Annotated in this window: 66 protein-coding genes and 1 tRNA gene (1 of these 67 running past the window's edge); 33 read left to right on the top strand and 34 right to left on the bottom strand. The window is 64.9% G+C overall.

The window, feature by feature from the left end; all coding sequences use genetic code 11:
• Nucleotides 1–252, top strand: a 252-nt coding sequence (locus tag NTCA1_RS19025) for a DUF72 domain-containing protein (protein ID WP_159831465.1), incomplete at its 5' end; no start/stop codon positions are given.
• Here NTCA1_RS19025 and NTCA1_RS19030 read toward each other — a convergent pair.
• The gene (locus tag NTCA1_RS19030) at nucleotides 249–893 is read right to left on the bottom strand and encodes a response regulator transcription factor (RefSeq protein WP_159831466.1); all 645 of its coding nucleotides are present in this window, start codon (nucleotides 891–893) and stop codon (nucleotides 249–251) included. The genes NTCA1_RS19025 and NTCA1_RS19030 overlap by 4 nt on opposite strands.
• 252 nt (nucleotides 894–1,145) lie before the next feature.
• Here NTCA1_RS19030 and NTCA1_RS19035 point away from each other — a divergent pair, with 252 nt between their 5' ends.
• Together NTCA1_RS19035 and NTCA1_RS19040 are read left to right on the top strand one after the other, a co-directional pair.
• Nucleotides 1,146–1,742 (top strand): hypothetical protein, encoded by a 597-nt coding sequence (locus tag NTCA1_RS19035; RefSeq protein WP_159831467.1) that lies wholly within the window; start codon nucleotides 1,146–1,148, stop codon nucleotides 1,740–1,742.
• 251 nt (nucleotides 1,743–1,993) lie between these two features.
• Nucleotides 1,994–2,380, top strand: a complete 387-nt coding sequence (locus tag NTCA1_RS19040; RefSeq protein ID WP_086491194.1) for a nuclear transport factor 2 family protein — start codon at nucleotides 1,994–1,996, stop codon at nucleotides 2,378–2,380.
• 15 nt (nucleotides 2,381–2,395) lie between these two features.
• Here the strand turns inward: NTCA1_RS19040 and NTCA1_RS19045 are convergent, their stop codons facing one another.
• Nucleotides 2,396–2,956 (bottom strand): hypothetical protein, encoded by a 561-nt coding sequence (locus tag NTCA1_RS19045; RefSeq protein WP_159831468.1) that lies wholly within the window; start codon nucleotides 2,954–2,956, stop codon nucleotides 2,396–2,398.
• Between the two features lie 138 nt (nucleotides 2,957–3,094).
• Here NTCA1_RS19045 and NTCA1_RS19050 point away from each other — a divergent pair, with 138 nt between their 5' ends.
• Nucleotides 3,095–3,487 (top strand): hypothetical protein, encoded by a 393-nt coding sequence (locus NTCA1_RS19050; protein ID WP_086491196.1) that lies wholly within the window; start codon nucleotides 3,095–3,097, stop codon nucleotides 3,485–3,487.
• 99 nt (nucleotides 3,488–3,586) lie between these two features.
• Here the strand turns inward: NTCA1_RS19050 and NTCA1_RS19055 are convergent, their stop codons facing one another.
• Nucleotides 3,587–3,868 (bottom strand): hypothetical protein, encoded by a 282-nt coding sequence (locus NTCA1_RS19055; protein ID WP_086491197.1) that lies wholly within the window; start codon nucleotides 3,866–3,868, stop codon nucleotides 3,587–3,589.
• A 325-nt stretch (nucleotides 3,869–4,193) separates the two neighbouring features.
• Between NTCA1_RS19055 and NTCA1_RS19060 the strand changes: the two genes are divergently transcribed.
• Nucleotides 4,194–4,664 (top strand): COG3650 family protein, encoded by a 471-nt coding sequence (locus tag NTCA1_RS19060; protein ID WP_159831469.1) that lies wholly within the window; start codon nucleotides 4,194–4,196, stop codon nucleotides 4,662–4,664.
• A gap of 213 nt (nucleotides 4,665–4,877) precedes the next feature.
• On the opposite strand, the gene NTCA1_RS19065 is transcribed toward NTCA1_RS19060, so the two are convergent.
• The 3 genes from NTCA1_RS19065 to NTCA1_RS19075 form a co-directional block, all read right to left on the bottom strand.
• Nucleotides 4,878–5,186: an alkylphosphonate utilization protein gene (locus tag NTCA1_RS19065; protein WP_159831470.1), complete on the bottom strand. Its 309-nt coding sequence runs from the start codon at nucleotides 5,184–5,186 to the stop codon at nucleotides 4,878–4,880.
• Nucleotides 5,187–5,242: 56 nt separating this feature from the next.
• A complete protein-coding gene (locus NTCA1_RS19070; protein WP_086491200.1) occupies nucleotides 5,243–5,671 on the bottom strand; it encodes an OsmC family protein in 429 nt (142 codons plus the stop codon).
• 108 nt (nucleotides 5,672–5,779) lie between these two features.
• Nucleotides 5,780–6,022, bottom strand: coding sequence for a DUF2061 domain-containing protein (locus NTCA1_RS19075; RefSeq protein ID WP_159831471.1), 243 nt, complete (start codon nucleotides 6,020–6,022; stop codon nucleotides 5,780–5,782).
• A gap of 610 nt (nucleotides 6,023–6,632) precedes the next feature.
• Here NTCA1_RS19075 and NTCA1_RS19080 point away from each other — a divergent pair.
• Both NTCA1_RS19080 and NTCA1_RS19085 read left to right on the top strand, forming a co-directional pair.
• On the top strand, nucleotides 6,633–6,944 hold the full coding sequence (locus NTCA1_RS19080) for a hypothetical protein (RefSeq protein WP_159831472.1): 312 nt from the start codon (nucleotides 6,633–6,635) through the stop codon (nucleotides 6,942–6,944).
• Between the two features lie 96 nt (nucleotides 6,945–7,040).
• Nucleotides 7,041–7,577, top strand: coding sequence for a hypothetical protein (locus tag NTCA1_RS19085; RefSeq protein WP_159831473.1), 537 nt, complete (start codon nucleotides 7,041–7,043; stop codon nucleotides 7,575–7,577).
• 10 nt (nucleotides 7,578–7,587) lie between these two features.
• Here NTCA1_RS19085 and NTCA1_RS19090 read toward each other — a convergent pair whose 3' ends face one another.
• The 4 genes from NTCA1_RS19090 to NTCA1_RS19105 are packed head-to-tail and all read right to left on the bottom strand — an operon-like array spanning nucleotide 7,588 to nucleotide 12,514.
• On the bottom strand, nucleotides 7,588–8,772 hold the full coding sequence (locus NTCA1_RS19090) for a glycosyltransferase family 1 protein (protein ID WP_159831474.1): 1,185 nt from the start codon (nucleotides 8,770–8,772) through the stop codon (nucleotides 7,588–7,590).
• 17 nt (nucleotides 8,773–8,789) lie between these two features.
• The gene (locus tag NTCA1_RS19095; RefSeq protein WP_236549463.1) at nucleotides 8,790–10,427 is read right to left on the bottom strand and encodes a beta-3-deoxy-D-manno-oct-2-ulosonic acid transferase; all 1,638 of its coding nucleotides are present in this window, start codon (nucleotides 10,425–10,427) and stop codon (nucleotides 8,790–8,792) included.
• Nucleotides 10,428–10,437: 10 nt separating this feature from the next.
• Entirely contained in the window at nucleotides 10,438–11,268 is an 831-nt protein-coding gene (locus NTCA1_RS19100) for an inositol monophosphatase family protein (protein WP_159831475.1), read from the bottom strand.
• A 28-nt stretch (nucleotides 11,269–11,296) separates the two neighbouring features.
• Nucleotides 11,297–12,514 (bottom strand): DUF2279 domain-containing protein, encoded by a 1,218-nt coding sequence (locus NTCA1_RS19105; RefSeq protein WP_236549464.1) that lies wholly within the window; start codon nucleotides 12,512–12,514, stop codon nucleotides 11,297–11,299.
• A 183-nt stretch (nucleotides 12,515–12,697) separates the two neighbouring features.
• Between NTCA1_RS19105 and NTCA1_RS19110 the strand changes: the two genes are divergently transcribed.
• From NTCA1_RS19110 to NTCA1_RS19120, 3 genes are all read left to right on the top strand, one after another.
• Nucleotides 12,698–13,702: a phytanoyl-CoA dioxygenase family protein gene (locus NTCA1_RS19110; protein WP_159831476.1), complete on the top strand. Its 1,005-nt coding sequence runs from the start codon at nucleotides 12,698–12,700 to the stop codon at nucleotides 13,700–13,702.
• Nucleotides 13,703–13,973: 271 nt separating this feature from the next.
• Nucleotides 13,974–15,011, top strand: a complete 1,038-nt coding sequence (locus NTCA1_RS19115) for an SIS domain-containing protein (protein ID WP_236549465.1) — start codon at nucleotides 13,974–13,976, stop codon at nucleotides 15,009–15,011.
• A gap of 7 nt (nucleotides 15,012–15,018) precedes the next feature.
• Entirely contained in the window at nucleotides 15,019–15,828 is an 810-nt protein-coding gene (locus NTCA1_RS19120; protein WP_086491208.1) for a 3-deoxy-manno-octulosonate cytidylyltransferase, read from the top strand.
• A gap of 54 nt (nucleotides 15,829–15,882) precedes the next feature.
• Here the strand turns inward: NTCA1_RS19120 and kdsA are convergent, their stop codons facing one another.
• Nucleotides 15,883–16,725 carry a 3-deoxy-8-phosphooctulonate synthase gene (kdsA, locus tag NTCA1_RS19125; RefSeq protein WP_159831477.1) on the bottom strand — a complete coding sequence of 281 codons (843 nt, stop codon included), beginning with the start codon at nucleotides 16,723–16,725 and terminating at the stop codon, nucleotides 15,883–15,885.
• A gap of 206 nt (nucleotides 16,726–16,931) precedes the next feature.
• Between kdsA and NTCA1_RS19130 the strand changes: the two genes are divergently transcribed.
• Nucleotides 16,932–17,750: a sugar phosphate isomerase/epimerase gene (locus NTCA1_RS19130; protein WP_159831478.1), complete on the top strand. Its 819-nt coding sequence runs from the start codon at nucleotides 16,932–16,934 to the stop codon at nucleotides 17,748–17,750.
• Between the two features lie 7 nt (nucleotides 17,751–17,757).
• Here the strand turns inward: NTCA1_RS19130 and NTCA1_RS19135 are convergent, their stop codons facing one another.
• The 10 genes from NTCA1_RS19135 to NTCA1_RS19180 form a co-directional block, all read right to left on the bottom strand.
• On the bottom strand, nucleotides 17,758–19,341 hold the full coding sequence (locus NTCA1_RS19135; protein WP_159831562.1) for a GMC family oxidoreductase: 1,584 nt from the start codon (nucleotides 19,339–19,341) through the stop codon (nucleotides 17,758–17,760).
• A 496-nt stretch (nucleotides 19,342–19,837) separates the two neighbouring features.
• Nucleotides 19,838–20,101 carry a hypothetical protein gene (locus NTCA1_RS19140; protein ID WP_159831479.1) on the bottom strand — a complete coding sequence of 88 codons (264 nt, stop codon included), beginning with the start codon at nucleotides 20,099–20,101 and terminating at the stop codon, nucleotides 19,838–19,840.
• Between the two features lie 136 nt (nucleotides 20,102–20,237).
• Entirely contained in the window at nucleotides 20,238–20,444 is a 207-nt protein-coding gene (locus NTCA1_RS19145) for a hypothetical protein (protein WP_133083456.1), read from the bottom strand.
• A gap of 106 nt (nucleotides 20,445–20,550) precedes the next feature.
• Complete coding sequence (locus NTCA1_RS19150) at nucleotides 20,551–20,979, bottom strand: DUF1810 domain-containing protein (RefSeq protein ID WP_159831480.1); 429 nt, start codon at nucleotides 20,977–20,979, stop codon at nucleotides 20,551–20,553.
• Between the two features lie 3 nt (nucleotides 20,980–20,982).
• Nucleotides 20,983–21,309, bottom strand: coding sequence for a hypothetical protein (locus tag NTCA1_RS19155; RefSeq protein ID WP_159831481.1), 327 nt, complete (start codon nucleotides 21,307–21,309; stop codon nucleotides 20,983–20,985).
• 122 nt (nucleotides 21,310–21,431) lie between these two features.
• Nucleotides 21,432–22,268 (bottom strand): 2,3,4,5-tetrahydropyridine-2,6-dicarboxylate N-succinyltransferase, encoded by an 837-nt coding sequence (gene dapD, locus NTCA1_RS19160; RefSeq protein WP_159831482.1) that lies wholly within the window; start codon nucleotides 22,266–22,268, stop codon nucleotides 21,432–21,434.
• A 159-nt stretch (nucleotides 22,269–22,427) separates the two neighbouring features.
• Nucleotides 22,428–23,195 carry a hypothetical protein gene (locus NTCA1_RS19165; RefSeq protein ID WP_236549466.1) on the bottom strand — a complete coding sequence of 256 codons (768 nt, stop codon included), beginning with the start codon at nucleotides 23,193–23,195 and terminating at the stop codon, nucleotides 22,428–22,430.
• A 110-nt stretch (nucleotides 23,196–23,305) separates the two neighbouring features.
• Nucleotides 23,306–23,959, bottom strand: a complete 654-nt coding sequence (gene gmk / locus NTCA1_RS19170; protein ID WP_086491215.1) for a guanylate kinase — start codon at nucleotides 23,957–23,959, stop codon at nucleotides 23,306–23,308.
• A 94-nt stretch (nucleotides 23,960–24,053) separates the two neighbouring features.
• Nucleotides 24,054–24,533, bottom strand: coding sequence for a hypothetical protein (locus NTCA1_RS19175; protein ID WP_086491216.1), 480 nt, complete (start codon nucleotides 24,531–24,533; stop codon nucleotides 24,054–24,056).
• Nucleotides 24,534–24,567: 34 nt separating this feature from the next.
• Nucleotides 24,568–25,068 (bottom strand): SspB family protein, encoded by a 501-nt coding sequence (locus NTCA1_RS19180; RefSeq protein ID WP_086491383.1) that lies wholly within the window; start codon nucleotides 25,066–25,068, stop codon nucleotides 24,568–24,570.
• A gap of 187 nt (nucleotides 25,069–25,255) precedes the next feature.
• Between NTCA1_RS19180 and hisB the strand changes: the two genes are divergently transcribed.
• The 16 genes from hisB (at nucleotide 25,256) to NTCA1_RS19260 (ending at nucleotide 35,543) form a co-directional block, all read left to right on the top strand.
• Nucleotides 25,256–25,858, top strand: a complete 603-nt coding sequence (gene hisB, locus NTCA1_RS19185) for an imidazoleglycerol-phosphate dehydratase HisB (RefSeq protein ID WP_086491217.1) — start codon at nucleotides 25,256–25,258, stop codon at nucleotides 25,856–25,858.
• Nucleotides 25,858–26,151, top strand: coding sequence for a YciI family protein (locus NTCA1_RS19190; protein ID WP_086491218.1), 294 nt, complete (start codon nucleotides 25,858–25,860; stop codon nucleotides 26,149–26,151). The genes hisB and NTCA1_RS19190 overlap by 1 nt, the downstream gene beginning before the upstream one ends.
• Nucleotides 26,148–26,786, top strand: a complete 639-nt coding sequence (hisH, locus tag NTCA1_RS19195; RefSeq protein WP_159831483.1) for an imidazole glycerol phosphate synthase subunit HisH — start codon at nucleotides 26,148–26,150, stop codon at nucleotides 26,784–26,786. Before NTCA1_RS19190 ends, hisH begins: the two co-directional genes overlap by 4 nt.
• A gap of 168 nt (nucleotides 26,787–26,954) precedes the next feature.
• On the top strand, nucleotides 26,955–27,683 hold the full coding sequence (gene hisA, locus NTCA1_RS19200; RefSeq protein WP_086491220.1) for a 1-(5-phosphoribosyl)-5-[(5-phosphoribosylamino)methylideneamino]imidazole-4-carboxamide isomerase: 729 nt from the start codon (nucleotides 26,955–26,957) through the stop codon (nucleotides 27,681–27,683).
• Complete coding sequence (locus NTCA1_RS19205; protein ID WP_133083460.1) at nucleotides 27,680–27,925, top strand: hypothetical protein; 246 nt, start codon at nucleotides 27,680–27,682, stop codon at nucleotides 27,923–27,925. Before hisA ends, NTCA1_RS19205 begins: the two co-directional genes overlap by 4 nt.
• A gap of 21 nt (nucleotides 27,926–27,946) precedes the next feature.
• A complete protein-coding gene (hisF, locus tag NTCA1_RS19210) occupies nucleotides 27,947–28,708 on the top strand; it encodes an imidazole glycerol phosphate synthase subunit HisF (RefSeq protein WP_086491222.1) in 762 nt (253 codons plus the stop codon).
• A 248-nt stretch (nucleotides 28,709–28,956) separates the two neighbouring features.
• The gene (locus NTCA1_RS19215; RefSeq protein ID WP_236549467.1) at nucleotides 28,957–29,139 is read left to right on the top strand and encodes a PEP-CTERM sorting domain-containing protein; all 183 of its coding nucleotides are present in this window, start codon (nucleotides 28,957–28,959) and stop codon (nucleotides 29,137–29,139) included.
• 60 nt (nucleotides 29,140–29,199) lie between these two features.
• Nucleotides 29,200–29,526 carry a phosphoribosyl-ATP diphosphatase gene (locus NTCA1_RS19220; RefSeq protein WP_086491224.1) on the top strand — a complete coding sequence of 109 codons (327 nt, stop codon included), beginning with the start codon at nucleotides 29,200–29,202 and terminating at the stop codon, nucleotides 29,524–29,526.
• 23 nt (nucleotides 29,527–29,549) lie between these two features.
• Nucleotides 29,550–29,927: a histidine triad nucleotide-binding protein gene (locus NTCA1_RS19225; protein ID WP_086491225.1), complete on the top strand. Its 378-nt coding sequence runs from the start codon at nucleotides 29,550–29,552 to the stop codon at nucleotides 29,925–29,927.
• Between the two features lie 252 nt (nucleotides 29,928–30,179).
• Nucleotides 30,180–30,644, top strand: coding sequence for a YbgC/FadM family acyl-CoA thioesterase (locus NTCA1_RS19230; protein WP_159831484.1), 465 nt, complete (start codon nucleotides 30,180–30,182; stop codon nucleotides 30,642–30,644).
• The gene (tolQ, locus tag NTCA1_RS19235) at nucleotides 30,641–31,351 is read left to right on the top strand and encodes a protein TolQ (protein ID WP_086491227.1); all 711 of its coding nucleotides are present in this window, start codon (nucleotides 30,641–30,643) and stop codon (nucleotides 31,349–31,351) included. The genes NTCA1_RS19230 and tolQ overlap by 4 nt, the downstream gene beginning before the upstream one ends.
• Nucleotides 31,351–31,809: an ExbD/TolR family protein gene (locus NTCA1_RS19240; RefSeq protein WP_086491228.1), complete on the top strand. Its 459-nt coding sequence runs from the start codon at nucleotides 31,351–31,353 to the stop codon at nucleotides 31,807–31,809. The genes tolQ and NTCA1_RS19240 overlap by 1 nt, the downstream gene beginning before the upstream one ends.
• Before the next feature lie 14 nt (nucleotides 31,810–31,823).
• On the top strand, nucleotides 31,824–32,780 hold the full coding sequence (locus NTCA1_RS19245) for a hypothetical protein (RefSeq protein WP_159831485.1): 957 nt from the start codon (nucleotides 31,824–31,826) through the stop codon (nucleotides 32,778–32,780).
• Nucleotides 32,777–34,183 carry a Tol-Pal system beta propeller repeat protein TolB gene (gene tolB, locus NTCA1_RS19250; RefSeq protein WP_086491230.1) on the top strand — a complete coding sequence of 469 codons (1,407 nt, stop codon included), beginning with the start codon at nucleotides 32,777–32,779 and terminating at the stop codon, nucleotides 34,181–34,183. The genes NTCA1_RS19245 and tolB overlap by 4 nt, the downstream gene beginning before the upstream one ends.
• Nucleotides 34,184–34,345: 162 nt before the next feature.
• Nucleotides 34,346–34,879 (top strand): peptidoglycan-associated lipoprotein Pal, encoded by a 534-nt coding sequence (gene pal / locus NTCA1_RS19255; protein ID WP_236549468.1) that lies wholly within the window; start codon nucleotides 34,346–34,348, stop codon nucleotides 34,877–34,879.
• Between the two features lie 130 nt (nucleotides 34,880–35,009).
• Entirely contained in the window at nucleotides 35,010–35,543 is a 534-nt protein-coding gene (locus NTCA1_RS19260; protein WP_086491232.1) for a J domain-containing protein, read from the top strand.
• 241 nt (nucleotides 35,544–35,784) lie between these two features.
• On the opposite strand, the gene infC is transcribed toward NTCA1_RS19260, so the two are convergent.
• Together infC and pdeM are read right to left on the bottom strand one after the other, a co-directional pair.
• A complete protein-coding gene (gene infC, locus NTCA1_RS19265) occupies nucleotides 35,785–36,306 on the bottom strand; it encodes a translation initiation factor IF-3 (protein ID WP_086491233.1) in 522 nt (173 codons plus the stop codon).
• A 175-nt stretch (nucleotides 36,307–36,481) separates the two neighbouring features.
• Nucleotides 36,482–37,180, bottom strand: a complete 699-nt coding sequence (pdeM, locus tag NTCA1_RS19270; RefSeq protein ID WP_159831486.1) for a ligase-associated DNA damage response endonuclease PdeM — start codon at nucleotides 37,178–37,180, stop codon at nucleotides 36,482–36,484.
• A 60-nt stretch (nucleotides 37,181–37,240) separates the two neighbouring features.
• Between pdeM and hemF the strand changes: the two genes are divergently transcribed.
• From hemF to NTCA1_RS19285, 3 genes are all read left to right on the top strand, one after another.
• Entirely contained in the window at nucleotides 37,241–38,107 is an 867-nt protein-coding gene (gene hemF, locus NTCA1_RS19275; protein ID WP_159831487.1) for an oxygen-dependent coproporphyrinogen oxidase, read from the top strand.
• Between the two features lie 111 nt (nucleotides 38,108–38,218).
• Complete coding sequence (locus NTCA1_RS19280) at nucleotides 38,219–39,004, top strand: SDR family NAD(P)-dependent oxidoreductase (protein WP_159831488.1); 786 nt, start codon at nucleotides 38,219–38,221, stop codon at nucleotides 39,002–39,004.
• Between the two features lie 315 nt (nucleotides 39,005–39,319).
• On the top strand, nucleotides 39,320–39,712 hold the full coding sequence (locus tag NTCA1_RS19285) for a hypothetical protein (RefSeq protein WP_236549469.1): 393 nt from the start codon (nucleotides 39,320–39,322) through the stop codon (nucleotides 39,710–39,712).
• Here the strand turns inward: NTCA1_RS19285 and NTCA1_RS19290 are convergent.
• Nucleotides 39,699–40,106, bottom strand: a complete 408-nt coding sequence (locus NTCA1_RS19290; protein WP_159831489.1) for a hypothetical protein — start codon at nucleotides 40,104–40,106, stop codon at nucleotides 39,699–39,701. The genes NTCA1_RS19285 and NTCA1_RS19290 overlap by 14 nt on opposite strands.
• 324 nt (nucleotides 40,107–40,430) lie before the next feature.
• On the opposite strand from NTCA1_RS19290, the gene NTCA1_RS19295 reads away from it, so the two are divergent.
• Nucleotides 40,431–42,524, top strand: coding sequence for a bifunctional (p)ppGpp synthetase/guanosine-3',5'-bis(diphosphate) 3'-pyrophosphohydrolase (locus NTCA1_RS19295; protein WP_133083469.1), 2,094 nt, complete (start codon nucleotides 40,431–40,433; stop codon nucleotides 42,522–42,524).
• Nucleotides 42,525–42,537: 13 nt separating this feature from the next.
• Here the strand turns inward: NTCA1_RS19295 and NTCA1_RS19300 are convergent, their stop codons facing one another.
• Both NTCA1_RS19300 and NTCA1_RS19305 read right to left on the bottom strand, forming a co-directional pair.
• Nucleotides 42,538–42,876 (bottom strand): DUF1905 domain-containing protein, encoded by a 339-nt coding sequence (locus NTCA1_RS19300; RefSeq protein ID WP_374705206.1) that lies wholly within the window; start codon nucleotides 42,874–42,876, stop codon nucleotides 42,538–42,540.
• Complete coding sequence (locus NTCA1_RS19305) at nucleotides 42,873–43,802, bottom strand: peptidylprolyl isomerase (RefSeq protein WP_159831490.1); 930 nt, start codon at nucleotides 43,800–43,802, stop codon at nucleotides 42,873–42,875. Before NTCA1_RS19305 ends, NTCA1_RS19300 begins: the two co-directional genes overlap by 4 nt.
• Nucleotides 43,803–43,880: 78 nt before the next feature.
• On the opposite strand from NTCA1_RS19305, the gene NTCA1_RS19310 reads away from it, so the two are divergent.
• A tRNA-Ser gene (locus NTCA1_RS19310) sits at nucleotides 43,881–43,971 on the top strand.
• A 152-nt stretch (nucleotides 43,972–44,123) separates the two neighbouring features.
• Nucleotides 44,124–45,464 carry an integrase arm-type DNA-binding domain-containing protein gene (locus tag NTCA1_RS19315; RefSeq protein WP_306439306.1) on the top strand — a complete coding sequence of 447 codons (1,341 nt, stop codon included), beginning with the start codon at nucleotides 44,124–44,126 and terminating at the stop codon, nucleotides 45,462–45,464.
• Nucleotides 45,465–45,468: 4 nt separating this feature from the next.
• On the opposite strand, the gene NTCA1_RS19320 is transcribed toward NTCA1_RS19315, so the two are convergent.
• The 8 genes from NTCA1_RS19320 to NTCA1_RS19355 all read right to left on the bottom strand — a co-directional run.
• A complete protein-coding gene (locus NTCA1_RS19320) occupies nucleotides 45,469–45,657 on the bottom strand; it encodes an AlpA family transcriptional regulator (protein WP_159831491.1) in 189 nt (62 codons plus the stop codon).
• Nucleotides 45,654–45,833: a hypothetical protein gene (locus tag NTCA1_RS19325; RefSeq protein ID WP_159831492.1), complete on the bottom strand. Its 180-nt coding sequence runs from the start codon at nucleotides 45,831–45,833 to the stop codon at nucleotides 45,654–45,656. Before NTCA1_RS19325 ends, NTCA1_RS19320 begins: the two co-directional genes overlap by 4 nt.
• A gap of 80 nt (nucleotides 45,834–45,913) precedes the next feature.
• Nucleotides 45,914–46,609, bottom strand: coding sequence for a hypothetical protein (locus tag NTCA1_RS19330; protein ID WP_159831493.1), 696 nt, complete (start codon nucleotides 46,607–46,609; stop codon nucleotides 45,914–45,916).
• A complete protein-coding gene (locus NTCA1_RS19335; RefSeq protein WP_159831494.1) occupies nucleotides 46,606–47,541 on the bottom strand; it encodes a phosphoadenosine phosphosulfate reductase family protein in 936 nt (311 codons plus the stop codon). Before NTCA1_RS19335 ends, NTCA1_RS19330 begins: the two co-directional genes overlap by 4 nt.
• The gene (locus NTCA1_RS19340) at nucleotides 47,538–47,735 is read right to left on the bottom strand and encodes a hypothetical protein (RefSeq protein WP_159831495.1); all 198 of its coding nucleotides are present in this window, start codon (nucleotides 47,733–47,735) and stop codon (nucleotides 47,538–47,540) included. Before NTCA1_RS19340 ends, NTCA1_RS19335 begins: the two co-directional genes overlap by 4 nt.
• A gap of 2 nt (nucleotides 47,736–47,737) precedes the next feature.
• The gene (locus NTCA1_RS19345) at nucleotides 47,738–47,977 is read right to left on the bottom strand and encodes a DUF2312 domain-containing protein (RefSeq protein ID WP_159831496.1); all 240 of its coding nucleotides are present in this window, start codon (nucleotides 47,975–47,977) and stop codon (nucleotides 47,738–47,740) included.
• A gap of 17 nt (nucleotides 47,978–47,994) precedes the next feature.
• Nucleotides 47,995–48,483: a hypothetical protein gene (locus NTCA1_RS19350; protein ID WP_159831497.1), complete on the bottom strand. Its 489-nt coding sequence runs from the start codon at nucleotides 48,481–48,483 to the stop codon at nucleotides 47,995–47,997.
• 16 nt (nucleotides 48,484–48,499) lie between these two features.
• On the bottom strand, nucleotides 48,500–51,167 hold the 3' portion of the coding sequence (locus tag NTCA1_RS19355) for a toprim domain-containing protein (protein WP_159831498.1). It continues 59 nt past the right edge of the window; only the last 2,668 of its 2,727 coding nucleotides appear in the window; its start codon lies beyond the right edge, outside the window; its stop codon occupies nucleotides 48,500–48,502.

The raw sequence follows: 51,167 nt of genomic DNA on the forward strand, positions 1-51,167 counted from the left end.
GTGGACACATCCTTCACACTGCGGCACTCAACCGAACAGGTGCCCGGAATTTCGCGCTTACCTTTCGTCTATGCCCGGCTCCAGAATGCCCGGAGCGAGATCGAGCAGGGCTATCCCGACGCCGAACTCGACCACTGGGCCGCTCGTGCGGCGGCGTGGTCGAAGTCCGGGCGCGATGTGAGCCTGTTCTTCATCAACGGCGCGAAGGAAAGGGCACCCGCAGCGGCCATGGCCCTGATCGGTAAACTTTAAACCGAGACCAGGTTGTTCCTCACGGCATAGCGGACCAGCTGTGCCGTCGTCATGAAATTGAGCTTGCTCATCGCCGATGCGCGGTGCGTCTCGATGGTCTTGGTGCTCAGGCCCAGAATATAGGCGATCTGCTTGTTCATCTGGCCTTCGGAGATCAGTTGCACGACCTGCCTCTCGCGGGGGGTCAAGGCCGATGGCTTGTTGTCGTCGGTCTGCGACAGCTTGTTGACCAGGATTTCCGAGATCGCGGACGAGAAATAGGATTTTCCGGCGAGGACTTTCCTGGCCGCAACGCGAAGTTCTTCGAGATTGTCGGTCTTGAGCACTATCCCGCGCGCACCGGCCCGGATATATTCGATCATCAGATCGTCCGTGAAGCAGGACGTGTAAAGGATCACCCTGGCGGCGGGCAGTTCGTTCCTGAGGCGCCGGGTGAGGTCGAGCCCGTTCACGAATTTCAGGCAATGTTCCAATACGATCAGGTCTGGGTGCAGGTCCCGCGCCAATGCGAGCGTTTCCTCGCCGTCCACCGCTTCCGCCGCGACGTCCCATTCATGATGTGCCCCCAAAGTTTCCCTCACACCCAGGCGAAGTACTTCCTGTTGATCGACGATCATGATCTTTGCCAGTCTCTGCGCCATGAATCACCTTGAATCCCTGCAAAATGCAATAGGTTAAGACGATTATTGGCGACCCTGCTGCTTGCGTATTTGGCTAGGGCATCGGAGTAGGGGCGTTCTATAGGTAATAACCCTGGGAGACTAAAGGCAATCGATTTAAATATCATCGAAATTTATCAAACTTGTACAAGAATACAAAAGGCGGGGAGATTTCGTGGCGGCAGGGCTGGATATTTCGCAGGAACATCACGCCGCCCCTTTCGTTTTTCGGTCATGAAGAACGCCCTCGTCGCATCCGCTCTGGCCATTGCGCTCGCCGCCTGTTCGTCTCAGCCCGCGAAGGAAGCGGAGCCGTCCGGCGCGGTGGAAACCTCGTCCGCCATGCCGGAGGACATGGCTGCGACATCCGCCCCGGCAGCGCCTGCCGCAGAAGCACCGGTGAACGTGCTGTCGCTGGAGGGGCTGGGCAATCTCAAGGTCGGGAAGGCCGTACCTGCGGGATCGTCCTGGCGCGAGCGCGGGGCGCAGGCCTCCGATACCTGCCGCACGGTGACGTCCCCGGCCTATCCGGGCGTCTACGCCATCGTCGATAAGGACAAGGTGCGCCGCATCACGCTGGGCCAGAGGTCGGAAGTCAAGCTGGTGGAAGGCATCGGCGTCGGTGCCACCGAGGCGGACTTGAAGAAGTGGTTCGCCGGTTTCCGCGAGGAGCCGCACAAGTACGAGGCCTCTCCGGCGAAGTACCTCACCGCGCCCAATGCCGTGAGCGGCGATCCCGCGCTGCGTTTCGAGATCGGCCAGGATGGCAAGGTCAAGCTGATCCACGTCGGCACTATGCCCGTGCTGGGCTATGTCGAGGGCTGTTCCTGAGAGTCATGTTTGAAAAATGCCCGATGGGCATTTTTTGGAGCGGCACCGGCCCACGCCCCCACCCGCCACCCGCAGGATAATACCGCTGGGTGGTGGGTGGGGGCGCCTGAATCCAAACGGGGCCGGTGCCGCAAAATTCGCATTTCGCGAATTTTCAAACAGACTCTAAGGCTGTCTCCCGACTTCGCCATGTGAGAGCCTTCCGCGATGAAATATGACCTGCCGACCTGTCCCGGCTCCCCGGAGTACGCATGAGCGCTGCGGAACTGGCCATCCGGTCCCGCCGTGCCGCCTTCAACCGTGCGATAGCCGAGCGTGACGCCGCTGCGATCGGGCCGATCCTGGCGCGCGAATGCGTCATGGTGACGGGCACCGACAGCGCGGTGATCATGGGCCGGATGGGGCAGGTTAAGGTCTGGCGGCGCGAGTTCGCGGGCACCGCGCGGCTGGTCTACACGCGCACGCCCGAGCAGGTCACCGTTTCTCCGGTGGAGCCGATCGCGCTGGAGCAGGGGCGCTGGGAGGGCATAGACAGCACTTCGGACGTGCTGGCAGCCTCCGGCGTCTACACAGCCAAGTGGCGGGAACTGGGCGGCGAGTGGGTGATCGAGGCGGAAGTCTTCCTCACGCTGGCCTGAACAGAGGCGTCGGTCTTAGGCGCCTTCGCGTTCCGCCGCCATGACATCGGCGGCAGCACCAGCAGCGCGGGCAGCGGATTCGGCAGCGGAATCGCGCGTGGGGGCATTGGGCCGGGGGGCAGGTTGCTGCGGCAGGTATTCGCGGGGACCGGGCTGGTAGGCATCCTGTCCGCGTTCAAATTGTCCGCGCCCTGGGAAACTGCGGGGTGGCGGCGAGACGAAGGGGCGCTCGTCTTGCGGATAGGGCTCCTCGCTCCAGTTGGGCTCACGGTAGGCCCGGGGCTCGTCCGTCCAGCCGGAGCCGTCGAGGATCACCATGCGTCCGCGCGGCGGTCCGAAGCCGGAGCGTTGTTCTTCGGAATACTCAGCGGAGCCGTCGGAAAGCGCATAGTCCTGCGCTTCCTCGTCGTCATAGTCGCGGTGCGCGCCGGCCCGGCTGCCGGATTTCACGCCCGAATCGGTAAGCGCATAGCCGTCGGAATACTTCTGCATCCTGTCGGTGGTCATGCCTGCCACGACCACGCCCGCACCGATGCCACCGGCCGCCAGCACCAGGAACCACTTGCCGAAACCCATTTCAACTCCGCATCATGTCGACCTCACCTACCCAATATAGGACTAACCGAAGCAGGATGTCGGCGAGGTGAACGTATAGGGGATTTTCCGAGGGTCCGAGGCAAGCATCCGTTCATGACCGGGTGACATGGTGAACGCATGTTTACGAAACGCTCCGACGCCTATTCGCTGACCCCTTGCTGGTTCACGCGCGTTCACGAGCCCGACGGGCGGCGCGAGCGTGACGATGACGGCACGCTGGTCTGCACCTGCCGCCATTGCCGCAAACGGATCCGCTCGCGCGAGGGCAAGACCTGGAACCTGGCGGACGGGCTCGATCTCGATGCTCTGGCGGCCTCCTGCATTTCGAGCCACTTCAGTGTCGTGGATGTCGAGGAAGGCATGGTTGTGGCGCGCTACAAGGTCCCGCCGGGGTCGGACGAATTCGCTATCGAGGAAATGCGCGCGGCGATCGCGGCCAGGCATGACGGCGGAGGCGATCTGGAAATTCGCCTGATCCGGCACGAGGACGTGTTGCAGAAGCGGCATTGAAGGCCGCCGCAGACAAAGGAAAGGGCGCTCCTCCCGAAGGAAGAGCGCCCTTTCCTGTAAGCCTCGGGAGCGTATCGAAACGCCCCTGTGCAACTTGCCTTACTGGGCAGCAGCCTGAGCCAGAGCGCCCTTGGCGTCGGCAAGGCGGAAGTTGACGTTGCGCGAGTTGTAGGTGCCGGTGACGCGGTTGCCGGCGACGTAAAGACGGAAGGGAACCTGACCCGAGGCGGTGCCCTCGATCACGGTAACCTTGCCCTTCTGCTCGGTGGTGTAGTTGTAGTGGACACCGTCGTGCGAGAATTCGCGGGCGTCGTCAGCGTGAGCAGCGGTGGTGGCGAGGGCGGCGAAAGCGGCGCCAACGGCGAAAACGGTCTTCATCATGGCAAAATCCTTGGTCTGAACGATAGGAGATTGCCTCGGGCACCCCTTATCTTGTTGCAGTGCAACATGTAGATCTGACACCGCTGTCGCAATAGCATTACTTGCCACCGGTTTTGCATAAACTGCAACTGATGGAAATTCGGCGGAGATAGATGATGTTAGCGGTAACGGATTCCGAGGCCGGCTCGCATCTTTCTTAAAATTTCCCCGTTTTCGGGTGGGACCACCGTTCTCTTGCCCGCGAATCGCATTCGCAGCGGTAGCCCTCCGGCTGGCGTCACCGGCGTCGATTGCGTCCCTTGCGCGATAGGGCTAGCCTCGGGGCATGACTTCGCATCATGCTGCCTTGCAGCGCGCCCTGATGGTCGCCACGGCCGCCCTTACGCTGTCAGCCTGTCACGGCGACGCGAAGGACGTTCCGGGCGACGCGCAGGATCACGCGCCCTTCCATGAGATTTCCGAGAGCGACCGCCTGCATGTGCTGGGCACCGAACCGTTCTGGAACGGGGAGATCGCAGGCGGACGGATGACTTATTCCACCCCGGACTCTCCTGAACCCGAGGTCATCGCCGTCTCACGGTTCGCCGGTCGCGGCGGTCTTTCGTTCAGTGGGGAGCGCAAGGGGGCGGCGCTGACTCTGGCGATTGCGCCGGGCATATGCAGCGACGGGATTTCCGACCGGACTTATCCATACACCGCCATGCTGAGGATCGGCGCGGAAACCCGTCAGGGTTGCGCCTGGACGGACGCGCGGCCCGGTTCGGGACCGTCAGCTTCCGCTACCGAAATCCGCTGACGCTCGGGCGACGCCGCAGGTTCGGTTCTCGCGGGTTCCCCGTTCCGCGCCGAATCTCCGCTCAGCGTCTCGCCCGCCGGAAGGCAGGCGCCTGCCAGCGCCCCGAAGGCAATGGCAGCGGCGACAGCGCCCAGAACATGAATCTTCATCGGTAATACGGCTCTCGGTTGCCCCCGTCCCTATGGACAACCCGGGGATCCGGCACCTGTTCCCTCAGCGCTTGCGAACGAATTCCGCGCGCAGGACCAGGCCCTTGATGCCGGGATACTTGCAATCGATTTCCTGAGAATCGCCGGTCAGCCTGATCGACTTGATGAGCGTGCCCTGCTTGAGGGTCTGCCCGGCGCCCTTGACGTCAAGGTCCTTGATCAGGGTCACCTGATCGCCGTCGGCCAGCAGGTTGCCCACGGCATCGCGCACTTCGACGCTGCTTTCCGCGGCGCGCTTGCTGGCCAGCTGGGACGCGGGCATCCATTCGCCGCTGTCCTCGTCATAGACGTAGTCCTCGTCGTCGCCTGCCATGATCGTCCTTTCCGCGGGGGGTCAGGCGGGGCCATGGCAGGCGGCGACGGGCTTTCCTAGCCCTCCAGCGACTTTTCCAGCGTGATCTCGCAATTGAGCAGCTTGGAGATCGGGCATCCAGCCTTGGCTTCATCGGCCAGCTTCGCGAAGTCCTCTGCGCTGATGCCCGGCACGCTGGCCTTCAGGGTGAGCGCGGACTTCGTGACCGCGAAGCCGCCGTCGGCGCTGTCCAGCGTGATCGTGCATTGTGTGTCGAGCGTGCCGTCGGAAAAACCGGCCTTGGCCAGCGCGAAGCTGGTGGCCATGGTGAAGCAGGCGGCATGGGCGGCGGCGATCAGTTCCTCGGGATTGGTGCCGGGCTGGCCTTCGAAGCGGGTGCCGAAACCGTAAGGCTGGTCGCTGAGCACGCCGGAACGCGTGGTGATGGCACCCTTGCCCTCTTTCCCGAGGCCGGAATAGCGTGCGGAGGCGGAATTCGTCGTCATGCAAGGTCCTTTCAGTGGGCGTGCAGAGAAGGTTTTTGCGGAGGCGGATCAACGCGACGAGGGGAAGGCTGTTCCCGATTTGCGGTGTTCAGACGGGCCGGTCCGCGTTCACGCGGGATGAAGCGCCCGGGCGGCGATGGCGGCAGAGCCTGTGTCGGCGTTAGCGGATGCAGCATCGAATCGCTTCCAGGCCCGCTCGTGGAACCAGAAGGCTACGGCATTGATGCAGGGTTCCACAAGCGCGATACCGCCCGCCAGCGCGAGCGAACCCGTCATCACATAGGCCACGGTGAAGCCCACGGTGAGGTGCAGGCACAAGTAGGTCAGTGTCTTGGTGAGGTCACGGGGCACGGGAAATTCCTTTCGCAGTGCAAAATATCGGAATTCCGCGCCTTTGCGCCAATGACCGCTTCCGATTTCTTTGATCGGCTGCTATGGCTGTGGGCAAGCAAGAACGGCCCCGCCAAGAAGGGTGCCGTCACGGAAGAGGGTGGTGTCATGAAGCGATTCCTGACAGCATTGCAGGTGGGTTTGCCCCTGTGCGCCGCGGCTTTTGCAAGCGGCGGAACGGCGCGCGGTTTCCGAAACGGGCGGCGCTACTTCCGTGATTTCCAGTCCGGTTCCCCGAGCGGACGATCTCGCCCTTCATCCAGCGAAAGCCTGCGTTTCACGCAGTCTGTCAACTGGACGGGGGGCGGATCGTCTCTGGGGCGATTGAAAGGACATGGAAGGACAGGACACTGAAAGGACAGGGCGCGACAGGATCGCGCGAGACCGAGCATGCGGCGCGAAAGCCGCAAGGCCGAGGGAAGGGAGAAGATCAAGGCGCGTCGGGCCACGGCCAGTCGCGCCTTGATGTTTTTCGGCGCCTTGATGTTTTTAGGTCGCGGTTATCCAGATTGTCACCGTGCCGGATCTTTTCCGGGGTGGACCGGTCAGGTGCGGCGCAGCATAAGACGGCATGAAATTCGTTCATCAATACGAGCGCGCGATCAACTGGATCGTCGCGCAGTGCCCGGCCCCCGACAAGTTCGCCCATACATATGCGGGCCTGACGATCTGGCTGCTCACTGCGATAGTGATGAAGAAGAAGCTCAGTTCCAACTGGCCGCTGGCGATGGTGGTGATCTTCGAGGTGGGGAACGAATATATCGATCGCCTGGCCCACGGTTCATGGAATTGGCACGATACGATCTGGGACGCGGTCGCCACGCTGTTCTGGCCGTTCGTGCTGTGCTTCGCGATGCGCCTGAGGCCTGCCATTCGCGGCTAATTAAGCACGTCAATTCAGCACGATTGCGGTTTTGCTGGGAACAGGCGATCCTCAGGGGCGATTCGAAATCAATTCGAACGTGAAGGAGGAAGCCCGATGCAGACCCCGCACTGGCCTGCCCTGTTGTCCAGCGCCGCCCTGATGATCCTTGCTGCAGGATGCAAGGGCGGCGCCGAGCCCAGCCCCGCCGCCTCGCCAACGATGGCGGAGCAGACCTCCGCCGCCGAAATGGAAACGGGCGAAACAACCGCCGCCGCCTCCACCGGAGCGGTGGACAGCCTTTCAGTCTATGTGGGCAAGTATCCGCTGGACAAGGTGGGCGACTATACCTTCTTCGCGCATCCGCTGGTCCAGGAAGGCGTGTCGCGCGCCGTCACCGATCCCAAGGTGCTGGAGGCCATTGCCGCTATCAAGGGCCCGGTCGGCCCGGTCATGCGCAAGGACAACGACATCGCCGCCTCGCAGTGCGAACAGCACAATTGCGGCGCGCACAACTACGCCGTCCATGTCGATGCCACGACCAACGCCGTCTCCTCGGTCTGCTACTACGACGAGAAGGCGGGACCGATCGCGACCTGGTATCGCCCGGACGGCTCCAAGACCAGCGAGGGCAGCGGCTGCTCGATCGGTTAGGGTGGAAGTCCTAGGAAGGCGTGCTTTCCAGCCGGGGCAGCCAGTCTTCCACCAGCGCCATGTGGTCTGCCCAGTTCGGGGCTTGATAGTCCCCGAGCAACTGTCGCTGCCGCGCCGTTTCCGCGCTGTCGCCGAGGCAGGCGAGCACGGCGTCCTGCCAGGCTTGCACGTCGTCAGGCGGCAGCAGCATCGGGATGCCGGGCGCCAGTTCGCGGTAGACGGCAAGGTCTGCGGCGATCACGGGCGTGCCGCGTGAGAAGGCTTCCAGCACGGGCAGGCCATATCCTTCGACGTGGCTGGGCATCAGCAATGCGCGGGCGCCGTCAAGCAGGGCGGCCAGTTCGCCGTCGGTGCAGCGGGCGAGTTCGATGATCCGGCCATTCTCGTGCTGCTGCGAATCGAGCAGGTCGAACGTGTCCTGCGCTTCCCAGCCTCGCTGGCCGACCAGCACCAGATCCGGCGTTTCCTCACCCAGCCTTTCGCGCAGGCCCTGCCAGGCGCGCAGCAGGAGAATGTGGTTCTTGCGGGCCTCGATCGTGCCGAGACAGAGGAAATAGGGCCGGTCTGTCGGGGCGAGTTCAGCCGCTTTTGGCCCAGCAGCGAGCGGTTCGATTCCCAGGTGGGCGACGAGCATCGGCGCAGGCGCGAGCCCCTCGCTCCGCGCGAAACGGGCCAGTTCCTCGCCGGTGTCTGCCGAATTGACGATGAAACCTTGCGCTGCCGCCAGGGCGCCTCGCATGCGCGCCGCGTGGCGATCGGCCTCCCCGGCGCGGCAATATTGCGGGTGGGTGATCGGGATGAGGTCGTGAATGAGAAAGACCGGGCGCAGCCGCTTGGCGACCAGCCAATCCACCAGACCCGGCGCGTTCAGTCCGGTATGGCCGACGTTGAGGTAGATCTTGCCCTCCACGCGCGGGGGGCGAGCCATGGCCATGGGCACGGCCGTAGCCAGCCGGGCGACCAGCGCGCGACGGATCGGCTTGCCCACCCCGGCGCGCAGCAGGGCGAACAGGCGGTCGCTACCGCGCGGCCCCAGCACCACGCGGCGTTCGCGCGATTGCAGCATCGCCAGCGAGCGATCCGCGAATTCCTCCAGATAGGCGAGGCATACCCGGTCGATCCCGGTCGGCAGCCGTCCAGCCCAGAGGCGCCAGATCAGGCGGCTGACGTCGAGCACGAAAGGACGCTCGGTCATGGAAGTTCGGTTTCCTTTCATCGCCCGGTCAGCCAGCCGAACGCGCGGTTCATTCTTCCCTGGAATTCCCGCCAGCGAATCAGCGCCGAGCGCACGTTCGCCTGTCCGCCGGAGATCCTGTCCACCAGCGTTTCCGCATCGCAGGGCAGCCGGGTGACGGGATCGAGGTAGCGCGGATAGAGCAGGAGCGTGGCCGCGACGAGTTCGTCGAGCGAACGCCGCCGGGTGCGGCGCGCAGGCACGGCGCCAAGGTCCCGCGTCAGGCCCCATCCGGCATAGAAAGGCACCCCGTGCGTCACGACTTCGCGCCCGCGCATCAGTGCCTCGAACCCCGCCAGCGAAGTCAGGACATGCACGGCATCGACGCGGTCCAGCAGCGATGCGATCGAGGAGGTGCGGTCGATCTCGTCGGCAAACTCCAGTGCGCGGGCGTCGGGAACGTGGCCCTTGCGGTGACCGGCCTCGACGTCAGGATGGGGCTTGAACACGATATGGGCGTCCGGCTCGTGGCCTCTCGCGCGGCGCAGGAGTTCCAGGTTGTCCAGCCCGCCGCCGCCGCAGAGCACGGATCGGTCGTCTCCGACCTGGCCGGTGACGAGCACCAGCTTGCGGCCGTTGCTGCGCGGTGGTCCGTCCTCGGGCAGTGCCCGCTGGCTGTCCTGGCCGTACTTGCTGATCCCGCCGGAGACGAGCCGTTCGCGCAGCTTGCGGGCGCGCAGGATCGTGGTTTCCGGGATCGTCGCCGTTTCGAGGATGATCTCCAGGTCGCTGGCCTGGGCGGGGTCGAAGTGGGGGCCCTTGGCATCGACCACGATCGAGAGCGGTGGCACGCAGTTGGCGCCGAGGCCGGTCGAGCGAATCATGCCGTCCTCGATCTCGCCGATGCGCACGCCGCGCGTTTCGAGTTCGGCAAGCGTCCGCGCATCGCTGCGGGTGATCCAGGCCAGCGCCTGCGAGGCCTGCGGGACCTCCCGTGCCGCCCTGTCGTGCCGCACCGGCATCGATCCGTCCCAGAGCAGGTTATCCGCGGTGATGCGCTTCCACCGGGCGATTCCGTAGATCGCGGCGACCGGGCGGTTGGCATCGATCAGCCTGCGCCAGTCGGCCAGCAGGTCGACGGCCTGCGCGGGTGCGATCCTGCCCCGGCCGAAAGGATCGCTATAGGTCCAGCGCGAAAGCTCGGCGGCGACCGTCTCTTCCAGTCGCTGGGGATCGGCCAGCGTAGCGAAGCGCCCCGCGCCCACCGGCTCGACGCTGCAGCCGCAGAGCGCGGCGACCAGCAGGATTTCATCCTCGGCATCGGCAATCACGCGGTCGGCCTGGGCGCAGAGGTGCCAGGGATCGCTTGGCGCGGGCAGGCGGGGAAGCCCGTCGAGGCCGGGGATCCGGCCGAGCGCCGCCGCTTTTTCCATGAGATCGAGGTTGCGCATGTGCCGGGCTACGGCCTGCGCGGCTGCCGGGTTGGAGACCGAGACCAGCACGCGGCGGCCTTCGGGCATTGCGGATACGGCGGCCCAGAATGTGCCGCCCACGCGCGCCTGGCGCAGACGGTCGGCAAGGGCGGTGCCGTCGACAGGTCTGGTCTCGCCCGCTTGTGCCAGCGGCGCGGCGCGGTGGCCCGGAAAGGGAGGAATGCGCAGGAACGGCAAAGTCATCGCGGTGTCTCTATCGGCGCGAGAGCGTCTCGCCAAGCGCGGCAAGGCGGCTTGCCATGCGTTCCCAGTCCTGGCTGGTCGTCGCGGCGATTAGGCCTTCGCGCGCGTCATCGCAGCGATAGACGGTGCCGTCGGGCCGGGCAGCGCGGCCACCGGCCTCGTTCAGGAACACGATCCCGGCGGCGTGATCCCAGGGCAGCGTGCGGGTGAACAGGGTCACGTCGTTCTCGCCCGAGGCGATGCGCGGATATTGATCGGCGGCGCAGCGCGGACTGTCGAGCACTTCGGCCTGCTCCGCGAGAGCCGCAAGCAGCCGGCCGCGATCGGGATCGGGCATAAGGCGCGTCACGGCCACGAGCGGCCGGTCTCGCCCGGATGCCCTTGCCTGCCACGTCTCGCCGTTCAGGAAAGCGCCGCGCCCCGCGAGAGCCGCGCAGAATCGGCCGGACAGCGGATCGAGTATCCAGCCTCCGACGGGAATGCCGTCCTCCGCCAGCGCCACGAGCACGCCGAAGGGGCCGGTGCCCGCCGCGAAATTGGCGGTTCCGTCCAGCGGATCGATGATCCAGCAGGTGCCACAGCGAAGGCCGTCCAGAAGCTCGGGATCGTGATGCACCGCCTCTTCGCCGATAACTTTTGCTCCCGGGATCAGGGCGGCGAGGCGTTCGCTCAGGATTTCCTCGCATTCGCGGTCGGCCGCCGTCACCGGTTCGCAGTCACCGGGGGCCTGCGCCTTGTCGGCGATGGCCCGCGCAGCCGCCGTGCCGAAGCGCGGCATGATCGCGATGCGTGCGGCATCGCGCATGGCCCGCTCGACGGCAGGCGTAAGGCTTTGGTTCATGGCAGGCGAATCTCGGTAAGGGCGGCGCTCACCAATGTCCGAACTCTCCGTGTGTGTCGACACGCAGCGAGGTATAAGGAAGCTGGATGTGATCGAGCACCGAATAGGCCGCCTTGCCGAAGCGCGAATTGGACTTGCCGAACAGCAGTTCGCCCACGTTCAGCCCGAGGCCGAAGAACAGGTGGCGCTTCGGCTCGATGCCCTTGTCCCGGTCGCTGTTGAGGAAGTCGGTGGCATAATAGCCGACCTGGAAATCGACGAAGCGCAGGGGCGTCTTTTGCAGCCCCTCGAAGCCTGCGCCTTTCAGGGAGAACATAAAGCGCTGCTGGGCGTAGTGCTTCTTGCCGACATGGCTGTAGATCTGGTCGTTGGGCATGATCTCGATCTTGAAGGCGAACTTGTCCTTCATGCCGGGAACCGAATTGCGCAGGACCGAAAGCGTCGCGCCGGCCACGTTCATGGCGATGTCCTGCATCGAATAGCCGCTGTCCGGTTCGATGGCGTCGGAGATTTCGTTGATCGCCATCAGGCCGGCCGCCAGGACGCCCGCCGTCACCGCGTCCCCTTGCGAGGCCTGGGTGTTCCGGTGCAGCCTAGCATGGAGGATATTGGCGATCAGGTAAGTGTTGAAGGCATGGGTGAGCTTGTCCATGCCGATCGTCGTGGTGTCCTTGCCGAACCAGCCTTCATCCTTGAAGTGGAAGGAGGTCGTGTCCTTGAACAGCTTCGGGATCGTCTGCGCGCCGAGATAGACGGCCAGGATGCCCAATTCGGTCTCGATCGTGCCTGCCTGCTTGAAAAAGCCGCGGTACTGGGCGTATTCGCGCGGCACATGCCCGGTGCCGTCCAGGCTGACGCCGGGCGGCAGCGAGGCGGCGGGGCCCGAAGCCACGCTGTTCGTGGGCCCGTAGATGTCGGCCGGGGCTGCGGGCTGCGGGTCGAGCGCGACCGGGGGAAGAGCGGTGAGATCAGGCGCGGCAGGCGGCGTGGCGATGTCGGCAAGGTTCCACTGCGAAACCGAAACCGGCTGTGCAAGGCCGGAGCCGCAAGACGAGGCAAAGGGGCCGATGCAAGTGGTTGCCGCCAGTTCAGGTGCGGCGTGTTCGAATGAGGGCGTGGTCGATGTCGTAACCGAGTCGTAATCCGGGAGGGATGCCGTGCCTTCAAGTGCGTTTGCCCAGGCCGGCGTGGCGGTTAAGCAGGTGACGAGCGCAAGAACTGCCCGGCCGCGGTAACCCATCCTCATGAATCGTTTTACCCTGAAAAATTATGTCACGTTGTCGGCCGAAAATATCCGTTCAATCGAGCGGGTATCAAAGGCAGTTGCCGCCGGCGGTCAATGGGATCATTGGCGGGGGCATTGGCAAAGCGCCTCGAAATCGGTAGCTCTCTTCATATGATTGTTCTCAAGTCGGTCAAGTCGTTACTCATGTCGCCGATCTGGATCTTCCAGCTCGGCACTTCTGCCAAGAGTTTTCTGGATAATCCGCTGCTGGGATCGCAGCGTCTCAATCGCCTCGGACTGCACCGCCTGCGGGTGCGTATCGCCGGGGCGCTCTGCGACTGGCGGCGGCGTCGACTTGCCCGGAAAGTGCGCAAGGACTGGCGCGAGGCGTTCGACCGTGACGGCTATGTCGCGATCGAGAACGTCATTCCGGCGGAACAGTTCCCGAAGCTTCGCGAAGCCATCCTCGGCTACGAGGGCGAGGCGCGGGAAATGCGGCAGGGTGATGCGATTACCCGCCGTCTCGCGATCGACCCCGCAATGTTCCGTTCGATTCCCGAATTGCGCCGCCTGCTCGGCCGGGCGGATCTCAAGGCACTGTTCCATTACGTTGCCGGTTTTCGGATCGAACCGCTGCACTATGTGCAGACCATCGTGACTCACGATGCCAGCAACGAGGCGGACCCGCAGGAATCGCTCCATGCCGATGCCTTTCATTCTTCGCTCAAGTCATGGCTGTTCCTCAACCCCGTTCCGGCGGACGAGGCGCCTTTCACGTTCGTTCCGGGATCGCATCGCCTGAACAAGGCGCGGCTCGATTGGGAATATCGCCGCAGCCTGTCGGATCCGCTGGCGATAGACCGGCTATCGGCGCGCGGGTCGCCGCGCGTGCGCGAGAGCGACCTTGCGGAAATGGGATTGCCGCAGCCCCGCCCGCTCGCAGTCGCCGCCAATACCCTGGTGGTGGCGGATACTCTGGGTTTCCATGCCAGAGGCGGTTCCGTCCGTCCGATCGAGCGGGTCGAGATCTGGTCCTATTCCCGCCGCAATCCCTTCCTGCCCTGGCTGGGCGGGGATCCGCTGAGTCTGCCCGGTCTGGCGGAGCGTCGGATCGGCTGGCTGTGGAGACTGCGCGACAGGTTCGAGAACGTGGCAGGCCAGCCCTGGCGCAGCGTCGGTCAGCGCCGTGCGGTAGACGCGTTAGATTGAAACCGCGCAACTTCCCAGACATCACGCAATCACGATTAACTTCGGTCAACTATAAGCAACTGTCACTGGCCGAGCCCTGTGCTCTATTTGCGACAGGTCGTGGAAATCAGGGATATTGTGGGGTTTACATAGCCAGTCATGCTGCGTAGCACAAAATCGCGAACTGTACCGCCGTCTAACAGTACATGTCAGGACTGTGGCGTTGTGCAGTGCAGCCAGCAAGGTGTAGGCGATGCGCAGCAATCGAAAGCACGCGAGCAGGGGGGTTAAGTTGTCGAATTCGGTCGTCCCGATCACTGTCGGGGCCAGCAATCTCATTATCTCGAGAGCCCGCGAAGTCATCGATATCGAGGCGCGCACGCTGGACAGCCTGGCGGCCTCGCTGGGAACGAGCTTTACCAAGGCCTGCCAACTGCTTGCCGGTGCCACCGGGCGGATCGTGGTGGCCGGTGTCGGCAAGTCGGGCCATATCGCCCGCAAGATCGCCGCTACTCTTTCGGCCACGGGATCGCCCGCCATGTATCTCCATCCGGGAGAAGCGGCGCACGGCGATCTCGGCATGGTCGTCGAAGGCGACGTGGTTCTGGCCATCTCGAATTCGGGCAATACCGCCGAACTCCAGGTCCTTTTCGATCACGCGGAACGCTGCGGCATTCCCGTGGTGGGCATGACCTCCTACGCCGATTCGCTGGTCGAGCGCCGTTCCGACGTCTGCGTCCTGCTGCCGATCGCGACCGAGGCCTGCTCGGCCAATATCGCGCCGACCAGCTCGACTACGCAGCAGTTGGCGCTGGGCGATGCGATCGCCATGGTCCTCATGGACATGCAGGGCGTCTCGCGCGAAAGCCTGAAGGCGCTGCATCCCGGCGGTTCCATCGGCCTGCGGCTCGCCTCGGTCAGCCAGCTCATGCATGGCACCGACAAGCTGCCGCTCGTCGATCTCCACCTGTCGATGGATGCGGTGATCACCTGCATGACCTCGATGGGCTTCGGCATCGCCGGTGTCGTCGATTCCGCAGGCAGGCTGGCCGGCATCATCACCGACGGCGATTTGCGACGCCATTTCAAGGTGCTCGACCAAGTTTGCGCGCGTGACGTCATGACCCCGCAGCCCAAGATGCTGCGCGCCGACATGGCGGCAGAGGATGCGCTGCGCTTCCTCAACGATGCGCAGATCACCTGCGCCTTCGTGGTGGGTGACGACGGCCCGCACTGCGCTGTCGTCGAGGACGAGATGGTGGCCACGATCAACCAGATCCCGGTCGGCATCATCCACGTTCATGACTTCCTGCGCTCGGGGCTGAGCTGAACCTTTCGTGACATCTTCCAGTTTTGCCATCGTCATCCCGGCGCGCTTCGCGTCGAGCCGGTATCCCGGCAAACCGCTCGTGCGCCTGGCAGGCGCCACCGGTGAAGAGCGCAGCCTGATCCGTCGAAGCTGGGACTGCGCCATGGGCGTCCCCGGCGCGGCGGGCGTCTGGGTCGCCACCGACGACGAGCGGATCGCCGCCGAAGTGGAGAGCTTCGGCGGGCAGGTGGTGATGACCTCGCCCGACTGCGCCAACGGCACGGAGCGCTGCGCCGAGGCGATTGCGAAGCTGGGGCCCGTGGCTGACGTCGTCGTCAATCTGCAAGGCGATGCGCCTCTCTCCCCGGCAGGCGTCGTGCCTGCACTGGTCGAGCGGCTCCATCAGGACCCCGATGCGATCATGGCCACCCCGGCCGTGCGGGCCTCCCGCTCGGTCTACGCGCACCTTGTCCAGGACCAGGCCGAAGGGCGCGTGGGCGGCACGACGGCGGTGATCGACGGTCGCGGCCGTGCGCTCTACTTTTCGAAGCGCGTGCTACCCTATCTTCCGGCAGAGGCCGCCGCGCGGGAGTTTCCGCCGGTCCACCTGCACCTCGGGCTCTATGCCTACCGGCGCGAGGCGCTGGAGCGCTATGTCGCTGCACCGCCCTGCGAGCTGGAACTGCTGGAGGGGCTGGAGCAGTTGCGCTTTCTCGATCTCGGCCTGCCGGTTTCGGTGGTGACGCTCGATCCGCTCTCGTGGGATGCGATCGAGCTGAACAACCCCGGCGACAAGCCGGTGATCGAGCGCATTCTCAAGGAACGCGGCATCATCTGATGCTCTTGGGCCTGATGCTTCCGGGGCGGTGAATGACCGCCCCGACGTTCCGCCTCAATCGATATCGAGCGGCGGGAACGCCTTGACCAGCCCGTCGATAGCCTGGACCTGTTCGAGATAGGCGCGCAGCTGACCAAGCGGCAGGGCGCAAGGACCATCGCAAAGCGCCTTGTCGGGATTGGGGTGCGCTTCCAGGAACAGCCCGGCTATGCCGAGCGCCATGCCGGCCCGAGTGAGCGCCGCTGCCTGGGTGCGGCGGCCGTCGGCGCTGTCGGGGCGCCCGCCGGGCCGCTGAAGCGCATGGGTGGCGTCGAACACGACCGGCGCCATGGCCTTCATCTCGTCCATCCCGAGCATGTCGACGACGAGATTGTTGTAGCCGAACGAGGAGCCGCGCTCGCACAGGAGCACCTGGCCGTTCCCCGCCTCTTCGCACTTGCGGATGATATGGCGCATTTCCTGAGGTGCCAGGAACTGCGGCTTCTTCACATTGATGACCTTGCCGGTGCGGGCCAGCGCGACGACGAGATCGGTCTGCCGGGCAAGGAAGGCGGGAAGCTGCAGAATATCCGCCACTTCCGCCACGGCCTGCGCCTGGAACGGCTCGTGGACGTCGGTGAGGACGGGCACACCGAACCGGTCCTTCACCTCTGCCAGGATGCGCATGCCCTCTTGCAGTCCGGGGCCGCGGAACGATGAAATCGAGGAGCGGTTGGCCTTGTCGAAGCTGGCCTTGAAGACATAGGGAATGCCGAGGTCGCCGGTCACCCGCACGAACTCCGCCGCCACCTCCATCACCGCCTCGCGGCTTTCCATCACGTTCATTCCGCCGATCAGCACGAAGGGGCGGTCGTTGGCGAAAGTCAGGTTCGGGAGCAGCGAAACGGAGGGAATCATGGCGCAGGTATGTCCTCTTCGATGAAGGGGTGGCCGTCGCCGGGGCGGGGAGCGGCGTCAAGCGCAATTCACGAAGTTCCGGCATGTCCCGCACTTCGTCACGATGCACACTGTGGCTTTCCTCTAAAGGAGGGTTCGCGAACCGACCGGGCGCGGCTATTCAGGAACGCGTCGGCTCGTTCCACGGACTCACGAGGTTTTCATAAATGCCCCACCCTCTCGGCATAGACATGCGCACGGTTGCGGGCATGGACCCGGTCGATCACGTCCGCCTTGCAGCGGAAATGGGCTGCAAGGCCGTGTCGATGGGTCTGGAGCAAAAGATTGGCCGGGCCGGGGAGCGGCAGGGCGGCTATGCGCCGTGGTCCCTGCGCACGGATCCTGCGCTTCGCCGCGAGGTCAAGGCGGCGCTGGCCGACGGCGGGCTGCGCATCGGCCTCGGCGAGGGCATCGAGGCCTCGGCCACCGTAGCGCCGGAGGATCATGCGCCGGATCTCGATCTCTTTGCGCAGCTCGGCACCCGCCGTATCGGTGCGCGCGACAACGGGCTCGAACGCGAGAGGGCCTTCGATTACATGGCTCGCCTTGCCGAGATGGCGCGCGAGCGGGACATGGATTTCGCCTTCGAATTCTCGCCGGTGATGACGCTGCGCACCCTTCAGGAGGCGCTCGCCCTCGTCGCGCACATTGGTGAGGAGCGCGTGAGCGTGACGGTGGACGCCATGCATTTCTTCCGCTCCGGCGGTGTCGCGCGCGAACTGGCGGAACTCGATGCGGCGCTCATCGGCCATGTCCGGCTTTGTGATGCCGCGCTCAAGTCTCAGGGCGACTACAGGATCGAGGCAGAAGAAAACCGCCTGATTCCCGGAGAAGGCGAACTGCCGCTGCGTGAATTCGTGGATGCCCTCCCGCGCGGCAAGACGCTGGGTCTCGACCTCTCGCTGCCGCAGGCGGCGCTCGGCGTGGAAGCGGCGCGGGACTATCTGGTGGAAGTGGTCGCCCGCACACGGGCCTTGCTGGCTTGAGAAATATCTAACGCGCGTCCGCCAGAATCATCTCTGCGCCTTTCTCGGCAATCATCATTGTCGGCGCATTGGTGTTGCCCGAAGTGATCGTCGGCATGACCGAGGCATCGACGACGCGCAGGCCCCCGATCCCGGCAACACGTAAGCGGGCATCGACCACGCTGCCCATGGCCGCCGTTCCCACGGGATGGAAGATGGTCGTTCCGATCGCGCCCGCCGCGCGCTGCAAGTCTTCCTCGCTCTGGAAATCGGAACCCGGGCGCATTTCCTGCGGGGCATAGCGGGCAAGGGCAGGACGGGCGACGATCTCGCGCGTCAGCCGGATCGACTGGGCGGCTACCGTGCGGTCCTCATCGGCGGCGAGATAGTTCGGACGAATGCTGGGCGGCGCCTTGTGATCGGCACCGGTCACATGCGTGCTGCCCCGGCTTTGCGGCCGCAAGTTGCAGACGCTGGCGGTGAAGGCCGGAAACGGGTCCAGCCCGCCGCCGAAGGCTTCAAGGCTGAGCGGCTGGACGTGATATTCCAGGTTTGGCGTGGCATAATGCGGATGGCTGCGGGTGAAGACGCCGAGCTGGCTGGGCGCCATGGCCATCGGACCGCTGCGGCGCAGGGCATATTCCAGGCCGATCAGCGCCTTTCCGAAAAGACTGGCGGCGCGCCGGTTGAGCGTGGAAACGCCGGTGACCTGCCACGCGCAGCGCAGTTGCAGGTGGTCCTGCAGATTTTCGCCCACTTGCGGCCGGTCCAGCAGCGTTTCGATGCCGAGGCCTGACAACCTCTGGGCGCAGCCGATGCCGCTGCGTTCGAGGATCGCAGGCGAGCCGATGGCGCCCGCGGAAAGGATGACCTCGTTTCCTGCCCGCGCCGTCAGGGATCGATCGCCCAGGCGATAGGCCACGCCTGCCGCGCGTCCGCTTTCGAAAAGGACCCGCTCGACCTCCGCTCCGGTTATCACCTTCAGGTTCGCGCGGCTGCGGACGGGCTTCAGAAAGGCGTCGGCCGCGCTCCAGCGCCAGCCCTTGCGCTGGGTGACCTGAAAGAAACCGGAACCTTCGTTGTCTCCGCAATTGAAATCGGACACCGGCGCGATGCCCTGTTCGCCGCAGGCCTGCCGGAATGCTTCCAGGATGTCCCAGCGCAACCGCTGTTTTTCGACGCGGATCTCGCCGCCGCTGCCATGGTATGGGCCGGGGCCTTCGTAATGATCCTCGGCCCTGGTGAAATAGGGCAGGACGTCTTCCCAGCCCCATCCCGGATTGCCCGCCTGTCGCCACTGGTCGTAATCGGCGGTCTGGCCGCGCATGTAGATCATGCCGTTGATCGAGGAGCAGCCGCCCAGCACCCGCCCGCGCGGATACTTCAGGCTGCGGCCATTGAGGCCTGCCTCCGCATCGGTGGATAGGCACCAGTCGGTACGCGGGTTGCCGATGCAATAGAGATAGCCGACGGGAACGCGGATCCAGATGTAATTGTCCCTGCCGCCTGCTTCGAGCAGCAGGACCCGTCGGCGCGGATCGGCGCTCAGCCGGTTGGCGAGCACGCATCCGGCGCTGCCGCCGCCGACGACGATGTAGTCGAACTCTCCCATGGTCATGGGCTTAGGATGGATCGACATTCAGCCCATGCGGGCCTGCGAAGCGCGATGTCCTGCGCTTCGGTGCTCACGGACCGAAAGTCCGCTGCGCTCCAATGCTCGAAAATCACGCTTCTCGGCTCCACCTGGACTGAATGTCGATCCACCCTAAGGCCGCCGGTTTGGGGCGATCAAGCATTCCGCTTCTCACCGCCCCGGCGATGCGCAAAGCCTGCATGGGCGAGGCTTGGGGGACCGTGCCGTTAAATTCCTGCAACACTCTGTCCTCGGCCCGGATCATGGCGAATACACGCGCCACCGAACGCAGTATCGGACGAGTAGAGGACGGCGCTCCGGCGTCGTTCATACGGGGGCCGTCGATGCAGGGGATCGATTTTTCGTCGGGGGGCGAAAGTCGATCCGGGGCGGGAGCGCGGCCAGTGCCGCGCTCGGGACACGCTTCCATCGGCGGCTCATTTTTTCCGTTTCATTGGCCGAGAGCCGTCCGGCGTCATGGCTGGGATTGTGCCGGTTGTTGGGCCGTTTGGGGCTGGGCCGAAACCGGGGCCAGATGATCGGGATCGGGACGACTCCAGACGCCGATGGAAAGCCACAGAATCACGATGGCGATGGCGAAAACGCCGAAGATCGCCGCGAGAATGTGCGGAAGGATCGGCAGACTGCCGTTTCCGATCGGCCGGTGGCCCCCCGGCAGGGCGCGTGACGTGGCGGATGGGGCTGCATTTGCCGGATTCGTATCGGCCTGATCCTGCATACCGTGCTCTTCCTCTCCATGAGGATCCTGCGCCGCCCGTGGGGCCGCGTCGGTCCTTCTCGTTTCTCCCGAGCACAGATCACGGCAATATTGCTGCGCTGGCAAGCTGTTTTATCGGAGAGGGCGTTTCCCGAGGCTAGCCGCCCAGCGCGTGTTCCTCGGCCGTGACGGGATGGCCCTGTGGCGGAGACTGTTCCCACCAGGCCCGTGAAATCCAGATCGCGGACATCGCCAGAATGGCAAGGATGAGGCTGGCGATCAGGACATAGCGCACGATATGGGGCGTACTGCCCGAGCGGGCTTCGTCCTCGTCCAGATGAACTTCATCACCGACGCGTTGCATCTTGGCTCTCCCATGGCCCTGAGGCATTTTCGGGAGCGGCTCTGCGGCCGCTGTACATTGAGGGCCAACCGTATCAACGCCGCAAGGTGGCGTGGGGTTCCCGGGCTCAGTGGGGCGAGGCCGAGCCTAGCAATTCCAGGGTCCGGGCATCGCGCTGCCCATCGAAGAAAGCGTCCAGCGCGCGGGTGAAGCGTGCGCCGCCTTGCGCCGCTTCGAACAGGGTCATGGAACTGCGGAATTTCAGGGCATCGAGTTCGCCCAATATCGCTTCCGCGCTGCGCTCACCATGCCATCCGAGCATGACATCGGTGCATTCGTCGAGCCGGTGCCCCAGCAAGGGATGGGCAAGGTAGGCGCGGGCTTCCGGCAAACCCGAAATCGCATAGCGATGCGATGTCGGGCTCTGGCCCAGTCCGGCGATCTGCGGGAAGACATACCAGATCCAGTGGCTGTGCTTCTCCCCGCGTTCCAGTTCCGCCACCACGCGGGGGTAGTCGGGGGACTGGGCCTCGATGAAGCGCGCCAGCGTCTCCATGTCCTAGTTCGGGGTAGGAGCGGGCTCGGGCGTTTGGACGCCGGGCTGGGCCTGCGGATCGACGTCGCCGCGCTGCACGGCTTCGCGCGTATCGGCGGGGCCGCCCGTTTCGTCGGGGGCGTTCACGGCGCCGACGATCCAGATCGCGGAAAGCGCCACGACCACGAGGACGAGGCTGATCAGCAGGACATAGCGCACGACATTGGGCGTGGCGCCTGCGCGGGCATCGGTCTTCTCGACGTGGATTTCCTCGTTACGCGTGTCCATCGGCATCTCCCGGCCTGAAAGCGCTTCGATCAGCGCGATCTTGACGTTCTTCCCGAAGGTCAACGCATCGCATCCCGGCACGTTCCTTGCGGCTTCGGGGAGGTGGCCTGACGCTAGAACCTGACGCAAGAAGGGGCCGGATGCACCGGCATCCGACCCCTTCGAAACGCTCTGGCGAGCCCGGATCAGTCGCGCAGCAGCTCGTTGATGCCGGTCTTCGAACGGGTCTGCGCGTCCACCGTCTTGACGATCACGGCGCAGTAGAGCGACGGGCCGGGGGTGCCGTCTGGCAGGGGCTTGCCGGGCAGCGAGCCGGGGACGACCACCGAGTAGGGCGGAACCTTGCCGATGTGGACTTCGCCGGTCGCACGGTCGACGATCTTGGTCGAGGCGCCCAGGAACACGCCCATCGAGATCACCGCGCCTTCGCCCACGACGACGCCTTCGGCCACTTCCGAACGGGCGCCGATGAAGCAGTTGTCCTCGATGATGACCGGACCGGCCTGAAGCGGCTCAAGCACGCCGCCGATGCCGACGCCGCCCGAGATGTGGACGTTCTTGCCGATCTGGGCGCAGGAACCGACGGTGGCCCAGGTGTCGACCATGGTGCCTTCGCCGACGTAAGCGCCGATGTTCACGAAGCTGGGCATCAGCACGACGTTCTTCGAGATGTAGGTGCCGCGGCGGGCGACGGCGCCCGGAACCACGCGGAAACCGGCCTTGCGGAAGTCCTCGTCGGCCCAGCCGTCGAACTTCACGGGCACCTTGTCGAAGGCGGGCGCACCGCCGGCGCCGTGGGCGACCGGAGCATTGTCGTTGAGGCGGAACGAGAGCAGCACGGCCTTCTTCAGCCACTGGTTGACCTTCCAGCCACCCTGACCCTCGGGCTCGGCCACGCGTGCTGCGCCCGATTCGATCAGGCCGAGCGCTTCGTCGACAAGCTTGCGCACGTCGGCGCTGGCGGGCGTCACGGTGTCGCGGGCATCCCAGGCGGCTTCGATCGCGGTTTCGAGTTCGGACATGTTCGCGTCTCCAGAAAGTCGGCCAAAAGGCAGGTTTGCAGGCGCGCCTAGAGGGTGCGGGGGGCGAGGACAAGAAAGAAGGACTCGGGAGGCCATAAGCTGAGGCAAATGCCACTCGTCCCGATGAAGGGGCTTAGGGGGCGAAGACCGGCGCCAGCCTCAGCGTGCGGGCGTCAGCTTTGCCGAATCGATATGCCAGCGCAACTGGCCCGGGCTGGCGCCGTCGACGTCGTTCACGCGGCGGACGACGTAAGTGCCTTGAAAGCGCTGTCGCTTGCCATCGTCGAGCGTGGCTTCGACCGTCACCGGAACCGGCTGGTAGACCGAACCGGCACCGGCGTCGCCCGGCTCCAGCTTGCCGATGGTGACGCGGGTGGAGCGGGTATGGGCGAAGCCTTGTGCGAAAGCTGCCATGGTCTGGTTCGGCGGGCCGTCTTCGCCCCACTGCTGCCAGGCCGTCGCGAAATCGCCGGCGTTGAGCGCGGCGTAGTAGCGCTCGACCACGGCGGCGGCGGCTTCCTTGCTTTTGGGGTCGACGGCGCATTCGGGCATGGCATCGCCCTTGGAGGCAAAGAGCGCGCAGCTTCGTGCGATCTCGTCCTCGATCATGGCGCAGGAGTTGGCGACATTGCAGGGCGGGCGCGTGGCCGGGGAGACGGCACGGCACAAGTCGGCACGCTTCTGTGCGGCAGCGCCGCCGATGTCATCCGCGCAGGAGAGCGGGCCGGACCGGGGCGCGCCCGGCGCCGGTTGTGCAGCGACAGGAGGCGCTTGGGTCTGCTCCGGGTTCGTCGCGGTCGCCGAACGCTGCGGGCTGTCGCTTGCCGTTTCGCCCGCCATCTCGCCTGAGGGCGATCCGCAGGCCGAAAGGGCAAGCAGACAGGCCCAGGGCAGAACCTTCCCGAAGGAAATCGCGCGCGTGGTCATGATCTTCTCCCGTTCCGGCGGCACTGCTTCGGTGGCACTGCGTCCATGTTCCTCGACTATCTACGCGCGAGGGTGGGGCAAGTGCCCGCCGGAACCGGAAAAAGAATCCCTCAGGGCGCCATGAGTTCGCGCACGAAGCCGATCAGGCCGGTCTGGCGGGCGCGGCGCATGCGTTCGGCGGCGAGGATCTTCTTCACCTTTTCGAAGCAGGCCTCGATATCGTCGTTGACCACGACATAGTCGTAACCGTCCCAGTGGCTGATTTCCGAGCGGGCGCGTTCCATGCGGGCGGCGATCACTTCCATCGAATCGGTGCCCCGGCCGGTCAGGCGGCGGCGCAGTTCGTCGATGCTGGGCGGCAGCAGGAACACGCGCACGACGTCGCGCTCCAGCTTCTGGTAGAGCTGCTGGGTGCCCTGCCAGTCGATGTCGAAGAGGTAGTCCTGCCCGTCCTTCAGGCCCGCCTTCACTTGCGCCTTGGGCGTGCCGTAGCTGTGGCCGAAGACGTGCGCCCATTCCAGAAACTCGCCCTCGTCGACCATGCGATCGAACTCCGCCTTGCTGACGAAGTAATAGTCCTTCCCGTCCACTTCGCCTGGGCGGGGTGCCCGGGTGGTGCAGGACACCGAGTTGCAGATATGCGAATCGTGTTCGAGCAGCATGCGCGAGATCGTCGTCTTGCCCGCACCCGAGGGCGAGGACATGATGAGCATGAGGCCGCGCCGGGCGAGCGTGTCGGCGGGATTGTCGGGAGAGTTGACCATGTGCCCCGATGCCGCCGGTGGCCGCGCAAATCAAGAGGGTGCGTGTCCGTCGTCCCGGACGACGTCACTTCGCGTTTACAATGTCAATTCGGGGTCATTTGGTGAGCGTCGGCACCAGATCCGATTCGCCTTCGCCTTCTTCCGCCATGTCCGCGATCTGGCTTTCGCCGCGCGCCCGTTCCTTGCGCGCCCTGCTGCGTTCGAACAGCGTCTTGGCGGCAAGTCCGCCGACCACAAGCGCGGCACCGGGAACCGATCCCAGGGCCGCGCGGGCAATTATCGTGTGGACCATAGACTGGGTGAAGGAGCGTCCGCGCAGGATCTGCTTAGCTTTCTCCGGGGTGTAGCGCTTGCCGAGCAGGGCATGCTCCATCGCGCGACGGGCAAGGAAGGTGCCTCCACGCAAGGCGATGTCGGCAATGGCCAGATTGGTAGCCGTGTTCGGACTGGGGCCGCTGAGGGTAACGGCCTTATCCTTGGCCTTCACGGCAGTGTTCTTCACTGCCGTGCCAGCCTTGCTTACGCCTTTCCCGACGCTCTTGCCGATCTTGCGTGGAACTTTGGTGACGCCCATGGACCTTGCTTTCCCGGGCCTTCGGCTGCCCGCCTTACTTCTTCTTGCCGAAATCGACCGAAACGACGTTCGATCCGTCTTCGCTGGGAGTAATGCGCGAGGCGACATCCCGTTCCGAGTCGTTCTCGGGATGGGCGGCAAGCTCTTCGTCCTCGTCGTCGGACATCGCCTGGAACTGGAGGCCGAAATCGACCGCCGGATCCACGAAGGCCGTGATCGCGGAGAAGGGGATCACCAGCTTGGCGGGAAGCTGGTTGAAGCTCAGGCTTACGGTGAAACCGTCTTCCCGCACCGCCAGGTCCCAGAACTTGTTCTGCAGGACGATGGTCATCTCGTCCGGGAAGCGCGCCCGCAATTCGGCGGGAATCGAAACCCCCGGCGCCCCGGTCTTGAAGGTGATGTAGAAGTGGTGGTTCCCCGGCAGGATGCCATTGCTGGCTTCTACCTGGCCAAGCACGCGGCCCACGACGGCGCGCAGGGCCTCCTGCACGATCTCGTCGTAGGGGATCAGGCTGTCTGGTGGCGTATCGTTCATCGCGCCCTTGGTGCTCATGCTTCCATTGCCGGTCAAGCGTGTTCGAGCGTAAAATAGCACGTTCCGACGGGTTTTCCCTAGGTCGTTTGCGATAAGGACGACCAAAGATTACCCGGGAAACGCTTTTCGCGCACACTTGGTGCCGGGCGCAATTGATTCCCTGACATAGAGGGCTATAGGCGCTCCCATGCGCACAGCTTCGATCATTCGCAAGACTCACGAGACCGATATCGCCGTGGAGGTCAACCTCGACGGCAGCGGAGCCTATCAGGTCTCCACCGGGATCGGTTTCCTCGACCATATGATCGAGCAGTTCAGCCGCCATTCGCTGATCGACATCACCTGCCGCATCAAGGGCGACCTCCACGTCGACCAGCACCACACCACCGAGGACAGCGCCATCGCCATCGGCCAGGCGATCAGCCAGGCATTGGGCGACCGCGCCGGGATCGGCCGCTACGGCGATGTCCATTCGCCGATGGACGAGGCCCTGAGCCGCGTCTCGCTCGATATCTCGGGCCGCCCCTGGCTGGTCTGGAAGGCCGGTTTCACGCAGGACAAGCTGGGCGAGTTCGATACCGAGATGGTCGAGCACTGGTTCCACTCGATCGCGCAGGCGGTGGGCATCACGCTGCATATCGAGCTTCTCTACGGCACCAACAACCACCATATCTGCGAGGGTATCTTCAAGGGCTTCGCGCGCGCCATGCGCACGGCGGTAGAGCTGGACCCTCGCAAGGGCGGTGCGATTCCTTCCACCAAGGGCATTCTCGGGCAGGAGTCTCTCTGATGGCCAGCTTCATCGTCTCGCTCACCTACACCGCGCCGATCGAGGCGGTCGACGCGCTCTTGGAAAAGCACGTCGCCTGGCTGCGCGAGCAGCATGCTGCGGGCCATCTGCTGGGCTGGGGCCGCAAGGTCCCGCGCGAGGGCGGCATCCTGCTGGCGCGCGGCGAGAGCCGCGCCGCCGTGGAGGCGCTTGCGTCGCAGGATCCTTTCGTGAAGGGCGGTGTCGCCACGATCGAAGTGATCGAATGGGCACACGGCTTCCTCGACGACAGCATTTCCGGTCTCGCCGGATGACGGCAGGTCGCCCGGTCCTGGCGCTGATCGATTACGGCGCGGGCAACCTCTATTCGGTGGCCAATGCGCTGCGGGCGGCTGGGGCTGGAGAGGTAGCGATCACCGCCGATCCCGCGGTCGTGCGCGCGGCCGATCGCATCGTCCTGCCCGGCGTCGGCTCGTTCCGCGCCTGTGCCGAGGGGCTCTGGGGCATTCCCGGCATGGTCGAGGCGATGACCGAGCGCGTCCACGTCGGCGGCGCGCCGTTCCTGGGCATTTGCGTGGGCATGCAGCTTCTGGCCACGCGCGGCCTGGAGCACGGCGTGACCCGGGGGCTCGACTGGATCGGCGGCCAGGTCCAGATGATCGAGCGTACCGATCCCGCGATCAAGGTTCCGCACATGGGCTGGAACGACGTGCTGCTCGGCCGCAAGGATCCGGCGCAGGGCCTGATCGAAGCCGGCGAGGCCTACTTCCTGCATTCCTATCACTTCCAGCCCGACGACGGCGCGCATGTGGCGGCGATTACCGACCATGGCGGCGGCCTTGTCGCAGCCGTGGCGAAGGACAATGTCGTCGGGGTGCAGTTCCACCCCGAAAAGAGCCAGGGCTACGGCCTTTCGTTGCTGGCGCGGTTCCTGGAGTGGAAGCCGTGATGCCGGTGCCTTGCCTCGGGGGCTTCGACAAGCTCAGCCTGAGCGGGGAGGAGAGCGGGTCCGCTTCATGCAAACCGAAATACACCCAATCCCGCTCAGGCTGAGCTTGTCGAAGCCCATGCACAGCCTCCAGACCCCCAGGCCCCAGACCCTCAGGAACGCCAAGCCATGATCGTCTTCCCCGCCATCGACCTCAAGCAAGGGCAGGTCGTACGCCTTGCCGAAGGCGATATGGACCGTGCCACCGTCTACGGTGACAATCCCGCCGCGCAGGCCATGCTCTTTGCCGAAGCGGGTTCGCAGTACCTCCATGTCGTCGATCTCGACGGCTCTTTCGCGGGCCGGGCGGAAAACCGCGAAGCCGTGGAAGCGATCCTCGCAGCCTTTCCCGGACACGTCCAACTGGGCGGCGGCATCCGCACGCCCGAAGCCGTGGCAGGCTGGTTCGATCTGGGCGTGTCGCGCGTGGTCATGGGCACGGCAGCGCTGAAGGATCCGCAGTTCGTCAAGGACATGGCGCGCGAATATCCCGGCGGCATCGTCGTCGCGGTGGACGCGCGAGACGGCATGGTCGCGACCGAGGGCTGGGCGGAAGTCTCCGACGTGTCCATCGTCGACATGGCCCGCCGGTTCGAGGATGCGGGCGTGGCCTCGCTGCTCTTCACCGACATCGGCCGCGATGGCCTGCTCAAGGGCTGCAATATCGACGCCACCGTCGATCTCGCCCGTCGCACCGACCTGCCGGTGATCGCCAGCGGCGGCGTGAAGGGCCTGGACGACATCCGCCTGCTGGCGCTCCATGCCGGGGACGGGATCGAGGGTGTGATCACCGGCCGCGCGCTCTACGACGGCCGCCTGGACCTTGCCGCCGCCATCGCCATGGCCGAAAAGGCGTGAACGAGAACCGCCTCGTCGCGGTGCTGGCGCTGGCCATCTTCGTGCCGGGCGCGCTCTACGCCCTTCGCGACTTCCGCGAGGGGCGCGCCAGGCTGATGCTGTTCAGCCGCGCGCGCACGAAAGTGGAGACGACGCTTGCGGAGAACCGGCGCAAGTTCTGGGGCTATACCGCGTTCAACCTTGCGGTATGCCTGATCGTCGGCCTGTTCTGCGTGCTGCTGTTTTTCAAGCCGGTGGCGTGAGCCTGTGCCAAGGAGCCTCAAATGACCGTGCGCATCCGCGTCATTCCCTGCCTCGACGTTGCCAACGGGCGCGTGGTCAAGGGCGTGAACTTCGTCGATCTCGTCGATGCCGGCGATCCGGTGGAGCAGGCGCGGGCCTATGATGCCGCCGGGGCCGACGAACTCTGCTTCCTCGACATTTCCGCCAGCCACGAAGGACGCGGCACCCTGCTCGACGTGGTGCAGCGCACTGCCGAGGTCTGCTTCATGCCGCTGACCGTCGGCGGCGGCGTGCGCACGGCGGAGGATGCCCGCGCGCTGCTCCTGGCGGGCGCGGACAAGGTGGCGGTCAACTCCGCCGCCGTGTCGCGGCCGGAAGTGGTGGCCGACATTGCCGAGAAATTCGGCTCCCAATGCATCGTCGCCTCGGTGGACGCGCGCAAGGTGGCACCGGGCAAGTGGGAGATCTTCACCCACGGCGGCCGCAAAGCGACCGGGATCGATGCGCTGGAGCACGCGGTGAAGCTTGCGGACTACGGCGCGGGCGAACTGCTCGTCACCTCGATGGACGGTGACGGCACGCAGAACGGCTACGACCTCGAACTCACCCGCAGAATCGCGGAAAGCGTGTCGGTGCCGGTGATCGCCAGCGGCGGCGTGGGCAATCTCGACCATCTCGTGGCGGGGGTGACCCAGGGCAAGGCCAGCGCAGTGCTGGCAGCCTCGATCTTCCATTTCGGCAAGCACTCGATTGCGGAAGCCCATGCCGCGCTGCGCTCGGCGGGCCTGCCGGCACGGGGATAGACGCGCCGATTACAGATGACGTCGTCCCGGACTTGATCCGGGACCGCTGGCAAATCTTTAGGCGCTCGACTGCGCGCAAGGCGCGGCTCGGCCAGCGGTCCCGGATCAGGTCCGGGACGACGGTGGTCAATGCCCCGGATCGGGACAAGTGACGATCCCGGCTTGTCCTTTGCGGCCGCTGCGACCAAAGGTCGCATTAAGAGCATCGGACCAATGGTCGCCCCAAGAGTATCGCAGGAGCCCCCGTCTTGCCCTACACCCGGTCTTGCCGCCGCTGGCTGCCTGTCCTTGCGGCGGCCTTTCTCGCGCCGATCCCTGCTTTCGCGGCGGAAGCCACGCGCCTGCCGGAACCGAGCGGTCTGTTTCTCCTCGCCATGGGGGTGGCCGGTGTGGTGATAGGGCGGCGTTTTTCGCGTAATCGTCCCGACTGATGGTCCCTGTCTTACCGCGCCTGTCTTGACCGGGGCGCGCCGGGGCAGCATGGGCATGTCATGAGCAGCCCCGATACTCTCGCCCGCCTCGAAGCGACGATCGCCGCGCGCCGCGCCGCCGATCCTGACAGCAGCTATGTCGCGAAGCTCAATGCCCGGGGCATCGGCAAGATCGCCCAGAAGCTGGGTGAGGAAGCCACCGAAACCGTGATCGCCGCCCTCACCGAGGACGACAAGGCGCTGGTGGGCGAGGCTTCGGACCTGATCTTCCACCTCATGGTCCTGCTCGGCGCGCGCGGCGTGCCTTTCGATGCCGTGCTGGCCGAATTGGACCGGCGCGAAGGCGTGTCGGGCATTGCCGAGAAGGCCGCCCGTCCCCAGGCCTGATTTTCATTTTCCGGGAGAAGCCGATGCCGATCGATCCCAAGCTGCCTTACGACGACAACAACGTATTCGCGAAGATCCTGCGCGGCGAACTGCCGTGCAGCAAGGTCTATGAGGACGAGTTCGCACTGGCCTTCAACGATATCCGCCCCCAGGCACCGGTCCATGTGCTGGTGATCCCCAAGGCCGCCTATGTCTCGTGGGACGACTTCACCGCCAAGGCCGACGATGCCGAGATCGCCGGGTTCATGCGCGCGGTCGGCCATGTGACCCGTCAGCTGGAAATGGACGGCCCGGGCTACCGCCTGATGGTGAACATGGGCACCAACGGCCATCAGGAAGTGCCGCATCTGCACGTCCATATCTTCGGTGGGCGCCAGTTCTTCCAGATGATCGCGGAATAACCGGGCAAAAGCCGGAAGAACAACCGTCGTCCCGGACCTGATCCGGGACCGCTGGCCAAGCCGCGCCTTGCGCGCAGTCGAGCGCCTGAAGATCTGCCAGCGGTCCCGGAGCAAGTCCGGGACGACGCGTTGGTCGGAAATTGAACAAATTCGACAATTACGACGCAATTAACCGTCCTTTCGCCCGCGCGCACCGGATAAGTGCGACGAACGGATTGCACTGCGCCCGCCGCCCGCTACACAACCGGCAGCATGAGCAGCGACCCTCTTCCCCCCGGCGGCGTCCTTGACGGAGCGCTTCACCGCTATGCGCTTCGCGTGTTCTACGAGGACACCGACGCAGGCGGGGTGGTCTATCATGCCAACTACATCCGCTGGTTCGAGCGCGCGCGCTCCGATCTGCTCGACATGCTGGGCATCGACCAGCGGGCGGCGCTGGAGTCCGGGGAAGGGCTCTACACCGTCGCGGAAGTGAATATCCGCTACCTCTCGCCCGCACGTCTGGGCGACGGGGTGGTGATCGATACCCATGCGCTGCAGGTCGGACGGGTCAGTTGCACCCTCCGGCAAGTTGCGCGGCGTGGAGAAATCCGCCTTGCCGAAGCCACGGTAAAGGTCGGGTTCATCAGTCCTGAAGGACGACCGCGCAAACAGCCCGCCGCTTGGCAACATGCTTTCGCCTCGCTCATGCAAGAGCATCCGAGAGGACCAGAATGACTTTTGAAATGCTCGCCTCTGCCGTCACCATCGGCAGCGATTCGGACCACCTCAACCCGGTAAAGCTGTTCCTTCACGCCGATATCGTCGTGCAGTCGATCATGGCGGGCCTGATCCTGGCGAGCGTCTGGGTCTGGACGATCATCATCACCTTCATGCTGCGCATCGGCAGCCTCAACCGCAAGTGCGCGGAATATGAGGAAGGCTTCTGGGAAGCCCAGAATTTCGAGGCCTACCAGAAGGAGCGTCGCCGCGGCGACGTGCCGATGGGCAAGGTCGCCGGTGCCGGTCTTGCCGAATGGCGCCGCAACGCCGCCATGCCCAAGTTCGATCCCGAAGGTGCGCGCGAGCGTATCGCGCTGGCCATGACCTCGTCCGTCGGCGAGGAAAGCGACCGTGTGTCCAACCGCCTGAACTTCCTGGCGACGGTCGGCTCGGTGGCGCCTTTCGTCGGCCTGTTCGGCACCGTCTGGGGCATCATGAACAGCTTCTTCCAGATCGGCCAGCAGCAGAATTCCTCGCTCGCGGTCGTCGCGCCCGGCATTTCCGAAGCGCTTTTCGCCACGGCCATCGGCCTCTTCGCGGCGATCCCGGCAGTCATCGCCTACAACCGCTTCTCGCACCGCGTGAACCTGTTCGAATCGCGCCTCCAGCGTTTTGCCGACCGCCTGCACTCCGCGCTCACGCGTGAGCTGGAGCAGCGCTGATGGGCATGGGCCTATCCGGCGGCGGCAGGCGAGGCGGACGCCGCGGGGGCGGCGGACGCACCCCCATGGCCGAAATCAACGTGACGCCGCTGGTCGACGTCATGCTGGTGCTGCTGATCATCTTCATGGTCACCGCGCCGCTGCTCAAGGCGGCCGTGCCGATCGAGCTGCCCGACAGCCGGGCCAAGGCCATGAACGAGGAGCAGGACCAGATCACGATCTCGATCCAGCGCGACGGCACCGTCTACTACGAGACCGAGGCGCTGGCGCCGGGCGAGCTGGCGGAGCGTCTCTCCTCGGTGCCGGACGGCCCGGACGGCCGCAAGCCGCAAGTCACGCTGCGTGCCGACAAGGCGCTGGACTACGGCCGCGTGATCGACGTGATGGGCGAGCTCAACCATGCCGGTTTCACCTCGATCTCGCTGGTGACGGGTGTCAGCAGCGGTTCAGGCGGCTGAGTTAGGCTGGCACGATGGCAATGCTGGGATTGCGCAAGGACGAGGGGATCGGGCTCACGCTGGCGGTCGCGCTGCATCTGGCGGTGCTGGCGGCGATGGTGCTGCGTCCCGCGCAGAACGAAGTGGTGAAGCCGCCGCAGCGTATCGAAGTGACGTTGAGCGACCAGGTCGGCATGACTTCGACCTCCCCCGATCCGTTCAGTCAGGCTGCACCGGATATGGCCCCGGAACTGGGCGAGGCCGCGCCGCCTCCGGCGCCTGCGCCGGAGCCGGAACCCTTGCCGCAGCCTGAGCCGGTGCCTCCGGCGCCCGCGCCGCGCCCGCAGCCCCGTCCGCAGCCGCCCAGGCCGCAGCCGAAACCCGCTCCGGCGCCCAGGCCCGCGCCGCCGAAACCGGCACCGCCCAAGCCTGCACCGCCGAAGCCTGCTCCCAAGCCCGCGCCTCAGAAGACGCCTCAGAAGACACCGGCCAAGCCCGCCCCTAGCCGTGACAGCAGCGCGATCGACCGGATCGTCGGCAAGTCCGGCTCGGCGTCGAGCAAGGCCACCACGCCGCCCAAGAAGGCAGGCGGAAGCCGCGTCGGCGCCGATTTTCTTTCGGGTGTTTCGGGCGCCACGTCCACGCAGGGCAAGGGCCAGCCCGCCGCGGCGCTCGGCCCGGCGGCGGTTTCCGCGCTTAACGGTGCAATCAGCCGCCAGCTCAAGCCGCACTGGGCCGCGCCGCAGGGCGCCGATGCGGAACTTCTGGTGACCACCGTGCGCTTCCGCCTCAACAAGGACGGCAGTCTCGACGGCGATCCTCAAGTCCTGCGCACGACCGGCCAGAACGCGGCCAATTCGGCCCAGGTCCAGCGTCACCAGGAGCAGGCTATCCGCGCCGTGAAGCTTGCAGCTCCCTTCAATCTGCCGGAAGACCTCTACAACGGTTGGAAGGTCATCACGACCAACTTCGACAGAAGGCTATCGCAATGAAAAAGATAATCCGCCTCGCTGCACTTGGCCTGCTGCTCTCCGGTTCCGCGGCGGCATTTGCGCAGAGTGCGCCCCCGGTCCCGGCACCGCAGCCCGTCCCGGTCGGGCAACCGGCCCCCGCCGACGAGGACGGCGGCCTTCAGGTGACCGTCTCCGACGACAGCGACTGGCAGGACCTCGGTATCGCCATCACCACTTTCGCCACCGACGCGGATGTGCCCACCGGCACCAATGCGGGCTCTACCGCCGCGCTCGGCCGCGCGCTGTCGCAAGTCGTGGCGGCGGACCTCAAGAACAACGGCCTGTTCAAGCCTTCGGGCCCTGACGGTCTGCCGCAGCCTGCCTATGCGCAGATCCAGGCGCCGGACTTCCCGGTATGGTCGGCCCGCGCAGCCAACATGCTGGTCCAGGGCTACGTCCGCGCGGGTGCGGGCGGCCAGATCACGGTCGGCTGCTATCTCTACGACGTGGCGCTCAAGCAGCAGCTGGTGAAGGGCGGCTGGCAGGTTCCCCCCGCCGACTGGCGCCGCGCCGCGCACAAGTGCGCCGACATGGTCTATTCGCGCCTTTCCGGCGAAAGCCCGTTCTTCGATTCCAAGATCGCCTATATCGCCGAGACCGGTCCCAAGGACCACCGCATGAAGCGCCTGGCGATCATGGATTCGGACGGCGCCAACCACCGCTACCTGACCAGCGGTCAGTCCACCGCGCTGACCCCGCGCTATTCGCCGGACTATTCGAAGATCCTCTACCTGTCCTATCTCAACGGCCAGCCGAGCATCTACGTCTACGACCTTGCCAGCAATACCCAGAAGCTGATCGCCCGTACCGGCAACCCGACGATGGCGCCGCGCTGGTCGCCCGACGGCAAGTGGGTGCTCTATTCGATGGCCTCGGGCGGCAATACCGACATCTACCGCATTTCCTCGGCAGGCGGCGGCACCCCGCAGCGCCTGACCAATACGCCGGGCATCTCGATCGGCGGCTCCTACTCGCCCGACGGCAGCCAGATCGTGTTCGAGAGCGATCGTTCGGGCAACCAGCAGATCTACGTGATGAATGCGGACGGCTCCAACCAGCACCGCATCAGCTTCTTCGGCGGCCGTTCGGCAACGCCGGAATGGAGCCCGCGCGGAGACCAGATCGCCTTTACCCATGTAGCGGGCAACTTGCGTATCGCGGTGATGAGCCCGAGCGGCGGCGGCATGCGCCACCTCACGGATTCGTGGCAGGACGAGGCGCCGACCTGGTCGCCCAACGGCCGCATCATCCAGTTCTTCCGCACCGCCCGGGGCGCCGGAACCGCCTCGATCTGGCAGGTCGACCTCACCGGCCGGAACGAGCGCAAGCTGCCGACGCCGGTGGGCGCATCGGACCCGGCATGGGGCCCGGTTCGCCCCTGACGCTCCCTCGGGAGCTTCCCCTTGCCTTCCCTTTATCTGCCGCCTGAAACGGGCCGTCTCTGAAAAGAGACGTCCGTTCAGGTTGACAGCTTCCTGAATTACACGGAACTTCAACAAACGCAGGCCATTTATAATTGGCTGCGCACCATAGGAGATTGCCTCATGCCTGCCCTCATGTACCCCCGTCATGTGAAGACCGGGTCGACAATGCTCCTCCTCGCCGGGGCTCTTGCCATGTCGGCTTGCGCATCCAAGGCACCGAAGGAACTGCCGCCCGAGCCGGGCCCGGCCACCACCACGCCGACCGCCCCGCCGCCGAGCGGTCCGCAGCCGGGCAGCCAGGCCGACTTCATCGCCAAGATGATGGGTTCGGACACGATCTACTTCCAGCTGAACGAAGACACCGTCGATTCGACCGACCAGGCGGCGCTTTCGAAGCAGGCGCAGTGGCTGCAGCAGTACCCCAGCAAGCGCGCCACCATCGAAGGCCATGCCGACGAGCGCGGCACCCGCGAATACAACCTCGCGCTGGGTGAGCGCCGCGCCAATGCTGCGAAGAACTACCTGATCAGCCTGGGCATCGACGCCTCGCGCCTGAACACCGTGAGCTACGGCAAGGAACGTCCGATCGCTCTGGGTTCGGACGAAGCCTCCTGGGCACAGAACCGCCGCGCGGTGACTGTCACGATCGACTGATTGGGCGACTGATCTAGTCGTTGCAAGACATGAGAAAGGCCCGGTTCGCGCAAGCGAGTCGGGCCTTTTGCATGGCTGCGCTGCCATCTGCACTTGCATTGGCTTCCTCAGGGCAGGTATCGCCCACCGAATGAGTCGCGCAGGCAGATCGATGGACTGGGGTTTCCCGCGCTGGCGCAGCTACGGCAGCTCGCGCGAGGCTGCCGAAGTGCGCCTGTGCGACCGGCATGGCTGCAACGAACCGGGCAACTGCCCCGCGCCCAAGAGCCCCAATAGCCCCGATCGCTGGTATTTCTGCCAGAAGCACGCGGCGGAATACAACGCCGGGTGGGACTATTTCGCCGGCCTCGATGCCGAGGAAGCGGCGCGGCGGGAATCGGACGAGCGCACCGAAAGCGCCGGTTACAAGGAATCGGCACACTATGGCTGGGCCGGTTCCGGCGACGGCAGCCGAAGCCGCGACGAGTTGCGGGCTCTTGAAGCCCTGGGTCTCGACCCCGATGCCGACTTCGACGCCGTCCGCAAGGCCTGGCGCACCAAGGCCAAGGAAGTCCACCCGGACGTGAAGCCGGGTGATCCTGAGGCCGCCAAGGCCTTCCAGACCTATCAGCTTGCCTACGAAGTCCTGCGCGCGGCCGAAGATCGCCGCGAGTGGAAGGGCTGAGCTAAGGTAGCGGATAACGTCGTCCCGGACTTGATCCGGGACCGCTGGCAATCCTTTAGGCGAGAGCTTGAGGAAGGGAGCCTTGCCGAGAGTTGGGTGATGCGGGGCCAGCGGTCCCGGATCAAGTCCGGGACGACGGGTAATATCACCCGCCCCGGGATCACCCACCTCAGACCAAACACAAAGGGCGCGCCTTGCGGCGCGCCCTTCGCGTTTTTGCCATGTCTGACGTGCGCAGCGCTTACTTGGGCGAAAGCACCATCAGCATCTGGCGGCCTTCCATGCGCGGATAGGCTTCGATCTTGGCGATCTCGGCAACGTCTTCCTGCACGCGGCGCAGCAGGTTCATGCCCAGCTGCTGGTGCGAAAGCTCGCGGCCGCGGAAACGCAGGGTGACCTTGACCTTGTCCCCGTCACCGATGAAGCGGACGACGTTACGCATCTTGGTATCGTAGTCGTGGTCATCGATGTTCGGACGCATCTTGATCTCCTTGATCTCCTGCGTCTTCTGGGTCTTGCGCGCGGCATTGGCCTTTTTCTGGGCCTCGTACCGGAACTTGCCAACATCCAGGAACTTGCACACCGGCGGATCCGCGTTGGGCGAGACTTCGACCAGGTCGAGGCCGACCTCGGCCGCCTGCTCGATCGCCTGGCGCGTGTACATGACGCCGATATTCTCGCCGTCCTGGTCGATCACGCGGACCTTGTCCGACTGGATCATGTTATTGTAGCGCGGTCCGCTCTTGACCGGTGGCGTCATCATACGCCGGGGTGGGGGTGCTATAAGCGTTCTCCTGAATCGTTTCTGTCGCTAGGCGAGTGCGGGCGTCATTAATGCGAATCGTCTCGACACGCAAAGCACGATTTCGCGTAAATTCTACAGGACGCGCCGCAAGTGAAATAGGGCCATATGAAATGGCCATTACACATATAGGGTTTCAGGCAGCCGCGCGCCAGAGGGGGTAGCGCAGCAACTGGTCCTTCGCCGCCAGGAGCGCATCGATTTCCTCGGCCGGTTGCAGGGCTTTCAGGATCGCCGGATCGGCCGCGTCCATGCCGCCGGTGAGGGCGCCGAAAGCCGGCAGGATCAGGCGGTTGCCGCTGTGGACCACGCAAGGGCGCGCGATCCGGCGGCCTCTGGCATTGATGATCAGGCGCGGGTGGAAATGGCCGGAAAGTTCCGGCCCGGTCGTGCCCGGCCGCGCTTCGTGCCGCAGGGCGATGCCGTTCACTTCGACTTCCTCCACCAGCGTCCCTCCGGCCTCGCTGCCGAGGTGGGAATCGTGGTTGCCGGTGATCCACACCCAGTCGAGCGCGCGGGTGAGGGCGCCGAGCATCCCGGCGGCATGGGGTTCGAGCCGCTCCGTTCCCTTGCTGTCGTGAAAATTGTCGCCAAGCGCGAAGACCCTGCGGGCACCGGTGCGGCGCACGGCAAGGGCGAGGCGTTCCAGCGTTTCGCGGCTGTCGTAAGGCGGCAGCATCTGGCCGCCTTTCGCGTAGAAGCTGGCCTTTTCGAGGTGCAGGTCCGCCACCAGCAGCGCCTGTTCGCGCGGCCAGTAGAGCGCAGGCCCGCTGCCATGTCCGGCAGGACCGGGAACGAGCTGCAATTCCTGCGTCCAGAACGAAAAGGGAACCATGGCTTTTCCTTGCCGCAGGCCCGTCGTTTTGGCAAGCGCCCGGCGGAAGGGGATTTGCACATGAACGACTGGACCGCCCAAACCGAACGTGCCCGCGACTGGTTCGAAACGCTGCGCGACCGTATCTGCGCGGAGTTCGAGGCGATCGAGCGCGAGGCGGGTTCCGCGGCTGCCTTCGAATATGCGCCCTGGAAGCGGGCCGCCGTCGAAGGCGGGGAAGAAGGCGAGACCGGCGGCGGCACGCGCGGCCTCATGAAGGGCCAGGTCTTCGAGAAAGTCGGCGTCAACGTTTCCACCGTGGTCGGATCGCTGTCGAAGGACTTCGCGGGCTCGATCAACGGCGCCTCGGCCGAGCAGAATGCCTTTTCCGCGACCGGCATCAGCCTGGTCGCCCACATGTCCAACCCGCACGTTCCCGCCGTTCACATGAACACGCGGTTCCTCACGACGACCAAGGCCTGGTTCGGCGGCGGCGCGGATCTCAACCCGCCGATCCCTTATGAAGAGGACACCGCCGCGTTCCACGCGCAGCTCAAGGCGGCCTGTGATGCCCATGGCGAGGGTTACTATGACCGCTACAAGGCCTGGGCCGACGACTATTTCTACATTCCCCACCGCAAGGTCCATCGCGGCGTAGGCGGCATTTTCTACGACCATCTGGAATGCCCAGACGAAGCGGCGTGGGAAGCGAATTTCGCCTTCACCCGCGCGGTGGGCGAGGCGTTCCTGGCCGTTTTCCCGCGCCTCGTGCGGGCGCGCATGGGCATGGACTTCACGCCGCAGGACAAGGCGCGCCAGCTGGAATGGCGCGGGCGCTATGCCGAATTCAACCTGGTCTACGACCGGGGGACGCTGTTCGGCCTCAAGACCGGCGGCAATATCGACGCGATCCTGATGAGCCTGCCGCCCGAGGCGACCTGGTCCTGAATCGGCGCTTGTGCATTCGAGGCAAAGCTGAAAGGCTCGCCGGTGTCCTAATCGGCGCGCAGCCCTGCACCTATCTTGCGCGCCGACAGCAAGCATAGAAGGACTGCCTCCATGGATCTCAAGATTGCCGGAAAGACCGCACTCGTCACCGGATCGACCGCCGGTATCGGCCTTGCCATTGCCGCCAAGCTCGCGGACGAGGGCGCCGAGGTCATCGTCACCGGCCGCAATCAGGCCAAGCTCGATGCCGCGGCGCAGACCGTCGGCCAGTTGGGCAAAGTGCGCGCGGTCCTGGCCGACCCGGCCACCGAAGAGGGCGCGAAGGCCCTGATCGCGGCGGTTCCGCAAGTGGACATCCTCGTCAACAACCTCGGCATCTACGAGGCGCGGCCCTTCGTGGAAATCACCGACGCGGAATGGCGCAATTTCTTCGAGGTCAATGTGCTCAGCGGCGTGCGCCTGTCGCGCCACTATTTCCCCGGCATGCTGGAGCGCACCTGGGGCCGGGTGATCTTCATCTCCAGCGAGAGCGGGCTGATGACGCCGGGCGAGATGGTCCACTACGGCATGACCAAGACCGCGCAGCTCGCCGTGGCGCGCGGCATGGCCGATGCCACGCGCGGCACCCAGGTGACCGTGAACTCGGTGCTGCCGGGGCCGACCCGTTCGGAAGGGATCGTCGAGTTCATCCGCTCGGTGGTCGAGAACAAGGACGCCTCCGAGGCCGAGCGTGAAGCGGAGTTCTTCTCGAAGCTGCGTCCGCTTTCGCTGATCCGCCGCTTGATCGAGGCGGACGAAGTCGCGGCGATGACTGCCTTCCTCGCCAGCCCCCTGGCCTCCGCCACCAATGGCGCAGCGATAAGGGCCGAAGGCGGCATCCTCCCCACCATCGCCTAGGACGGACCGACATTCAGCCCATGCGGGCCTGCGAAGCGCGATGTCCTGTGCTTCGGTGCTCACGGACCGAAAGTCCGCTGCGCTCCGATGCTCGGAAATCACGCTTCTCGGCTCCACCTGAACTGAATGTCGATCCGTCCCTGTGCGTTGGCACAAAAAGGGGGCGGCGGTCATATCCCGCTGCCGCCCTTTTGGGCAGCGCACAGGGAAAACCGTGGGCCAGTCTCGGTAATTGCCCCGATAGGGGCTCAGGCGGGTAAGGGCGCATGATCCGTCCTGTCGCCGCTGCGGCGGCGCTGGGAACGGAGGCTCGCCGTGCAGGATCAATCGTGGAAAGTGTTCACCGGGGCCAGCTTCCTGCTGCTCGCCTGCGCCGTGGTGCCCCACGCCTGGAGCCAGGATCCGACGCCCCCTGCGCCTCCCTCGGCTCCTGCGCCCGCCCCGGCACTTCCTGCCGATGCAGATACGCGCGATCAGGCCGTCGCGGCCTGCATGGCCGAGGCCAAGGCACGCGGAACGAAGCTGGGCGCCGTCGATGTCTCGATGCGGCAGGTGGAAGATACCGACAAGAAAAGCGACGGAAGGGCATCGGTACGTGCGCTGGTCGATGTCGTGCTGCGCAAGAAGGACGGCACCACCAAGACCGAGAAGAAGACCTTCAAGTGCGATACCCGAAACGGGGTGATCACGGCCTTCAAATACTACTGAGATGGGCTGCCATAGGGCGGACGACCGGATCCAGCATCTGGAGGAAGTGGGCGTTGCGCCGGCGATTGGCTGCGGCCAGTGCCTCCACGTCCAGTGCCGAGAACAGTTCCACACCGAAAGCATGGTCTTCCACCCAGCGAACGCGGGCCAGGTGCTCCCGATTTTCCGGCAGGCGAATGCAGACGATCTCACCGTGAAGCGGCATCGCCTCGCGCGGGGTTCCTCGCGATGCGGCGCATAGACCGTGCGGGGAGACGTTGCGGATGATGATGCCCTGCTGCGCCATGGCCTGGCGCAGCAGCAGCCCGCCGATCAGGGTGCGCTGGCGCGGCGCGCGCGGCTGGAGATGCCGGGTGGGCAACGGAGTCGCCTCGATCGGTTGCGAATCGGTCATTTCCCTTGGACCGCCATAGGCTGCCGTTTCCCTTCCGCTCGCCATTCCTGCCTCCGTAAACCCGATCCGGCGGACCGCGCCTGCGCCGGTCAGGGGAGGGCGCGGCGCGATCCTCCCTGAAGGTGCGCCCTCGCCGGTTCTCCGCAGCTTAACGGGCGATGCAGGGTATTTCCGATGGAATCGATTGCCCGGTCGGGAGCGATTTCTGAACGCGGGAAGGCTGGAAAACAGGTGGTGCGGATGTCACAGTTTCGTTGCATAATCTGCATGTAGAGACTCGGCCTCTTGCCGCGCCGCAAAAAATCCTGACATGAAGCCACGGAAATGCTGCGCCAGTACGAACTTGTCGAACGCGTGAAGGAATACGCGCCCCAGGCCGATGAGGCCCTGCTCAACCGTGCCTACGTCTATACCGTACAGAAGCACGGCACTCAGAAGCGGGCCTCGGGCGATCCCTACTTCAGCCATCCGGTGGAAGTGGCCGGCCTGATGACCGAGCTGAAGCTCGACCAGCAGACGATCATCACCGCGCTGCTCCACGATACGGTGGAAGATACGCTGGCGACCATCGACGAGATCGAGAAGCTGTTCGGCCCGGATGTCGCGCGGCTGGTGGACGGCGTCACCAAGCTCTCCAAAATCGACGTGATGACCGAGAACGAGCGTGCGGCGGAAAACCTGCGCAAGTTCCTGCTGGCCATGAGCGAGGACTTGCGCGTCCTGCTCGTCAAGCTGGCGGACCGGCTGCACAACATGCGCACGCTCCATTACATCAAGAAGGAGGACAAGCGCCGCCGCATCGCTCGCGAGACCATGGATATCTACGCCCCGCTCGCCGAGCGCGTGGGCATGTACGAATACATGCGTGAAATGCAGATGCTGGCCTTCGAGCAGTTGGAGCCCGAAGGCTACGCCACGATCACCGGCCGTCTCGCGCAGATCCGCAGCGAGGAGGGCGGGCAGGTGGACGCCATTGCCCTCGCGATCAAGCAGGCCTTGGCCGAAGCGGGCCTGAACGTCGAGGTTTCGGGCCGCGAGAAGCATCCCTATTCGATCTGGCGCAAGATGGCCGAACGCCACGTTACTTTCGAGCAGATCACCGATATCATGGCCTTCCGCGTCCTCACCGACGATGTGGACGAATGCTACAAGGCGCTCGGCGTGCTGCACCAGACCTGGCAGATGATCCCGGGCCGCTTCAAGGACTACATCTCCACGCCCAAGTCGAACGGCTACCAGTCGCTCCACACGGCGCTGATCTACGAGCGTTCGATGCGCATGGAAGTGCAGATCCGCACGCGCGAGATGCACCGGCTGAACGAATTCGGCCTCGCCGCGCACTGGGCCTACAAGCAGGGCGGCGCCAGGCCGGACGGGCAGGTCGGCTGGCTGCGCGACCTGATCGAGATCGTCGATGCCAGTCACGACGCCGAGGAACTGCTCGAGAATACCAAGATGGCGATCTACCAGGATCGCATCTTCGCCTTCACGCCCAAGGGAGCGCTGTTCCAGCTTCCCAAGGGTTCGACGGCGGTGGACTTCGCCTATGCGGTCCATACCAATCTCGGCAATGCCACCGTCGGCGCCAAGATCAACGGTCGCCACATGCCGCTGCGCACCCAGCTTGCCAACGGCGACGTGGTGGAAATCATCAAGAGCCCCACGTCGGAACCGCAGCTTTCCTGGCTCGGCTTCGTCATCACCGGCAAGGCGCGCGCCTCGATCCGCCGTGCGGTACGCGCCAAGGAACGCCAGGAAGTGGCCGAGATCGGCGCCAAGCTGCTGGACGAGATCATGGGGCGCTTGCCAGGCCGCATCGGCAAGAAGGCGATCGACGGCGCCATCCAGCGCCTGGACATGCGGGACGAGGAAGACCTGATGTTCGCGGTCGGCTCGGCCCGTCTCACCGATCGCCAGGTCATGGAGGCTCTCGTGCCGGGCAGCACCGCCGAACTCCCGGATGACAGCGACTGGGCCCATGCCGAGCGGGCGATCTCGATTCGCGGGCTTACACCGGGCGTAGGGTTCGAACTCGCCGAATGCTGCCACCCGGTTCCCGGCGACCGTATCGTCGGCATCCGGCGCCCCGACCACAAGGTGGAAGTCCACGCGATCGACTGCCTGACGCTGGCCAACGGCGGCGATGTCGACTGGCTCGATCTGTCATGGGGAGAGCGCACGACGGGCGCGGTGGGCCGTCTCAGCCTGGTGCTCTACAACCGCCCCGGCACCCTGGCGGAAGTGACGCAGATCCTGGCCTCCAACCGTGCCAACGTCACCAACCTGCAAATGGTCCAGCGCGACGAGCCTTTCGGCACTTACGAGGCCGATCTGGAAGTGAGCGACCTTGCCCACCTGACCCGCATCGTCAGCGCCCTGCGCGCCAGCGAGGCTGTGGCGGAAGCTGCGCGCATCTGACCCTGGTGGGAGGTCAGTATTCCAGGCTGACCTCCACCTCATCACCTTCCGCAAGGCTTTCGGCGCGGCGCACGGCGGCCTTGACGGGCAGCAGCCAGACCTGCCCGGTGCTGCCGTCGTCCGACTTGCTCGGGAAAACCGATGTCGCGAAGCTGGTGGTGCCGATCCGGGCCCTGACCTTCAGCGAACCGAACCCGCGCGCCGAGCCTTCGAGCTTGCGCATGATGGCCGTGCCGGAAAGCGCCTCGCCCGCCGCACCGTCGATGGTCAGGAAGTGCCAGGTGCCGCTGCCGGAGCCGCCGGTCCAGCGCCAGAGAACCCCGGTGTGATCGACCTGCTCGGTCAGCGTCACCGCGAAACCTCGCGGATCGGCACCGGCGCGTTGCAGACGTCCACGCCGCCTGCCGGGTGAACATAGAAGGTATCCTGCCGGTTGGCGCGCTTGTCGACATAGGCGGCGAAGCTGCGGCTCTCGGTGGAGAGATATTCGTAGGCGGGCAGCCCGGTCACTTCATTGCCCATGCGGATCGCGCGAATCGCCGTGCGCTCCCCGGGCGTCTTGTAGAAGCCGATTTCGCCGGTGCCGCGCGGCAGGGCGGAAAGGTTCTCGATACCGGAAATCACCCGGCCGACGATGGCCACGTTACGGTCGAGCTGGCGCGGGGCATGGCCGATCACGGCGTAAAGTTCCGCGCCGGTGCCGGTGTCGGGCGAATTGTTGCGGCCGACGCCGACGTAGCCGTAGCAATGGGTGGGCCACTGATGCGCGGCATCGCGGGCCACGGGCCAGCCTCCAACGAAGCCTGTATTCGCCGCGTAGGCATCGTGCCCGACCGACTTGTCGCCCGCCGCCTTCACCGTACCCGCAAGATTCGCGGCGTAGTCGCTTTCTGGAACCGCCGTCAGCCCCTTGGGCAGGGGCTTGGCCTTCTGCGGGTTCTCCCCCTCGGGATCGCCCCATTGCACGACGTAATTGTCCTGAACGCGGACCACGGCAATCCCGTCATACCAGCGCGCGGCGACCAGTCTGCGGATGTTCCCGACCCAGCCTTGCGAGAAGGGCGCCGGAATCAGCTGGATCACCACCCGCCGCGCCTTGCCCGCAGCATCCGGCGCAAGGTCCATCACAAGCAGGTCGGAAGGCGCGATCCGCTTCCAGTCACCGGAGGGCGCGGCCGCGACGATATCGTTCGGCGTAGGCCCCGCCGGCACGTCCTCGGCCAGGAGCGGGGCGGTCAAAAAGGCGGAAACCGCGAAGGCGGAAAAGAAATTTCGCATCGAGAGCGTGATGGCACGTCGAGACGGCTTGCGAAACCCTTCAACGCAGGCTAGGGCGCCCGCCTTACCAGTGCATGCGGAGCGGTGGCCGAGTGGTCGAAGGCGCTCGCCTGGAAAGTGAGTATACGTCAAAAGCGTATCGAGGGTTCGAATCCCTCCCGCTCCGCCAACTGCTTATCTCGAAACCTCCACAAACGTCTGTTTTCCGGGGGTTTCGTCGCGCCTGGCGTGTATGGTTTGTCCGAGATTGTCCCCGTTTGTTCTCATGTAGCCGATCTGCGATATGGCATGATCTATGGTACGCGATTCGGGGAATATGGTATGGCGATGCTGACGGACCTGAAGGTCAAGAATGCGAAGCCGAAGGACAAAGCCTACAAGCTGTCGGACGGCGGGCAACTCTTCCTGCACGTGTCGATCGCCGGGGGGCGTGTGTGGCGGATGAATTACCAGTTCGGCCGGAATGCCGAGGGCAAGCCGCGCCAGAAAACCCTGACAATTGGAAGCTACCCGGCGATCAAGCTGATCGAGGCGCGGGAGGCGCGCGACGTCGCGAAGGCGATGCTGGCCAAAGGTATCGAGCCCAAGCCCGAAGATCTGTTCGCCCGCGCAGCCCCTGAACGCGACACGCGGCCGACCTTTCGGGAGATCGGTTTAGCCTGGTACGCGCTGCAGCAGAAGCGATGGTCGACGGTCCACGCCGAGGACGTAATGGCCTCTCTTGAAGCAGACATCTTCCCGGCGCTTGGCGGTTCGCCGATCGCAGGTATCGAAGGCTTGGCAGTTCTCGCCGTCCTGCAAGCGATCGTTGATCGCGGCTCGATCGAGACAGCGCATCGAGCGCGGCAGCGTATCAGCGCGATTTTCGTCTACGGCATGGCTATGGGCGTGAATGGAAAGGATCCGGCTGCGAGCCTTGCGGTGGCGCTTCCGAAGAAACCGCGAGTGAAGGCGCAGCCTGCGATCACAGATCTCGATGCGCTTAGGCAGGTGCTGGTCGATTGCGATGCCGAGCGGTGCCGGGCGCCGACGAAGCTGGCGTTGCGGCTGCTGGCGTTAACAGCTGTCCGCCCGAACGAACTGCATGCAGCACGATGGGAGGAGTTCGAGGGTCTCGACGGCCCGGAACCGCTTTGGCGCATTCCAGCGCGGAGGATGAAGGGCGACGAGGATCGCAAGTCGGAAGAGGATGGCGACCATCTCGTGCCGCTCGCTCCGCAGGCCGTGGATGTCATCCGCGCAATGATGCCGCTGACCGGCGACATAGCGCTCGTGTTCCCATCGGACCGGCATATGCATCGGCCCATGAGTGAGAACACGCTTCGGGCGCTGCTGATCCGCGCTGGGTATTATCAGCGGCATGTGCCGCACGGTTTCCGGTCGGCCTTCTCGACGATCATGAATGAGAGGGTGGAGCGCGCTTGGCGGGCTGCGGGTCACAAGAATGCCGCACCGGACCGCGCGATTATCGACCTGATGCTTGCTCATGTGCCCAAAGACAAGGTCGAAGGGGCTTATAACCGGGCAGCTTACATGCCGCGTCGGCGCGAGATTGCCATCGAATGGGCGGACCTGCTGATGAAAGACATGTGGCCGGCAGAGATGCACATTGGCCAGCCTATGCGGTTTGCGGCGACCGGGCCGGGGCGACCCGGTCGCTGAGCGATCACGCGGCGATCTCACGCGTCCATGCGTCGATTTCGCTCTCGACCCATCGGGAACACTTAGGCCCCAGCTTCCGCTGTGACGGGAACTTGCCCTTTTCGATCAGCGCGTAGATCGTGGATCGTGACAGCGAGGTTCTGTCCATGACCTCGTTGATTCTTAAGAGCCTGATTGGCTGCTGTGCTGTCATGCTGCCAGCTTCCTTTCCTCTGTTTCCCGGCCCTCTTCGGGATAGATGATAGCAGCGCCTGCTTCATTCGCGAAAAAGTAGCTGGCGGCATTCTTGCCCGTTAGTCGGTTGTCTTCGATCCGACCCAAGCCCTTTCGCTCCAGGCTGTAAGCGGTGTGCCAGTTCCTTGCGCTCATGAGCCTGACGCTCCGACCTTGGCCAGTTGCTTCATCGCGCCCAGAAACGCGGAGCATCAGCAGCTGGGACTGCGATAACTTCATGCTGCGAGCTGCCTTTCCTTCATTGCTGCTTTTTCGCGGGGAGGGATCCAGTACGTTGGTGCAAACGGTCGACCGCTGTGATCGGAAAGCGCGGCAGCCTGTTTGTCCCACACGACCCACATGTAGTCGATCTTGCCATGATCGTAAGCCTTGCTTCCCAACTCCTCGATCATGTCGCCGGGCGGCATCGACGGACGCTCGCACAGGATCCACACGCCGATCGGCGTCTCGTCTGTGAAAAGTCGATAGCGGCCTTCGCTTGCCAGCCACTTGAGTGGCAAGAGCGCGCAGACTTTATGGGTCGCAATGGAAAGTGCCTGGCGGATGCACTTCTCCGCCAAGCCACGGACCAGCTTGCCATTCTGAAACGAGAATGGCGGATTCATGATAATCGACAGGCGTTGGGATGCTTCTAGAAGGTGGCGCTGATCGCCGAAGAAATCATGCTGCCCGAGGAAGAGCCGGTGGTCAGGATTCCGCGCATACAGGTCCGTCCCAAACGCATGGGTGAAGCCGCGCTCGGAAAGCGCCTGCGGGATATGAAGCTGGCCGCAGAAGGGATCTAGGTATGTCACGTCCGGTTCAAGCTCGACCACGTCGATCAGGCGATGGGTGACCCACTTCTCCTCGACGTACCAATCCCACGGATGACGGGTGCTGCCCTTGGGGCGGGCGGTAAGTTCGCCGGTCATGCCGCCTTCCTCCCACACCGGATCGAAGCGTCAACACCGCCAACACCGCATTCCGCGTCGCTGCTGAAATTGTCGCCAAGGTCGAGCAGCGGGCTGGTCAGCGCCGCCCGGCGCAAATCCTCGTAGCTGTATTCGGTGGTGAAGGTGCCCTTGCCGATCCTCTCCATACGAGACCACCAGAGCGGTTCGTCGGGATCGCGGCGGATCCGATGGAGCAAGACCTGATAGCCGAGCATCATGCACAGCTTGCAGTTGCCTTCCCATTCCTCCAGCCCAAGGTCGAACCTCTGCGGGAGGGTGATAGCAGCGCTCGGACCGAAATCTTTCTGGATCTGGACGGCATCGGTGGGCGTCATGTTGCCGAACCAGAACCGGCGCACGTCATCATTGGTGTGCCCAGCTCGGACCATCGGCATCACGTTCGTCCAAGGGCTCTTGCCCTCCTCGTTCTGACGGTCTTTTTTGACCGCCCGGCGCAACTCATCCGCGCGAAGTCCGATCACGTTGGTCCAGAATTTGTACCCACGCGCCTCCATGAAATTGGCGCAGACCTGAACTTTCAGATGCTGGGTGCACCAGCGGCTGACAGCGTTAGGCGTAGATTTCTTGCTGCGGATCAGCGCTTCAAACGGCTCCCCGTTGCGAGAGGCGCTGTTGTAGCCAACCTCCTCGAAACGCTGTTCGACCGGCGTGCCCTTGCGACGGTCGCGCCATTCAAGCCAGTGGATGGGTACGCCCCATCGCACTTGGCACTCATGAACGAACCGGAGCGTCTCTTCCCGCTCCCGTCCGGTGTTGCAGAACACTACATGCACATCCGGCGCGAAGGCACCGCCAGCAGCATCAAGCATCTGCTTGAGCATGTAGGCCGAAGTGCGGCCGCCAGAGAATGAGATCAGCGCCGGGCCTTCGATGTGATACGGGTGTTTCACCTGCGGTCTCCTTTTGCGCTGGAGAGCGCATGAACGATGATGAAGGGGATCGCGACAAGCGCGGCGATCAGGAACAGGGCGCGGGTGGCGCCCTTGATCGCGAGGTTGGTGCGGCGATTGCGCTCGGCGACAGGCGCGCAGGCCCGGCACGAGCAGCCGATCGGGTGGACGGCGTTGGATGTGCGAGGAGCCATGGTCAGTCGATCCCCAGCGCGGATTTGTAGGTATCGACGATGCTTTCCATCTCGTGGCGATCGTCCGGGCGCATGCGGCGGATCGCGACGATCTGTTTCATGCACTTGACGTCGTAGCCCTCGGCCTTGGCCCATTTGTATCGTTCGCTGACGTCGGCGCGCATGTCGCGGATTTCCTCTTCCATCTTCTCGATGGCTTCGATGTGGTTGCGCAGGCTGTCTGCGGCTGTGCTGCTGGTCATTGGATGCTCCTTTGGTCTCAGGCGGCGATCTGGTGGCCGCCGTGGGGCGTGTTGGCGGGGTGGCTGTTGGGCAGGCGGGGCTTGAAGATGCGGCGGCGCGTCTGTTCGCAGTGGGTGCAGATCTGCGGGTTGGTGTCGGACCATGTGCAGTCGAAGCCCTCGGCATCGAGCTGCGCGGACCATTCGTCCCATCCGCATGCCAGGCAGAGGCGCGGGTGCATGTCGGGTGGGGTGTCGCACAGCTGGCGGTAGACCGTCAGGTTGAGCCGGAACGATCGCGACATGTCCCACAGGCGCTTCACCCGGAAGCCGACCGTCTCGATCCGGTGGAAGTTGCGCTCGACGTCTGCGCGATGCTCCTTTCGGTGCCAGAAAGGGTCGGCGGCCTGCTCGATCGTCAGCCCGGCGGCCTCGCGCCGCATCCGGATGTAGTCCCACGGCATGACAATAGGCGCGGCGGGCTTGGGTTCGTCGATCATGGAAAGAAGAGAGGGAACGCTCCGCATGTTCGTCCTTTCGATTTCAGGAATTGCTGGAGGTCGCGCGCGAGCGGTCGTGGAAGACCCAGCAGCGGACCGGGGGGACGCCGTCGTTTCGGGAATTGACGGCGGTCTGTTCGATGAAACGGCGTGACTTCGAGGTCTTGAGCGCGCGGATCAGTTCGGCGTGGGTGGGCAGCGCGAGGCGCTTTTCGGCGCAGCGGGCCTCCATTTCGTTGAGGCGGACGGCGATCATGCCCTCGGCATGGCGGCGATGGTGGTTTATGTGCCCTGTGGTGGCGGCGGGATCCTCGTTCTCTTCGAGGTAGTCGAAGCGCTCCCAGAACAGGCTGACGATCGGGTCTTCGCTGTTCACGGCCAGCTGCCGCTCGGTCGCCATCTCGACGATGAGCTTGGCCGTCGCGGTCTGCTGTTCATCAGTGAGCGGCAGGAGCGCCCGGAGCGCTTCGAGGAAGGCGAGCAGCTGACCGTGGGTCTTCGCAAGACGATTCGTGCGGATCCCCGGCATGGAGAGCAGCTCGTTTTCGTATTGCGCGAAGGCCTGCCGGTAGCGGGCCATGATGTCGTTTTCGCGCTTGGCCGCGTGAACGATGAAGCCGGAGACCTTCTCGATCGGCCATTGCTCAAGCCGCTCTGCAGACGTCTTCGTGTCGGCCGACCAGCCTGCCATGTCGAAGCCGAGCGACATGATACGCTCGAGCACGGCCCGGCTCGCGTTGACCGGCTCATTCTGCTCGATGACGATCGCGCCCCGGAAGGGCGGTTCGAACGTCTCCATGCCGCCGTTCTTCACGCCGCGAGACCGGACGGTGCGCCCGTTGTACGCGGTCTTGAGTTCCTCCCACTCGAACTTGCGAGCGTGGCTGGCTTCCTCGCGGCGGTCGCCTTCGATCAGGACGACGGGCAGGTTGCCGACTTTGCCGAGATTGCGCGCCATGGCGGCGGGCGTGGCTTTGGCCGGGTCGAAGCCCTCGTAGTTTTCGCGGCCGAGCAGCTTCCAGAGAAACTCGACCAGCGTGGTCTTGCCGGTGCCGGGCAGGCCATGCATTTCGAGGAACGGGAAGCTCTTCATCTCGGCGCGGACCTGCTCGGCAAAGAGCGAGCCGAAGAAGAAGGTCAGGCAGACAAGACCCTTGGCGCCGTATGCCGTCCAGAGGTCGGCAAGCCAGCTGGTGTCGAGGTTATCGGCGTCATAGTCGATATCGAGCAGCCGCTCGGAGGTGCCCAGCTTCAGGGCCTGTTTGCCGATCTGGAAGAAGTCGTCGTCGTTCGGCTTGAACACGCGTCCGTTCGAGACGGCCAGCTGCCCGAAGACATAGGCCTTCGCCTCCCGGCAGTAGCCGGTGAAGCCGAGCGGGCGCACGTCCGGCAGGTCTGGTGTCTGGTGCTGCAGCATGCGGGTCAGCTGCTGGGCGTTGCCGGTCCAGACGCCGCCGAAGGCGAAGAGGCGATCTTCGAAGTTCGAGGCTTTGCGCAGTTGGGCAGCAGTGAAGTCACCCTTTACGGCCGGGCGCTTGCCGCTGGGGTAGCGGATGTTCAGGAAGAACTTGGTCTCGTCGGTGGCCTCGTCACGCTGCCGGTACAGGACGCGGAAGGCGCAGTTTGCGATTTCCTCGACGGCCAGCGCCTCGCGGGATGCCTCCATGCGGATCTTGGCTTCCTCGGCGCTGTCGATTTCCTTCAGCTCACGGGTGCGCCCGCGCCGGTACTCGTCGATCTTCTCCTGCACGATCGAGACGTCGATCGCGCACCAGTAGGTCCGGTTGCCGAAGTTGAAGTGGAAACTGTTCCACCGATGCTTTTCCCAGATCAGGTAGGCCTTTTCCTGCGCGGTCTCGGCCAGCAGCACCTGCCCGTGCCAGAGGTATTCGGCGCGATGCTTATCGGTCAGGCGCTCCAGCTGGAGCAGATCGTTCCAGTCGAGTTCCTTGCCGGTCTCGTCCTCGGCCATCGGCAGCGCGGCGGATGCCTCCCAGCGATCCTTGCGGGCCTGCTTGACGTAATCGCGGTTGCCCTTGGTGCCAGCAGGACCGATGTCGAAGGCGAACACGATGCGCGGGCTACGGTGGGGCCGGTCCGAGGCCGCGATATGCGTCCGCAGCTGCTTCAGGAATTCGCTGGGGTAGTTGTTGCTCGACATGGTCGAGGCGGCGCGCTGGCCTGCCTGTTCGAGCGCCCAGGCGTTGAAGATGCCTTCCGCGAACCAGATGCTGTCCGCATTGGCGAAGTCTTCCATGGAGACGTCTGGCCGCGACCATGCCTGCCCCTTGTAGGGCCTGCGCGGCGCGAAGTGCGCTTTGCGATCGAACCGGCCGGGCTGGTCGATTAGGCGCTCCCACCAGCTGCCGCCGGGCAGGGGAAAGCGCACCGTGGCAGAGCCGACATTGCGGGCCTCGTCGCGGAAATACTCCTGGGAGTAGGCGTCGCGCATGCCCATAAGGTTGAGGCCGCGGGCGTCGGTCAGATAGGCATCAGCCGCCGCGTTCGGGTTCTGCGGCGTCTTCTTGAACCGCTTTGACCACGTGTCGAAGATCTCGGGATAGAGATCGCGGACAGAGCCTTCCCAACCGCAGCGGTTGGCCCGGCCGCACTTGAGCACCCACGGGCTATCCGAACGGGTGTAGACCTCACGCCCGTCGCACTCGGGGCACTTGCCGCCCTGAAGCCACTCGCCCTGATCCTTCTTCCAC

This window comes from Novosphingobium sp. TCA1 (assembly GCF_009811895.1).
GTDB classification, from domain to species: Bacteria; Pseudomonadota; Alphaproteobacteria; order Sphingomonadales; family Sphingomonadaceae; genus Novosphingobium; species Novosphingobium panipatense_A.

Excerpts from the sequence above, each read along its gene's own strand:
- NTCA1_RS19030 (WP_159831466.1), bottom strand. The coding sequence starts at position 893 with ATGGCGCAGAGACTGGCAAAGATCATGATCGTCGATCAACAGGAAGTA.
- NTCA1_RS19035 (WP_159831467.1), top strand. The coding sequence starts at position 1,146 with ATGAAGAACGCCCTCGTCGCATCCGCTCTGGCCATTGCGCTCGCCGCC.
- NTCA1_RS19040 (WP_086491194.1), top strand. The coding sequence starts at position 1,994 with ATGAGCGCTGCGGAACTGGCCATCCGGTCCCGCCGTGCCGCCTTCAAC.
- NTCA1_RS19045 (WP_159831468.1), bottom strand. The coding sequence starts at position 2,956 with ATGGGTTTCGGCAAGTGGTTCCTGGTGCTGGCGGCCGGTGGCATCGGT.
- NTCA1_RS19050 (WP_086491196.1), top strand. The coding sequence starts at position 3,095 with ATGTTTACGAAACGCTCCGACGCCTATTCGCTGACCCCTTGCTGGTTC.
- NTCA1_RS19055 (WP_086491197.1), bottom strand. The coding sequence starts at position 3,868 with ATGATGAAGACCGTTTTCGCCGTTGGCGCCGCTTTCGCCGCCCTCGCC.
- NTCA1_RS19060 (WP_159831469.1), top strand. The coding sequence starts at position 4,194 with ATGACTTCGCATCATGCTGCCTTGCAGCGCGCCCTGATGGTCGCCACG.
- NTCA1_RS19065 (WP_159831470.1), bottom strand. The coding sequence starts at position 5,186 with ATGGCAGGCGACGACGAGGACTACGTCTATGACGAGGACAGCGGCGAA.
- NTCA1_RS19070 (WP_086491200.1), bottom strand. The coding sequence starts at position 5,671 with ATGACGACGAATTCCGCCTCCGCACGCTATTCCGGCCTCGGGAAAGAG.
- NTCA1_RS19080 (WP_159831472.1), top strand. The coding sequence starts at position 6,633 with ATGAAATTCGTTCATCAATACGAGCGCGCGATCAACTGGATCGTCGCG.
- NTCA1_RS19085 (WP_159831473.1), top strand. The coding sequence starts at position 7,041 with ATGCAGACCCCGCACTGGCCTGCCCTGTTGTCCAGCGCCGCCCTGATG.
- NTCA1_RS19090 (WP_159831474.1), bottom strand. The coding sequence starts at position 8,772 with ATGACCGAGCGTCCTTTCGTGCTCGACGTCAGCCGCCTGATCTGGCGC.
- NTCA1_RS19095 (WP_236549463.1), bottom strand. The coding sequence starts at position 10,427 with ATGACTTTGCCGTTCCTGCGCATTCCTCCCTTTCCGGGCCACCGCGCC.
- NTCA1_RS19100 (WP_159831475.1), bottom strand. The coding sequence starts at position 11,268 with ATGAACCAAAGCCTTACGCCTGCCGTCGAGCGGGCCATGCGCGATGCC.
- NTCA1_RS19105 (WP_236549464.1), bottom strand. The coding sequence starts at position 12,514 with ATGAGGATGGGTTACCGCGGCCGGGCAGTTCTTGCGCTCGTCACCTGC.
- NTCA1_RS19110 (WP_159831476.1), top strand. The coding sequence starts at position 12,698 with ATGTCGCCGATCTGGATCTTCCAGCTCGGCACTTCTGCCAAGAGTTTT.
- kdsA (WP_159831477.1), bottom strand. The coding sequence starts at position 16,725 with ATGATTCCCTCCGTTTCGCTGCTCCCGAACCTGACTTTCGCCAACGAC.
- NTCA1_RS19130 (WP_159831478.1), top strand. The coding sequence starts at position 16,932 with ATGCCCCACCCTCTCGGCATAGACATGCGCACGGTTGCGGGCATGGAC.
- NTCA1_RS19135 (WP_159831562.1), bottom strand. The coding sequence starts at position 19,341 with ATGGGAGAGTTCGACTACATCGTCGTCGGCGGCGGCAGCGCCGGATGC.
- NTCA1_RS19140 (WP_159831479.1), bottom strand. The coding sequence starts at position 20,101 with ATGCAGGATCAGGCCGATACGAATCCGGCAAATGCAGCCCCATCCGCC.
- NTCA1_RS19145 (WP_133083456.1), bottom strand. The coding sequence starts at position 20,444 with ATGCAACGCGTCGGTGATGAAGTTCATCTGGACGAGGACGAAGCCCGC.
- NTCA1_RS19150 (WP_159831480.1), bottom strand. The coding sequence starts at position 20,979 with ATGGAGACGCTGGCGCGCTTCATCGAGGCCCAGTCCCCCGACTACCCC.
- dapD (WP_159831482.1), bottom strand. The coding sequence starts at position 22,268 with ATGTCCGAACTCGAAACCGCGATCGAAGCCGCCTGGGATGCCCGCGAC.
- NTCA1_RS19165 (WP_236549466.1), bottom strand. The coding sequence starts at position 23,195 with ATGACCACGCGCGCGATTTCCTTCGGGAAGGTTCTGCCCTGGGCCTGT.
- gmk (WP_086491215.1), bottom strand. The coding sequence starts at position 23,959 with ATGGTCAACTCTCCCGACAATCCCGCCGACACGCTCGCCCGGCGCGGC.
- NTCA1_RS19175 (WP_086491216.1), bottom strand. The coding sequence starts at position 24,533 with ATGGGCGTCACCAAAGTTCCACGCAAGATCGGCAAGAGCGTCGGGAAA.
- NTCA1_RS19180 (WP_086491383.1), bottom strand. The coding sequence starts at position 25,068 with ATGAACGATACGCCACCAGACAGCCTGATCCCCTACGACGAGATCGTG.
- hisB (WP_086491217.1), top strand. The coding sequence starts at position 25,256 with ATGCGCACAGCTTCGATCATTCGCAAGACTCACGAGACCGATATCGCC.
- NTCA1_RS19190 (WP_086491218.1), top strand. The coding sequence starts at position 25,858 with ATGGCCAGCTTCATCGTCTCGCTCACCTACACCGCGCCGATCGAGGCG.
- hisH (WP_159831483.1), top strand. The coding sequence starts at position 26,148 with ATGACGGCAGGTCGCCCGGTCCTGGCGCTGATCGATTACGGCGCGGGC.
- hisA (WP_086491220.1), top strand. The coding sequence starts at position 26,955 with ATGATCGTCTTCCCCGCCATCGACCTCAAGCAAGGGCAGGTCGTACGC.
- hisF (WP_086491222.1), top strand. The coding sequence starts at position 27,947 with ATGACCGTGCGCATCCGCGTCATTCCCTGCCTCGACGTTGCCAACGGG.
- NTCA1_RS19220 (WP_086491224.1), top strand. The coding sequence starts at position 29,200 with ATGAGCAGCCCCGATACTCTCGCCCGCCTCGAAGCGACGATCGCCGCG.
- NTCA1_RS19225 (WP_086491225.1), top strand. The coding sequence starts at position 29,550 with ATGCCGATCGATCCCAAGCTGCCTTACGACGACAACAACGTATTCGCG.
- NTCA1_RS19230 (WP_159831484.1), top strand. The coding sequence starts at position 30,180 with ATGAGCAGCGACCCTCTTCCCCCCGGCGGCGTCCTTGACGGAGCGCTT.
- tolQ (WP_086491227.1), top strand. The coding sequence starts at position 30,641 with ATGACTTTTGAAATGCTCGCCTCTGCCGTCACCATCGGCAGCGATTCG.
- NTCA1_RS19240 (WP_086491228.1), top strand. The coding sequence starts at position 31,351 with ATGGGCATGGGCCTATCCGGCGGCGGCAGGCGAGGCGGACGCCGCGGG.
- NTCA1_RS19245 (WP_159831485.1), top strand. The coding sequence starts at position 31,824 with ATGGCAATGCTGGGATTGCGCAAGGACGAGGGGATCGGGCTCACGCTG.
- tolB (WP_086491230.1), top strand. The coding sequence starts at position 32,777 with ATGAAAAAGATAATCCGCCTCGCTGCACTTGGCCTGCTGCTCTCCGGT.
- pal (WP_236549468.1), top strand. The coding sequence starts at position 34,346 with ATGCCTGCCCTCATGTACCCCCGTCATGTGAAGACCGGGTCGACAATG.
- NTCA1_RS19260 (WP_086491232.1), top strand. The coding sequence starts at position 35,010 with ATGAGTCGCGCAGGCAGATCGATGGACTGGGGTTTCCCGCGCTGGCGC.
- infC (WP_086491233.1), bottom strand. The coding sequence starts at position 36,306 with ATGATGACGCCACCGGTCAAGAGCGGACCGCGCTACAATAACATGATC.
- pdeM (WP_159831486.1), bottom strand. The coding sequence starts at position 37,180 with ATGGTTCCCTTTTCGTTCTGGACGCAGGAATTGCAGCTCGTTCCCGGT.
- hemF (WP_159831487.1), top strand. The coding sequence starts at position 37,241 with ATGAACGACTGGACCGCCCAAACCGAACGTGCCCGCGACTGGTTCGAA.
- NTCA1_RS19280 (WP_159831488.1), top strand. The coding sequence starts at position 38,219 with ATGGATCTCAAGATTGCCGGAAAGACCGCACTCGTCACCGGATCGACC.
- NTCA1_RS19290 (WP_159831489.1), bottom strand. The coding sequence starts at position 40,106 with ATGACCGATTCGCAACCGATCGAGGCGACTCCGTTGCCCACCCGGCAT.
- NTCA1_RS19295 (WP_133083469.1), top strand. The coding sequence starts at position 40,431 with ATGCTGCGCCAGTACGAACTTGTCGAACGCGTGAAGGAATACGCGCCC.
- NTCA1_RS19305 (WP_159831490.1), bottom strand. The coding sequence starts at position 43,802 with ATGCGAAATTTCTTTTCCGCCTTCGCGGTTTCCGCCTTTTTGACCGCC.
- NTCA1_RS19315 (WP_306439306.1), top strand. The coding sequence starts at position 44,124 with ATGGCGATGCTGACGGACCTGAAGGTCAAGAATGCGAAGCCGAAGGAC.
- NTCA1_RS19320 (WP_159831491.1), bottom strand. The coding sequence starts at position 45,657 with ATGACAGCACAGCAGCCAATCAGGCTCTTAAGAATCAACGAGGTCATG.
- NTCA1_RS19325 (WP_159831492.1), bottom strand. The coding sequence starts at position 45,833 with ATGAGCGCAAGGAACTGGCACACCGCTTACAGCCTGGAGCGAAAGGGC.
- NTCA1_RS19330 (WP_159831493.1), bottom strand. The coding sequence starts at position 46,609 with ATGACCGGCGAACTTACCGCCCGCCCCAAGGGCAGCACCCGTCATCCG.
- NTCA1_RS19340 (WP_159831495.1), bottom strand. The coding sequence starts at position 47,735 with ATGGCTCCTCGCACATCCAACGCCGTCCACCCGATCGGCTGCTCGTGC.
- NTCA1_RS19345 (WP_159831496.1), bottom strand. The coding sequence starts at position 47,977 with ATGACCAGCAGCACAGCCGCAGACAGCCTGCGCAACCACATCGAAGCC.
- NTCA1_RS19350 (WP_159831497.1), bottom strand. The coding sequence starts at position 48,483 with ATGCGGAGCGTTCCCTCTCTTCTTTCCATGATCGACGAACCCAAGCCC.